The 57,671-nt window shown below is 57.3% G+C and carries 52 protein-coding genes and 1 pseudogene (1 of these 53 running past the window's edge); 29 read left to right on the top strand and 24 right to left on the bottom strand.

Translation table 11 applies throughout. From position 1 onward, the window contains the following. A protein-coding gene (locus G565_RS0110010; protein WP_037338605.1) for a flagellar brake protein crosses the window boundary here: on the top strand, positions 1-1,484 show its 3' portion. The gene continues 76 nt to the left of window position 1, outside the view; 1,484 of the gene's 1,560 nt are visible here — the last part of the coding sequence; its start codon lies beyond the left edge, outside the window; the stop codon is at positions 1,482-1,484. Between the two features lie 23 nt (positions 1,485-1,507). On the opposite strand, the gene metF is transcribed toward G565_RS0110010, so the two are convergent. The 4 genes from metF to G565_RS23710 all read right to left on the bottom strand — a co-directional run bounded on the left by metF (position 1,508) and on the right by G565_RS23710 (position 6,372). Further along, positions 1,508-2,338, bottom strand: a complete 831-nt coding sequence (metF, locus tag G565_RS0110005; protein ID WP_028670801.1) for a methylenetetrahydrofolate reductase [NAD(P)H] — start codon at positions 2,336-2,338, stop codon at positions 1,508-1,510. 384 nt (positions 2,339-2,722) lie between these two features. After that, the gene (ahcY, locus tag G565_RS0110000) at positions 2,723-4,123 is read right to left on the bottom strand and encodes an adenosylhomocysteinase (protein WP_028670800.1); all 1,401 of its coding nucleotides are present in this window, start codon (positions 4,121-4,123) and stop codon (positions 2,723-2,725) included. A gap of 77 nt (positions 4,124-4,200) precedes the next feature. Then, complete coding sequence (gene metK / locus G565_RS0109995; protein WP_028670799.1) at positions 4,201-5,355, bottom strand: methionine adenosyltransferase; 1,155 nt, start codon at positions 5,353-5,355, stop codon at positions 4,201-4,203. A gap of 12 nt (positions 5,356-5,367) precedes the next feature. Beyond that, a complete protein-coding gene (locus tag G565_RS23710; protein ID WP_051207732.1) occupies positions 5,368-6,372 on the bottom strand; it encodes a metalloregulator ArsR/SmtB family transcription factor in 1,005 nt (334 codons plus the stop codon). A gap of 285 nt (positions 6,373-6,657) precedes the next feature. On the opposite strand from G565_RS23710, the gene tkt reads away from it, so the two are divergent. The 8 genes from tkt (at position 6,658) to G565_RS0109950 (ending at position 17,369) form a co-directional block, all read left to right on the top strand. Further along, positions 6,658-8,649 carry a transketolase gene (tkt, locus tag G565_RS0109985; RefSeq protein ID WP_028670798.1) on the top strand — a complete coding sequence of 664 codons (1,992 nt, stop codon included), beginning with the start codon at positions 6,658-6,660 and terminating at the stop codon, positions 8,647-8,649. A gap of 220 nt (positions 8,650-8,869) precedes the next feature. Beyond that, complete coding sequence (locus G565_RS0109980) at positions 8,870-9,877, top strand: BMP family lipoprotein (protein WP_028670797.1); 1,008 nt, start codon at positions 8,870-8,872, stop codon at positions 9,875-9,877. A gap of 228 nt (positions 9,878-10,105) precedes the next feature. After that, positions 10,106-11,107, top strand: a complete 1,002-nt coding sequence (locus G565_RS0109975) for a BMP family lipoprotein (protein WP_028670796.1) — start codon at positions 10,106-10,108, stop codon at positions 11,105-11,107. Positions 11,108-11,366: 259 nt separating this feature from the next. After that, positions 11,367-12,944, top strand: a complete 1,578-nt coding sequence (locus G565_RS0109970) for an ABC transporter ATP-binding protein (RefSeq protein WP_028670795.1) — start codon at positions 11,367-11,369, stop codon at positions 12,942-12,944. Further along, positions 12,941-14,071: an ABC transporter permease gene (locus tag G565_RS0109965; RefSeq protein WP_028670794.1), complete on the top strand. Its 1,131-nt coding sequence runs from the start codon at positions 12,941-12,943 to the stop codon at positions 14,069-14,071. The genes G565_RS0109970 and G565_RS0109965 overlap by 4 nt, the downstream gene beginning before the upstream one ends. A 2-nt stretch (positions 14,072-14,073) precedes the next feature. Then, positions 14,074-15,060: an ABC transporter permease gene (locus G565_RS0109960; RefSeq protein ID WP_028670793.1), complete on the top strand. Its 987-nt coding sequence runs from the start codon at positions 14,074-14,076 to the stop codon at positions 15,058-15,060. A 171-nt stretch (positions 15,061-15,231) separates the two neighbouring features. Further along, positions 15,232-16,161, top strand: coding sequence for an isopenicillin N synthase family dioxygenase (locus G565_RS0109955; protein ID WP_028670792.1), 930 nt, complete (start codon positions 15,232-15,234; stop codon positions 16,159-16,161). A 311-nt stretch (positions 16,162-16,472) separates the two neighbouring features. After that, positions 16,473-17,369: an aspartoacylase gene (locus G565_RS0109950; RefSeq protein ID WP_028670791.1), complete on the top strand. Its 897-nt coding sequence runs from the start codon at positions 16,473-16,475 to the stop codon at positions 17,367-17,369. 191 nt (positions 17,370-17,560) lie between these two features. On the opposite strand, the gene G565_RS0109945 is transcribed toward G565_RS0109950, so the two are convergent. Together G565_RS0109945 and G565_RS0109940 are read right to left on the bottom strand one after the other, a co-directional pair. Beyond that, positions 17,561-18,154, bottom strand: a complete 594-nt coding sequence (locus tag G565_RS0109945; protein ID WP_028670790.1) for a hypothetical protein — start codon at positions 18,152-18,154, stop codon at positions 17,561-17,563. 71 nt (positions 18,155-18,225) lie between these two features. Then, complete coding sequence (locus G565_RS0109940) at positions 18,226-18,474, bottom strand: accessory factor UbiK family protein (protein ID WP_028670789.1); 249 nt, start codon at positions 18,472-18,474, stop codon at positions 18,226-18,228. Positions 18,475-18,768: 294 nt separating this feature from the next. On the opposite strand from G565_RS0109940, the gene glnK (G565_RS0109935) reads away from it, so the two are divergent. The 3 genes from glnK (G565_RS0109935) to glnK (G565_RS0109925) all read left to right on the top strand — a co-directional run bounded on the left by glnK (G565_RS0109935) (position 18,769) and on the right by glnK (G565_RS0109925) (position 20,885). After that, positions 18,769-19,107: a P-II family nitrogen regulator gene (glnK, locus tag G565_RS0109935; protein ID WP_028670788.1), complete on the top strand. Its 339-nt coding sequence runs from the start codon at positions 18,769-18,771 to the stop codon at positions 19,105-19,107. A gap of 30 nt (positions 19,108-19,137) precedes the next feature. Beyond that, on the top strand, positions 19,138-20,355 hold the full coding sequence (locus tag G565_RS0109930; RefSeq protein ID WP_028670787.1) for an ammonium transporter: 1,218 nt from the start codon (positions 19,138-19,140) through the stop codon (positions 20,353-20,355). A 191-nt stretch (positions 20,356-20,546) separates the two neighbouring features. Next, the gene (gene glnK, locus G565_RS0109925) at positions 20,547-20,885 is read left to right on the top strand and encodes a P-II family nitrogen regulator (protein WP_028670786.1); all 339 of its coding nucleotides are present in this window, start codon (positions 20,547-20,549) and stop codon (positions 20,883-20,885) included. 43 nt (positions 20,886-20,928) lie between these two features. Here the strand turns inward: glnK (G565_RS0109925) and pspF are convergent, their stop codons facing one another. After that, complete coding sequence (pspF, locus tag G565_RS0109920; RefSeq protein ID WP_028670785.1) at positions 20,929-21,930, bottom strand: phage shock protein operon transcriptional activator; 1,002 nt, start codon at positions 21,928-21,930, stop codon at positions 20,929-20,931. A 217-nt stretch (positions 21,931-22,147) separates the two neighbouring features. Between pspF and G565_RS26760 the strand changes: the two genes are divergently transcribed. From G565_RS26760 to G565_RS23705, 6 genes are all read left to right on the top strand, one after another. Beyond that, complete coding sequence (locus G565_RS26760; protein WP_157600046.1) at positions 22,148-22,315, top strand: hypothetical protein; 168 nt, start codon at positions 22,148-22,150, stop codon at positions 22,313-22,315. Positions 22,316-22,374: 59 nt separating this feature from the next. Next, positions 22,375-23,055 carry a phage shock protein PspA gene (pspA, locus tag G565_RS0109910; RefSeq protein ID WP_028670784.1) on the top strand — a complete coding sequence of 227 codons (681 nt, stop codon included), beginning with the start codon at positions 22,375-22,377 and terminating at the stop codon, positions 23,053-23,055. A 42-nt stretch (positions 23,056-23,097) separates the two neighbouring features. Next, positions 23,098-23,331 (top strand): envelope stress response membrane protein PspB, encoded by a 234-nt coding sequence (pspB, locus tag G565_RS0109905; protein WP_028670783.1) that lies wholly within the window; start codon positions 23,098-23,100, stop codon positions 23,329-23,331. 18 nt (positions 23,332-23,349) lie between these two features. Beyond that, positions 23,350-23,787 (top strand): envelope stress response membrane protein PspC, encoded by a 438-nt coding sequence (gene pspC, locus G565_RS0109900; RefSeq protein WP_028670782.1) that lies wholly within the window; start codon positions 23,350-23,352, stop codon positions 23,785-23,787. 89 nt (positions 23,788-23,876) lie between these two features. Beyond that, on the top strand, positions 23,877-24,437 hold the full coding sequence (locus G565_RS0109895) for a hypothetical protein (RefSeq protein ID WP_028670781.1): 561 nt from the start codon (positions 23,877-23,879) through the stop codon (positions 24,435-24,437). Between the two features lie 90 nt (positions 24,438-24,527). Next, positions 24,528-25,544, top strand: coding sequence for a Gfo/Idh/MocA family protein (locus tag G565_RS23705; protein WP_169579636.1), 1,017 nt, complete (start codon positions 24,528-24,530; stop codon positions 25,542-25,544). On the opposite strand, the gene G565_RS0109885 is transcribed toward G565_RS23705, so the two are convergent. Together G565_RS0109885 and G565_RS0109880 are read right to left on the bottom strand one after the other, a co-directional pair. Further along, positions 25,517-26,401 (bottom strand): substrate-binding periplasmic protein, encoded by an 885-nt coding sequence (locus G565_RS0109885; protein WP_084649319.1) that lies wholly within the window; start codon positions 26,399-26,401, stop codon positions 25,517-25,519. The genes G565_RS23705 and G565_RS0109885 overlap by 28 nt on opposite strands. An 88-nt stretch (positions 26,402-26,489) precedes the next feature. Further along, positions 26,490-28,178 carry a glycoside hydrolase family 13 protein gene (locus G565_RS0109880; RefSeq protein WP_028670779.1) on the bottom strand — a complete coding sequence of 563 codons (1,689 nt, stop codon included), beginning with the start codon at positions 28,176-28,178 and terminating at the stop codon, positions 26,490-26,492. Between the two features lie 203 nt (positions 28,179-28,381). Between G565_RS0109880 and G565_RS0109875 the strand changes: the two genes are divergently transcribed. Continuing rightward, on the top strand, positions 28,382-28,855 hold the full coding sequence (locus G565_RS0109875) for a lipocalin family protein (protein WP_028670778.1): 474 nt from the start codon (positions 28,382-28,384) through the stop codon (positions 28,853-28,855). 416 nt (positions 28,856-29,271) lie between these two features. On the opposite strand, the gene G565_RS0109870 is transcribed toward G565_RS0109875, so the two are convergent. From G565_RS0109870 to G565_RS0109835, 8 genes are all read right to left on the bottom strand, one after another. After that, positions 29,272-30,282 (bottom strand): AAA family ATPase, encoded by a 1,011-nt coding sequence (locus G565_RS0109870; RefSeq protein ID WP_028670777.1) that lies wholly within the window; start codon positions 30,280-30,282, stop codon positions 29,272-29,274. Continuing rightward, positions 30,255-30,839 carry a nicotinamide riboside transporter PnuC gene (pnuC, locus tag G565_RS0109865; RefSeq protein WP_037338594.1) on the bottom strand — a complete coding sequence of 195 codons (585 nt, stop codon included), beginning with the start codon at positions 30,837-30,839 and terminating at the stop codon, positions 30,255-30,257. Before pnuC ends, G565_RS0109870 begins: the two co-directional genes overlap by 28 nt. After that, on the bottom strand, positions 30,836-32,194 hold the full coding sequence (locus G565_RS0109860) for a phenylacetate--CoA ligase family protein (RefSeq protein ID WP_051207728.1): 1,359 nt from the start codon (positions 32,192-32,194) through the stop codon (positions 30,836-30,838). Before G565_RS0109860 ends, pnuC begins: the two co-directional genes overlap by 4 nt. Further along, positions 32,191-32,907: a hypothetical protein gene (locus G565_RS26005; RefSeq protein WP_051207726.1), complete on the bottom strand. Its 717-nt coding sequence runs from the start codon at positions 32,905-32,907 to the stop codon at positions 32,191-32,193. The genes G565_RS0109860 and G565_RS26005 overlap by 4 nt, the downstream gene beginning before the upstream one ends. A gap of 3 nt (positions 32,908-32,910) precedes the next feature. Further along, positions 32,911-34,671, bottom strand: a complete 1,761-nt coding sequence (locus tag G565_RS0109850; RefSeq protein ID WP_037338590.1) for a hypothetical protein — start codon at positions 34,669-34,671, stop codon at positions 32,911-32,913. Then, positions 34,668-35,600: a hypothetical protein gene (locus G565_RS0109845; RefSeq protein WP_028670773.1), complete on the bottom strand. Its 933-nt coding sequence runs from the start codon at positions 35,598-35,600 to the stop codon at positions 34,668-34,670. The genes G565_RS0109850 and G565_RS0109845 overlap by 4 nt, the downstream gene beginning before the upstream one ends. A 70-nt stretch (positions 35,601-35,670) precedes the next feature. Further along, positions 35,671-37,260, bottom strand: coding sequence for an AAA family ATPase (locus tag G565_RS0109840; RefSeq protein WP_028670772.1), 1,590 nt, complete (start codon positions 37,258-37,260; stop codon positions 35,671-35,673). A 79-nt stretch (positions 37,261-37,339) separates the two neighbouring features. Continuing rightward, positions 37,340-37,588, bottom strand: a complete 249-nt coding sequence (locus G565_RS0109835) for a tetratricopeptide repeat protein (RefSeq protein WP_028670771.1) — start codon at positions 37,586-37,588, stop codon at positions 37,340-37,342. 109 nt (positions 37,589-37,697) lie between these two features. On the opposite strand from G565_RS0109835, the gene recQ reads away from it, so the two are divergent. Next, on the top strand, positions 37,698-39,506 hold the full coding sequence (gene recQ / locus G565_RS0109830) for a DNA helicase RecQ (RefSeq protein ID WP_028670770.1): 1,809 nt from the start codon (positions 37,698-37,700) through the stop codon (positions 39,504-39,506). Between the two features lie 206 nt (positions 39,507-39,712). Here recQ and G565_RS0109825 read toward each other — a convergent pair whose 3' ends face one another. Further along, the gene (locus G565_RS0109825; protein WP_051207724.1) at positions 39,713-40,924 is read right to left on the bottom strand and encodes an MFS transporter; all 1,212 of its coding nucleotides are present in this window, start codon (positions 40,922-40,924) and stop codon (positions 39,713-39,715) included. 263 nt (positions 40,925-41,187) lie between these two features. Here G565_RS0109825 and trxC point away from each other — a divergent pair, with 263 nt between their 5' ends. After that, the gene (trxC, locus tag G565_RS0109820; protein WP_028670768.1) at positions 41,188-41,628 is read left to right on the top strand and encodes a thioredoxin TrxC; all 441 of its coding nucleotides are present in this window, start codon (positions 41,188-41,190) and stop codon (positions 41,626-41,628) included. A gap of 6 nt (positions 41,629-41,634) precedes the next feature. Here the strand turns inward: trxC and G565_RS23695 are convergent, their stop codons facing one another. Continuing rightward, positions 41,635-42,252, bottom strand: coding sequence for a rhomboid family intramembrane serine protease (locus G565_RS23695; RefSeq protein ID WP_051207722.1), 618 nt, complete (start codon positions 42,250-42,252; stop codon positions 41,635-41,637). Between the two features lie 217 nt (positions 42,253-42,469). On the opposite strand from G565_RS23695, the gene G565_RS0109810 reads away from it, so the two are divergent. Continuing rightward, entirely contained in the window at positions 42,470-43,870 is a 1,401-nt protein-coding gene (locus tag G565_RS0109810) for a tetratricopeptide repeat protein (protein ID WP_028670767.1), read from the top strand. A gap of 29 nt (positions 43,871-43,899) precedes the next feature. Here G565_RS0109810 and G565_RS0109805 read toward each other — a convergent pair whose 3' ends face one another. Then, a complete protein-coding gene (locus G565_RS0109805) occupies positions 43,900-44,718 on the bottom strand; it encodes an ATP-grasp domain-containing protein (RefSeq protein WP_028670766.1) in 819 nt (272 codons plus the stop codon). 257 nt (positions 44,719-44,975) lie between these two features. Between G565_RS0109805 and G565_RS0109800 the strand changes: the two genes are divergently transcribed. Then, positions 44,976-45,500, top strand: a complete 525-nt coding sequence (locus G565_RS0109800; protein WP_028670765.1) for a hypothetical protein — start codon at positions 44,976-44,978, stop codon at positions 45,498-45,500. Positions 45,501-45,760: 260 nt separating this feature from the next. On the opposite strand, the gene G565_RS0109795 is transcribed toward G565_RS0109800, so the two are convergent. The 3 genes from G565_RS0109795 to G565_RS0109785 form a co-directional block, all read right to left on the bottom strand. Continuing rightward, the gene (locus tag G565_RS0109795; protein ID WP_028670764.1) at positions 45,761-46,501 is read right to left on the bottom strand and encodes a J domain-containing protein; all 741 of its coding nucleotides are present in this window, start codon (positions 46,499-46,501) and stop codon (positions 45,761-45,763) included. Positions 46,502-46,503: 2 nt separating this feature from the next. Then, positions 46,504-47,202 carry a hypothetical protein gene (locus G565_RS0109790; RefSeq protein ID WP_028670763.1) on the bottom strand — a complete coding sequence of 233 codons (699 nt, stop codon included), beginning with the start codon at positions 47,200-47,202 and terminating at the stop codon, positions 46,504-46,506. Positions 47,203-47,293: 91 nt separating this feature from the next. Then, positions 47,294-47,734 carry a universal stress protein gene (locus G565_RS0109785; RefSeq protein WP_028670762.1) on the bottom strand — a complete coding sequence of 147 codons (441 nt, stop codon included), beginning with the start codon at positions 47,732-47,734 and terminating at the stop codon, positions 47,294-47,296. A 318-nt stretch (positions 47,735-48,052) separates the two neighbouring features. Between G565_RS0109785 and G565_RS0109780 the strand changes: the two genes are divergently transcribed. From G565_RS0109780 to G565_RS23690, 5 genes are all read left to right on the top strand, one after another. Further along, positions 48,053-49,072: a pirin family protein gene (locus G565_RS0109780; protein ID WP_028670761.1), complete on the top strand. Its 1,020-nt coding sequence runs from the start codon at positions 48,053-48,055 to the stop codon at positions 49,070-49,072. A gap of 30 nt (positions 49,073-49,102) precedes the next feature. Continuing rightward, positions 49,103-50,092, top strand: coding sequence for a TAXI family TRAP transporter solute-binding subunit (locus tag G565_RS0109775; protein ID WP_051207720.1), 990 nt, complete (start codon positions 49,103-49,105; stop codon positions 50,090-50,092). A 252-nt stretch (positions 50,093-50,344) separates the two neighbouring features. Next, positions 50,345-51,268 (top strand): ABC transporter ATP-binding protein, encoded by a 924-nt coding sequence (locus G565_RS0109770; RefSeq protein WP_028670759.1) that lies wholly within the window; start codon positions 50,345-50,347, stop codon positions 51,266-51,268. A 14-nt stretch (positions 51,269-51,282) separates the two neighbouring features. After that, the gene (locus G565_RS0109765; RefSeq protein ID WP_028670758.1) at positions 51,283-52,044 is read left to right on the top strand and encodes an ABC transporter permease; all 762 of its coding nucleotides are present in this window, start codon (positions 51,283-51,285) and stop codon (positions 52,042-52,044) included. Positions 52,045-52,235: 191 nt separating this feature from the next. Beyond that, positions 52,236-53,576, top strand: coding sequence for a cytochrome P450 (locus G565_RS23690; protein ID WP_051207718.1), 1,341 nt, complete (start codon positions 52,236-52,238; stop codon positions 53,574-53,576). A gap of 24 nt (positions 53,577-53,600) precedes the next feature. On the opposite strand, the gene G565_RS0109755 is transcribed toward G565_RS23690, so the two are convergent. Then, on the bottom strand, positions 53,601-56,693 hold the full coding sequence (locus G565_RS0109755) for a beta-galactosidase (RefSeq protein WP_028670757.1): 3,093 nt from the start codon (positions 56,691-56,693) through the stop codon (positions 53,601-53,603). Positions 56,694-57,183: 490 nt separating this feature from the next. On the opposite strand from G565_RS0109755, the pseudogene G565_RS27710 reads away from it, so the two are divergent. Further along, positions 57,184-57,671 (top strand): annotated as a pseudogene (locus G565_RS27710) (hypothetical protein); the annotation flags it as partial.

Below are 57,671 nucleotides of genomic sequence, written 5' to 3'. Positions count from 1 at the left end.
AGATGGCCCCGGTTACCCTGGTGTTCCCCGAACGGCATCGTAGTCTGACCACTTACCTCGTGGAGATAAAACCGCGCGAGCGATTGCTGGTGCTCGACGAGCCCATGCCCAAAGTCATGGCCCGATACCTGGCGGCGGGCGAGTCGTTTACGCTGGAGACGTATTTCGATGGTGTGCGCATTCGTGCTCGCCAGCTATCTGCCCGGTCGATCGGAACAAACGCCGACCCTCGCTATGAATGCCCATTGCCCATAGAACTGTACTACTTGCAACGCCGCAAGAGTTTCCGGGCGTCGGCACGACGCAGCCTGATCGTCGATGCACGCGTTGTGAGTGAAAGCGGTGAGGCACGGTATGGGGTCTTACGCGATATGTCGGTGGAAGGGTGCCGGCTGGAGTTTGAAGGGGATCTGACTGAATTTTACACTCAGCAAGATGAAACTCTGGCGATCGAGCTGACGTTTCCGAACGAGACTCAACTGAGTTTTCAGGCCAACATGCTGCGTTCAGACTATGACGATTCGACGGGGGTCACAGGCATTGGCTGCCAATACACGGCCTTGCTGGCGCAACTCGAGGTGCAGTTTTCAGCGATAGTCACAGATTTGCAGCGAGACCATATCAACTTCGTCAAAAACGGCGGCAACCGGGATGAGATACCTGCTCGTTTTCTATTGCCCAATGGCGAGGTGCCCACGCGGTTCAAACCTCACCGCAATAAAGCAGCGGGCGTGCCCAAGGCTTCGGCCAAAACACCGGAACTGTCTGCACCAGTCGACAGTTCCGCCGCCTGGCGAAATACACTGGCCGCAGTGCGCAAACAGCAGGCGAATAACAAAGCCGAGGTCAGTACTGAGCTGGTTGAATCGTTACGAACCCTGAGCCAGGCCTGGAACCAGGACCGTTTCGGTTTGCTGTTACTCAGCCGGATTCGGAGCAAGGATAATTCCGACATTGAGCAACGCCTGGCCACCAGTCTGGTGCAGGCCGACCACCAGGTACGATCGCCGTCGGCGAAAAATGCCTATGCCGATGCGGGTATCACTCCGTGGATGACGCACGCTCTGCTGCGCCGGTTAGGCGCCAAAGAGCAGCCTATGGCAAAGCTGATCTCGGCGGTAGACCGCCTCGCCTACAAGGTGGTGGATGATCAGGTCTTCTATCGGCCAACAGCTGCTCTGGGGGCATTGCACAAGCAAGAGGCGTTTGATGCCCGCCTGATCCAGCAGCTGATCGCAACTCAGGGGCTCTATCCGCTGGGGTCCTGTGTTCGTCTGAGTAATGGCTGTGCGGGTTTGGTGCTTCGACACAATGATAAAAACCATCCCACCCGGGTGCGTCAGTTGTACAAGCTCAGTGAGCAATCGCCGCTGCCACCGAGGGACATCGACCTGGTGGGAGAGGCTATTGAGGTAGAGGGCCCGGCAGATCCGGTTAAGCTGGGACTGCCGGTCGAGCTGTTACGACCGGCGGTTCGTGCCTGAAAGCGATGTGCTTATCAATGTGCTTATAGTTGGTCGATAATTGCCAGCGACGGTTCTGAACGATTCATGGTGTAGAAATGCAGGGCCGGAGCACCGGCACTGATCAGTTCCCGGCACAACCCGCTGACCACTTCCAGACCAATCGCCTGAATGCGAGCACTGTCGTCGCCGCAGGCTTCCAGTTGCTTGCGCAACCAGCGCGGAATGTCGGCACCGCAAGAATCGGAAAAACGGATCAGATTCGACACCTGAGTAATCGGCATGATGCCGGGTACGATGTCGATCTCGCAACCGCGCTTGCGCACTTCGCTGACGAAGTGAACGTAGGCATCCACGCTGTAAAAATACTGTGTAATAGCCGTATTGGCACCGGCCTTGGCTTTGTTGACGAAGTTGTCGACATCGCGATCGTAGTTAGGTGCCTGGGGGTGCATTTCGGGGTAAGCCGCGACCTCCAGTTTGAAGGTGTCGTTGTAGTGCTCGCGAATAAAGCGCACCAGGTCAGATGCGTACCGGAAGTCGCCACCGGTGCCACCCATGCCAGACGGCAAGTCGCCACGCAAAGCGACAATGCGGCTGATGCCTGCGTCTTTGTAGCGATCCAGCAATGCGGTGAGAGTGGCTTCTGTGGCGCCAATGCACGACAGGTGCGGCGCGGTCGGCACACCACGGCTGTTGAGTTCAATCACCGTGCTGATGGTGCGTTCTTGTGTGGAACCCCCGGCACCATAGGTGACCGAGAAAAATTCGGGATCGGCCGCTTTCAGTTCGCTGTGAACGTTCAGCAGTTTTTCATAGCCAGCGTCTGTCTTCGGTGGAAAAAACTCGAAGCTGACAGGAACGGAATTAGGCATGAGTTATCTTCTCTGGTCATTCCTGCTATGGAATCATGAGTCCGTGACAGCCACCGGGTGTACCTATCCGGGGTCGGCGTAAACCCGTCCATGGGGCCTAGACCGCAGCATCCCTGCTGCGGACTTCCCCGAATAGGTACACCCGGCAGCTGCCACTCTGTTCGGTGCTAGCATTAAATTCTAGCGTGGGTTTTTAGGTTTTTAGGTTTTTGGGTTCCGCCTGGGAGGCTAGCGACGGATGCCGGGTGTGTCCCTGTGGGGTAGTCCGCAACATGGATGTTGCGGCCTAGGCCCCATGGATGGGTTCACGCCGACCCCACAGGGACATACCCGGTGGCCGTTGCGGACTAATGCCTCTCAGACGACCCAAACGCCGAATTCAGCTCAGTATTTGTAGTCGTTTGGTTTGAACGGGCCTTCAACCGGTACCCGGATGTATTTGGCCTGGGTTTCGGTCAGGGTGGTGATGACACCGCCAAAACCGCGCACCATTTCCGCCGCGACTTCTTCGTCGAGTTTCTTCGGCAGAATTTTCACGTACAGTTTTTCGGCTTTCTGATCGGCCGGCAGGTCGGCGAACTTCTGCTCATAGAGATACATTTGTGCCAGTACCTGGTTGGCAAAGGAACCGTCCATGATACGGCTGGGGTGACCGGTGGCGTTGCCCAGGTTAACCAGGCGGCCTTCGGACAGCAGAATCAGATAGTCGTCGGCATCGTCAGAGCGGAAAATCTGGTGAACCTGGGGTTTGATTTCATCCCAGCGCCAGTTCTTGCGCATATAGGCGGTGTCGATCTCGTTGTCGAAGTGACCGATGTTGCTGACCACGGCGCCGTTCTTCAATGCTTTAAGCATGTTGGCGTCGCAGACATTGGTGTTGCCAGTGGTGGTGACGATCAGATCGGTGGTGCCGAGAACATCGGTGTTGATGCTGGCTTCGGTGCCGTCGTTGATGCCGTTCTTGTACGGGGAGACGACTTCAAAGCCATCCATGCAGGCTTGCATGGCGCAGATCGGGTCGATCTCGGTGATCTTGACGATCATGCCTTCCTGACGCAATGACGCAGCAGAGCCCTTGCCCACGTCGCCGTAGCCAATGACCAGTGCTTTTTTGCCGGCCAGCAAGTGGTCGGTGGCGCGTTTGATTGCATCGTTCAGCGAGTGGCGGCAGCCGTACTTATTGTCGTTTTTCGATTTGGTGACGGCGTCGTTGACGTTGATCGCGGGCACTTTCAGGGTGCCTTCTTCCAGCATTTCCAGCAGGCGGTGAACGCCTGTTGTGGTTTCTTCGGAAATACCGTGAATGTCGTTCAACAACTGTGGGTATTTGCCATGAACCATTTCAGTCAGGTCGCCACCGTCGTCGAGAATGATGTTGGCGTTCCAGACGTCGCTGCTTTCTTTTTCAGCCAGAATGGTTTGCTCGATGCACCACAGGAACTCTTCTTCGGTTTCGCCCTTCCAGGCAAACACCGGAATACCGGCGGCGGCGATGGCCGCGGCGGCGTGATCCTGAGTTGAGAAGATGTTGCACGACGACCAGCGAACCTCGGCACCCAGTTCAATCAGGGTTTCGATCAGTACAGCGGTCTGAATCGTCATGTGAATGCAGCCCATGATGCGCGCACCCTTGAGCGGCTGGTCGGCCTTGTATTTGTTGCGCAGGGCCATCAGTGCCGGCATTTCGTGCTCGGCGATGTTGATTTCCTTGCGGCCATAGGCGGCCAGTGAGATATCAGCGACTTTGTAGTCGGTGAAGGTATCCAGATTCACGGCGGTGGTCATAGTAGTCTCCTGAAAGAATGTTTTGAGTTGCGAGCGTCGAGTTTTTAGCTCACAGCTCGCAGCTAACAGCTCATAGCTTAAATCTTCGCGCCTGCTTTCAGCGCGTCTGCCTTGTCAGTTGCTTCCCAACTGAAACCCTCGCGGCCAAAGTGGCCATAGGCAGCAGTGGGGCGATAGATCGGGCGCAGCAGGTCGAGCATCTCGATGATGCCGCGCGGGCGCAGGTCGAAATGCTCGCGCACCAGATCGCTGATCAGGGTTTCGTCCACCTTGTTGGTGCCGAAGGTGTTGATTGCGATGGACGTCGGCTCGGATACGCCGATGGCGTAGGAGATTTGAATCTCGCATTTGTCGGCCAGGCCGGCCGCGACAATGTTCTTCGCCACATAGCGACCGGCATAGGCCGCCGAGCGGTCTACTTTGGATGGGTCTTTGCCGGAGAATGCACCGCCGCCGTGGCGGGCCATGCCGCCGTAGGTGTCGACAATGATCTTGCGACCGGTGAGGCCACAGTCGCCAACGGGGCCACCGATCACGAAGTTACCGGTTGGGTTGATGTGGTAACGGGTGTCACTGTGCAGCCATTCGGCCGGCAATACCGGCTTGATGATGTGCTCCATTACCGCTTCGCGCAGATCGCCTAGGCTGATGTCTGGATCGTGCTGGGTCGACAGTACAACGGCGTCAACAGCAACCGGACGCCCGTTTTCATAGCGCAGGGTGACCTGGGATTTGGCGTCTGGACGCAACCACGGCAGTACGCCGTTTTTACGCAGCTTGGCCTGGTGTTCGACCAGGCGGTGGCTGTAATAAATAGGCGCGGGCATGTAGGAATCGGTTTCGTTGGTTGCGTAGCCGAACATCAGGCCCTGGTCACCAGCGCCGAGGTCTTTGTTGTCGGCTTCATCAACGCCCTGAGCAATGTCGGCCGACTGTTTGCCGATACCGTTCAGTACCGCGCAAGACGCGCCGTCGAAGCCGACATCGGAACTGTCGTAGCCGATGTCGAGAATGACGCCACGAACGATGTCTTCCAGATCGACGTAGGTGTCGGTGCGGACTTCACCGGCGATGATCGCCATGCCAGTCTTGACCATGGTCTCCACGGCAACCCGGGCATTCTTGTCTTCGGTCAGAATGGCATCCAGGACGGCATCGGATATCTGGTCGGCCATTTTATCCGGATGGCCTTCAGAGACCGATTCGGAGGTGAAGAGGCTGTACTCGCTCATGGGCTGTGTTCCTCAGTTCAGCGACGTGAGTGGGTGTCCAGCGGTGGCATTTGCCTCGCTGGTATCAGTAAAAAGCGGTGTTTGCGGCGGTTTTCGGTAGACCTGAGTCTGCACCTGAAAACCGTTGCGCAGGGCCAAAAAGCGGCCTTGTTCGTGATCCAGCCCGGCCGATTCGGCCCACTGATGCAATTCATCCGGCTCAAACCCGAGCCACTGGTCGCCACACTGGTCGTGCGCCCATTCCTGATCGTGGTGGCACAGATCGGTAATCACCAGCAAGGCACCCGGCGCCATCAGTTGAGCGCAATTGATGACTTCCTGGCCGGGAGCCGGGACATGGTGCAAGACCATGTTATAGACCACGACGTCGAACTGTTCATCGTCGGCCCTCAGGCTTTCGGTATTGCCTTCGCGCAATTCAACATGGCGTAAATGCCGGGCCGGAATCCGGGCTTGTTCCAGCATGGCCGTCGAAATATCGATGCCGACCACCTGGCTGAAGCGATCGTTCAGTGCGGTCAGAAACTCACCTTTGCCAGGCCCGACTTCCAGTGCTCGCTGATGGGTTTGCTGGCGGCAACTGTCGAGCAGTTGCAGCGTTTCCGGCCCATATTGGTGAAACAGGGCGATGCGCTCCTGATGCAGCTCAAACTCGTCGGCGTGGTTGGCAAAGAACGCCTGGGCGGCATTCAGTCGCGCTGCCCGTATGTCGGCCAATTTACGTTGCAAATCTTCAGGCAGTTCATATTGGTCGAGTTCCCGGAACAGCTGCTGCTGAATCGACAGCTGGTCGCTCAGTGATCGACGATAATAGATGCTGTTGCCTTCCCGCCGACTCTCTACCCAGCCAGCTTTGCTCAGAATCTTCAGGTGGTGGCTCATGCCGGACTGGCGAACGTCGAGCAGGTCGCTCAGTTCGAGCACACCAAAGGCCCCATGGCCCAGTGCCTGCAGCACGGTCAAACGGGTCGGGTCGCCAATGGCTTTAAAGAAAGACGGTACTAGGTCCAGATTCATGGCGGCAAGACTAGCAGTGGCCTGCTGCTTTCTCAATAACTATATCAATATATTTTGATATAGATTGTGTTGGAAGCGGTGTCAAAGGCTATTCAGTGCGAATGTCGGCGCAAAAATGGCACTGGATGCTTGAATTTGTAATAATTCGAGACATAAATTATATGTCAGGCGACAGACGCTTTGCCCCCATCGGTTATTTTTGGGACAATTCCGCCCCCTCCCGGTGCCTGACCTTGCCAGCCGGGTGTCAGCCGCTCGCGAAAACCAACAGTCGAGGACTTTTCGATGCCGTCACGTAGTGAACTTGCCAATGCCATCCGTGCCCTGAGTATGGATGCTGTGCAAAAAGCCAAATCCGGACATCCGGGCATGCCGATGGGTATGGCCGATATCGCCCAGGTGCTGTGGTGTGATCACCTCAAGCACAACCCGACCAACCCGAAGTGGGTTGATCGTGATCGCTTTATCTTGTCCAACGGCCATGGCTCCATGCTGCAATATTCACTGCTGCACCTTGCCGGTTACGACCTGGGTATCGAGGATCTGAAACAGTTCCGTCAACTGCATTCGCGCACGCCCGGCCACCCCGAATACGGCTATACCCCCGGTGTTGAAACCACCACGGGCCCATTGGGTCAGGGCCTGGCCAATGCGGTTGGCTTTGCCATGGCTGAAAAAACGATGGCGGCGCAGTTCAACCGTAAAGGTCACACCATTGTTGATCACAACACCTATGTTTTCCTCGGCGACGGCTGTCTGATGGAGGGGGTGTCGCACGAGGTGTCCTCACTGGCGGGTACGCTCGGTTTGGGCAAACTGATCGCGTTTTATGACGACAACGGCATTTCAATCGACGGCGAAGTAGCTGGTTGGTTTACCGATAATACCGTTAAGCGCTTTGAAGCCTACGGCTGGCAGGTCATTCCCCGCGTCAACGGGCACGACCCGGAAGAAATTCAGCAGGCGATTGAAACCGCCCGGGAAAACACCGATCAGCCCACACTGATTTGCTGCAAGACCATCATTGGTTTTGGTTCCCCGAACAAAGAAGGCAAGGAATCCAGCCACGGCGCTCCGCTGGGTGACGACGAAATTACCCTGGCTCGCAAAAAACTGGGCTGGAAACACGGTGCCTTTGACATTCCGCAGGACATTTACGATGCCTGGGACGCCCGTGGCAAAGGTCGCAAGGCCGAGTCTGAGTGGGACGACCGTTTCGCGGAATACAAAGCTGCCTACCCGGACCTGGCCGCTGAGTTTGAGCGTCGCATGAGCGGCACCTTGCCTGCCGACTTCGACAAGATCGCCAATGACTACATTGCGAGTGTTAACGAAAAGGCGGAGACTATCGCCAGCCGCAAGGCATCGCAGAATGCCATTGAGGCGTTGGCGCCAAGCCTGCCGGAACTGCTCGGCGGGTCTGCGGATTTGGCCGGTTCCAACCTAACATTGTGGAGCGGTGCACGCGGCATTAGCCAGGCAGAGCCAGATGGCAATTACTGCTTCTACGGTGTTCGGGAATTCGGCATGACCGCCATTATGAATGGTTTGGTTCTGCACGGCGGCTTCCGCCCGTACGGCGCCACCTTCCTGATCTTTATGGAATACGCCCGTAACGCAGTGCGCATGTCGGCGCTGATGAAGCAGCCGCTGATTCACGTCTATACCCACGATTCGATTGGCCTGGGCGAAGATGGCCCGACCCACCAGCCGGTTGAGCAATTGTCCTCGCTGCGCCTGACGCCCAATCTCGATACCTGGCGTCCGGCCGATGCGGTCGAAAGTGCGGTGGCCTGGAAGTCGGCCATTCAAAGCAGCGACCGGCCGAGTGCGCTGGTGTTCTCGCGTCAGGGTCTGGCGCACCAAAAACGGTCAGCCCAACAACTGGCTGACATCGAACGGGGCGGATATGTGCTGAAAGACAGCAGCGGCACGCCAGCGGCGGTTCTGATTGCAACTGGTTCGGAGGTTGGCCTGGCCGTTGAAGCCGCTGAAGCACTGGAAGCCAAGGGCGTAGCGACACGCGTGGTATCCATGCCTTGCACCGAGCGCTTCGACGCTCAGGATGCTGACTACCGGAATGACGTCCTGCCTCAGGGTATCAAGCGGTTTGCAGTAGAAGCCGGCATCGCTGACTACTGGTTCAAGTACGTCGGTCTCGACGGTGCCGTTCTGGGTATGACCAGCTTTGGTGAATCGGCCCCTGCCGGTGACCTTTACAACCATTTTGGTATTACTTCTGACTCTTTGGTCAACTTGGTACAATCCTCGCTTTAATATTCCCGCCCAACGGAGTGGGCCAGTCGATCGGCTGGTCCACTCTGCGTGTTATCGTCTGAATCTGTGCGCATGGACCGCTGCCGGGGTTGTACGGTGATGCGCGCCAATTCAGCACATTGGACCTTACCCGGCAGCCGCGTTCGACAAGGCTCGATCAGGCGAGCAAGAGTCCCTATACTGATTGAAAACTAACCGCTAGGTCAAAAACGAGGGTTGCATGAAATTGGTTCGTATTTTCAGTGTTTTACTGGCTGTGAGCATTGGTTGGGTGCACGCCGAAGCGTTGCCAGCTGTGGCCTATTCCGATGGAGTGAAATTCGATAACTCCTTCAACGAAGCGGTTTTCCGCGAGGGAGTGACCCGATTCCAGTCAACCTTCGACATCGATGTGATGGAAGTTAATCCGTCGACATCAGATGCCTTCGAGTCCGCTTTGCGGGAACTGGCTAGCCAGGGCCGCAGCCCCATCGTTGCCGTTGGCTTCTCCTACGCACCCGCCTTGTCGGCCGTGGCCCCGGAGTTTCCCGATATTCAGTTCACCATTATTGATGCCGTCGTTGACGAACCGAATGTACAGTCACTGATCTTCAAGGAGTGGGAGGGCTCGTTTCTCGTGGGCGCTCTGTCGGCGATGAGAACCGGAGGGGCACCTCTGGGTTTTGTGGGAGGGATGGATCTGCCGTTCATTCGCGGATTCGCCTGTGGCTATGCCCAGGGAGCGCATTATGTAGACGATGACGCCCGGGTCATGGTGCGTATGATCGGCAACACCCCGGATGCCTGGTCCAACCCCGATCGCGGCAACGCACTGGCGCAGGAGTTGGTTGAGCGGGGCGCCGAAGTGCTCTATGCCGCCGCCGGCGGTAGCGGTATCGGCGTATACCAGGCCGCCAAAAGCAGCGGTAGCTACGCCATTGCCGTGGACTCTAATCAGAACTATCTGCACCTGGGCACCATGTTGACCTCCATGGTCAAACGGGTGGGTGTGGCCGCTTACACCAGTTGGGAGCAGGCTGTTAATGGCCAGTGGCAGCCTGGCGTCCAACAGCTGGGTCTGGCTGAGAACGGAGTAGACTGGTCGTTGGATATTTTCAATCGCCAACTGGTCACTCTGGATATGGAAAGAGACATGGCTCAGCTGCGGGAACGCATCATTGACGGTCGTATACGGGTGCACGACTATACAACGAACAGTCAGTGCCCGGTTCCGTTGCTGGAGGGTTAGCAGCCTGTGCCGGAGCTCTTCGCGATATATGAATCCAGGATGAATCAGCTGTGATTCTGACGATGTAATGACGAAGTGGCTGTGTATAATGCAACAGTTTGTTGCAAACGAGCTTTGCGGGGTTGACCAAACGGTCAGCTTTGCCTAGAGTGCTTCCAATGGCCCCTCAAGGGGTTCGTTGGGCGTATGCAAAACAACCATAACATTAACGCTGAAAGGGGATTCACCATGAAACCAATGCTGAAAGCGGCTGCTGCAGCTGTGCTGTCCTTTTCTGCTGCCATCGCCGCAGCGGAAGATTTTCAACCTGCGGTCGTTTATGACACAGCAGGCAAGTTCGACAAGTCTTTTAACGAAGCGGTATATCGCAACGGCGCTGAGATGTTCACCATGGACAAAGGCATTGCCGTCCGTGAATTTGAACCGCAGAACGAAGAGCAGCGTGAACAGGGTCTGCGTCGTCTGGCCGACCGCGGCTTCAGCCCGATCGTTGCCGTAGGCTTCAACTATTCATCGTCTGTTGAGAAAGTGGCTTCCGAGTTCCCTGACATTCAGTTCGCGATCATCGACTCAGTCGTGGATCTGCCGAACGTCCAGTCCATCGTCTTCGCAGAGCACCAGGGTTCTTTCCTGGTTGGTGCCCTGGCTGCTATGGCGTCTGAGACCGATGCTGTTGGCTTCGTCGGTGGTATGGATATTCCGCTGATTCGCAAGTTCGCCTGTGGTTATCAGCAGGGCGCCAAATACGTAAACAGCGATATCGAATACTTCGAGAACATGACAGGTTCAACTCCGGCGGCGTTCAATGACCCGGCGCGCGGTTCTGAACTGGCCAAGTCACAAATCTCCCAGGGTGCAGACGTGATCTTCGCTGCCGCTGGCGGTACCGGTATCGGTGTCTATCAGGCGGCGGCTGACGAAGGCGTTTACGCCATCGGCGTCGACTCTAACCAGAACTACCTGCAGCCTGGCACCATGCTGACCTCTATGGTCAAGCGTGTGGGTGTTGCAGCCTACGCCTCCTGGGAAGAAGCCCAGGCCGGTGAGTGGGAAGGTGGCATTAAGGTTCTGGATCTGGGTGCCGACGGTGTTGACTGGGCTCTGGACGAGTTCAACGAAGACCTGATCACTGAAGAAATGCAGACCCGTATGGACCAGATTCGCGCGGACATTGTGAACGGCACCATCACCGTTCATGACTACACTGCGACCAGCAGCTGCGATATCTGATCGTCTTGTGATCCTGTAAAAAAGGCCCCTGCCTGACGGCAAGTGTCTTTTTGCTGGGGTTGTGATTTGTCTTGATCACAACTCTTTCGGCCGGTTGCCGGGCTTGTCCCGGTGCCGGCCGATGTATTTAATAACGCCAGCCCCAAGGGGAGGGCGATATCCGGTTCGGACGATTTCCGGACCGAGTGAGACCCGGCGCGTGTTCGGCTACTCTCATAGCATACAGCGTTTCCATTAACCTCTACTGACCGGGTGACCCATGACTGCCCAGACCCAATCTGCTGCAGAATACGCCCTTGAGCTGCGCGGCATCGACAAGCACTTCGGTGCGGTACACGCCAACAAGAATATCGATCTTAAGGTCGAGAAAGGCACCATTCACGGCATCGTCGGCGAAAACGGTGCAGGCAAGTCCACCCTGATGAGCATCATCTACGGCTTTTACGAAGCCGATCAGGGAGACATTGCCATTGATGGCAGGGTGCTGAAAATAAAGGATTCCAAGACCGCGATTGCGTCGGGTATTGGCATGGTCCACCAGCATTTCATGCTGATTCAGAATTTCACGGCTCTCGAGAACGTCGTACTGGGCGCAGAAAGCGGCGAACTGATCGATGAGAGCCTGGATAAAGCACGTGCTGAATTGAACCGTTTGTCCGAAGAGTTCGGTTTGTCGGTACCACTGGACCAGCCTGTGGAAGAATTATCGGTTGGGTTCCAGCAACGCATCGAGATTCTCAAGGCGCTGTACCGCGGGGCTCGAATCCTGATTTTGGATGAGCCAACGGGCGTGCTCACGCCCCAGGAAACAGAGCATCTGTTCAAGGTGCTGGATTCATTGAAAGCCCAGGGCACGACCGTCATCCTGATTACGCATAAGCTGCGTGAAATTCTGGCGGCCACTGACAATGTCTCGGTTATGCGTCGTGGTGAGATGGTGGCCCATGTAAAAACGGCTGAAACCAATCAGGAAGATCTGGCCGAACTGATGGTTGGGCGCAAAGTATTGTTGCAGGTAGATAAAGGCGATTCAGCCCCCGGCGATGTCAAACTCTCGGTACATAATCTGAGCATGACCGACAGTGCCGGTGTCAAACGCCTCGATAACGTTTCATTGAATGTGCGTGCCGGTGAAATCGTCGGCATTGCCGGGGTGTCTGGCAATGGCCAGTCCGAACTGCTGGAAACCCTGGCGGGCATTACCCCGGTCGACAGCGGTAGCATCGACCTGAATGGTCACACCCTGGATGCCCGGCACCCGATGAACCCGTCTCAAGTGCGCAAAGCGGGCATCGGACACATCCCCGAAGACCGTCATCGCATGGGCCTGATCAATACCTTTTCAGCTTACGAAGCCTTTGTGCTCGGTTATCACCGCAACCATGAATACAACGGCGCCCTGACGATGAAGCAAGCGGCGATTATCGCCGACTGTAAAGAAAAAATGGAACGCTGGGATGTTCGCCCACAGGATCCCTACCTGAAAACGGCCAACTTCTCCGGCGGTAATCAGCAGAAACTGGTCATTGCCCGTGAGATTGAACAGAACCCGGATGTCCTGCTGATCGGGCAACCGACTCGCGGCGTCGATATCGGTGCCATCGAATCCATTCACAAGCGCATTCTCGAGATGCGTGATGCGGGCAAGGCAATTTTGCTGGTCTCGGTTGAACTGGATGAAATTCGCTCCCTGTCGGACCGCATTCTGGTGATGTTCGACGGTACTATCGTGGGTGAAGTCCCGGCTGACAAAGCCGACGAACGCACCCTGGGCCTGATGATGGCTAATATTGTTCCTGATGAAATTAAGGCATTGCAGGCGGAGGAACCAGCATGAGTCAACACCGTATACCCGCCTGGATCACGGTCGGGGTTATCCCCCTGGCCAACGTGGCTATGGCCGCGCTGGCCGCCGCTCTGGTGTTCTGGTATCTGAATATCAACCCACTTGAAGCGTTACAGGCCATGGTTTATGGCGCCTTTGGCAGCTCCTATGGCTGGGGCTATACCCTGTATTACATGACCAGTTACATCTTTACCGGGCTGGCTGTGGCCGTGGTATTTCAGGCTGGGATGTTCAACATTGGCGGTGAAGGCCAGGCCTACATCGGTGCATTGGGTGTCGGCCTGGTGTGCCTGGGTTTGGGTGGTCATGTGCCGCTCTTTGTGCTGTTACCGATCAGTATTATTGCCGCCTTTGTGTTCGGTGGTCTGTGGGCGCTGATTCCCGCCTGGCTGCAAGCCAAGCGCGGTTCGCACATCGTTATTACCACCATTATGTTTAACTTCATCGCCGCTTCGATGATGAACTACATCCTGATCAACTTTCTAAAACCGTCCGGTACCATGTCGGTGGAAAGTGCGGTCTTCGATCCTTCCTCGTGGATTCCGAAGATGCATGAGGCACTGGCGTTGATCGGTATTTCAATTGACCGGTCACCGCTTAACCTGTCGATGTTCTGGGCTTTGTTTGTCGCCTTTGCCGTGTGGTTTTTTCTGTGGCGTACGCGCTGGGGTTACGAAGTGCGAGCCATGGGCAGCAATGCGTCAGGTGCTCAGTACGGGGGCATCAGCATTCCGAAAACGGTCATAATGATCATGATCATAGGTGGCGGCCTGGCCGGGTTTATGGCGCTGAACGTGGTTCAGGGTGAAGCCCACCAGATCAAGCTCAATCTGGTCAATCAGATGGGCTTTACCGGTATTGCCGTGGCGCTGATGGGGCGCAACCATCCATTCGGCATCGTTATCGCCAGCTTGCTGTTTGGTTTCCTGACCCAGGGTGGCAGTGAGTTGCAGTTCGAATATTCGGTAGATGCGCGCATCGTCGTGGTGCTGCAAGGGTTGGTGATCCTGTTCTCAGGTGCCTTGCAAAACATGATGAAGCATCCGATTGAACGGCTCTATTTGCGGTTGTCCAGCAATCGCAAAAAGACCTCTGAAGAACTCGCGGCGGAGGCCTGATCATGGACGCATTTAACAGTATAATTCTGATTCTCGATGCCACCCTTCGTAATGCCACGCCGCTGATTTTCGCAGCCCTGGCTGGTATGTTTTCCGAACGCGCAGGCATTGTGAACATCGCGCTGGAAGGCAAGATCCTGATCAGTGCCTTTGCCGGCGCCTCGGCCGCTTACTACACCGGCTCTCCCTGGATGGGCTTGCTCGCGGGTATGATGGCGTCGGTTATGTTTGCCCAGTTGCATGCCTTTGCGACGGTTACTCACAACGGTGACCATGTGGTGTCTGGCCTGGCCATTAACATCCTGGCAGCCGGGCTGACCGCTGCTGTGGGCAACTACTGGTTCAGCCAAGGCGGGAATACGCCAAACCTGGTCAGTCGTGCCGATGAATTAAACGCCCGTTTCGAGCCCATTGTATTTCCGTTCGCGGAGGCCCTGGCCGATGTGCCCATCATCGGTGGTATCTATTCCGAGTTGCTGAGCGGCCATTACATTCTGGTGTATCTGGCGTTTTTAGCGGTTCCCCTGTGCTGGTTTGTGCTGTTTCGTACCCGCTTTGGACTGCGTTTGCGGGCGACGGGTGAAAACCCCCAGGCGGTGGATACCGCCGGGATTTCCGTAACAAAGGTTCGCTACCTGGCGTTGCTGGTGTGTGGCTTATTGGCCGGTTTTGCCGGTGTCTATCTGGCGGTGGCACTGACCGCCCAGTTCTCTCCAAACATGAGCGCCGGTAAAGGCTATATGGCCCTGGCCGCGCTGATTTTTGGCAAATGGCGACCCAAAACCACCATGCTTGCCTGTCTGCTGTTCGGTGCCTTGCAAGCCATTGCTGATCGCAGCCAGGGAGCCATCATTCTGGGCTTCGAAGTGCCGGTTCAACTGGTTGAAGCCTTGCCCTACATCCTGACTGTGGTGTTGCTGGGCGGCTTTATAGGGCGCGCGGTAGCGCCCAAGGCAATCGGCAAGCCCTACGTGAAAGAACGTGCCTGATCTGGCCGGGTAACCCCCGGTCGGTCTGGACGTGTGATTGAGACAAGAAGGTGGACCACCACCTCACCCGACCTGATTCGGGGTCTCACTGAGACCATCCCCCAAACTGGCTGGCGCCGGTACGGGGGATAACCGTGTTGTCAGGCTGTGCCTGAATGAGAGACTGCCACTATGAACACCATTCCTACGCTCGATTTACGCCGTTTCAAAACCGATCCCGAGGGCTTTGTTCAGGAGATGGGCGCTGCCTATCAGGCCTGGGGCTTTGCCGGCATTACCGGCCATGGTATCGACGCTTCGGTGGCGATCAATGCCCTGCGCGCCGCCGAAAAAGTGTTTGCGCAGCCCGACGCCACCAAGAAAGCCTATTTCAAGAACAACGGCGGCACCCGGGGTTACACTCCATTCGGGACCGAGATTGCCAAGAACGCCGAGCATGTCGATTTGAAAGAGTTCTGGCATGTAGGCCGGGAGATCGACGGCGAAGCACCGCACAAAGACCTGACTCCGAACGTCTGGCCGGAAGAAGTGCCCGAGTTCCAAGACGCCATGTTGCGGCTTTACTACGAACTGGATGCACTGTCGCAGGAGCTGCTGCAAGCCTTTGCCCTGTTTATCGGTGAAGACCGGCACTATTTCGACGAAAAGGTAAACTACGGCAACAGCATTCTTCGCCCGCTGCATTATCCTCCCATTACCGACCCCAACCTGCCGAACGTGCGCGCCGGTGCGCACGAAGACATTAACCTGATCACGCTGCTGGTCGGTTCCGAGCAGGAAGGGCTGGAAGTCAAGAACATGCGCGGCGAGTGGGTCGGCATCTCGATGATTGAAGGCACCATCATCTGTAACGTCGGCGACATGCTGCAGCGCCTGACCAACCACGTGCTGCCTTCAACCACGCACCGTGTCGTCAACCCCAAAGGCGAGGCTGGCAAGGTATCGCGGTTCTCCATTCCGTTCTTTGTCCACCCGAACCCGGGTACCTCGCTGGATGCACTGCCGCAGTGCGTCACCGAAGACAACCCAAAGCGCTACCCGCCCATCACCAGTGATGAGTACCTGATGGAACGGTTACGCGAGATCGGGCTGGTTAAGTAAAGATAGAGTGACTCAGGTTTCGGAGTTCGTTGCCGAGACTAGCAGCGGGTGCCGGGTGTGCCCCTGTGGGGAAGTCCGCAGCATGGATGCTGCGGCCTAGGCTCCATGGACGGATTTACGCCGACCCCACAGGGGCACACCCGGTATCCGGTGCGGACCAATGCCATCTAGCCGACCGAACTGCGAAACTTGAGTGGCCTCAGGCCCTCTCTCGCCCCGCCATGCAATGGCCTGCGTTAGAGGGGGATTGGCTTTTTCTCCAAGTCCCTCATACTGGGGAAGAGAATTTAGCCAAGCCACGCAGGTGCCCCATGTCGACATCCCCGATCAAACACGTTGCCATCACCGGCGGTACCCACGGTAACGAGCTTACCGGGGTGCATTTGCTCAAGCACTGGCGCAACAACCCCGAAGAAGTCTGCCGGGATGGGCTGGTGACCGAGTTGCATCTTGCCAACCCCAAGGCCAATGGTTGCAATCGGCGCTACCTCGATCAGGATCTGAACCGGCAGTTCAGCTGGGCAGACCTCTCTGACCACAGCCTCTGTGGCTATGAGCAGAACCGGGCCAAATCACTGAACACCTTGCTGGGCCCGAAAGACGCCCCCAGGGTCGACTTCATCATCGATCTTCACACCACCACCGCCAATATGGGAACGACCCTGGTGATCAAATCAGACGATGCGCTGGTGGTGGGCATGGCGTTTTACATCAAACAGCATATGCCGGAGGTCACGCTGTTTTATGAGCCGGAAGATCGCCTGAGCGATAACTTTCTGATCTCACTGGCGAAACACCATGGTTTGCTGGTAGAAGTGGGGCCGGTGCCTCAGGGCATGCTGCGCTGGGATGTGTTTGACAAAACGCGCCAGGCGACCCGCCTTGGGTTGGATTACCTGGCGGCTGTGCGCGCGGGCAATCAGCCGGAATTACCCGCGTCTTTGCCCGGGTTCCAGTTCGTCGAAAAGCTGAAGCTGCCAGAGAACGAACGCGGTGAACTGACGGCGATGATTCACCCCGATCGGCAAGACACCGATTACCAGCCCATTCAACCGGGCGACCCGCTGTTCATTACGCTGGAAGGTGAAACCCTGAATTATGAAGGCACCGAAACCTTGTACGGGGCCTTCATCAATGAAGCGGCTTATTATGATCAGCACATCGGGCTTAGCCTGATGCGTAAGATTGATATTCAAATGCCGGATTGATTGTGACTTTTTAGCTTTTGGTTTGGAGTTCGTCGCTGTAGCAAGCGCCGGATGCCGGAGATGCTCCTGTGGGGTAGTCCGCAGCACGGATGCTGCGGTCTAGGCTCCATGGATGGATCTACGCCGACCCCACAGGAGCATTTCCGGTAGTCGGAGCGGGCCATTGGCACACAGTTAGCCCAACAGAGGTATTAGATCTGCCCGAACTGGAAGCTGATGAACACGCTGGGGCCGGAAATGTCGCCAGCATCCAGGTTGTCGATCAGCGGTTCGCTGGTCAGCCGGTAGGCACCACCGATGCCGATTTCCAGAAAGTCGGTCACATTGACCTCGCCTGAGAGACTGAATTCGCTGACCAGGAAGTTGGCATCTTCATCGTTGCTGCCTCCGCTATCGACGATGGACACATTCCCCGCCCCCAGCAATACCTTGCTTTCCCAGTGCACCACCCGGTCGGGCTGGTGGGTATAGCCCATCAGCAAGCCCGCATAACCCATTTCCAGCTTGCGCCCGGTGTCGTCCCATTCCAGCTCATTGACCAGGCCATAACCCGCCCCGCCAATGATCAGTGAGTGGGCCCCGGACGTGAACGTAGCGCCACCCTCGCCACCGATCATCACGGCATTATCGCCGTTGACAGTCCCCAGCTTGACCACTGGCCCGCCAAAGCCCCCGGAGCGTGCATCCTCCATATCGATCAGCGCGGTTTTCGCGTGGGCAGAGAAGCTGAACAGCAGCAAAGCAGTGCCGAACAGAGTCGAGGCGATCAACGGGGAAGTGTGCATGGCGTGTCTCCACTATGAGCCAGTATGAAGCGAGTGTGATTCGAATATCCGGTGTTTACCAGTGGCGGAAGTCACGGCTTGAGACGGCTTTCCAGGTCGGCCAGCTGTTGCTCCAGATTCGCCAGTTGTTCACGCGTTCGTTGCAGGACGGCCTGTTGTGCATCGAACTCTTCACGGCTGACAACATCGAGTTTGCTCAACTGCGATTGCATCAGGCTGCGCAGGTTTTGGCGCACCTCACTGCGGGCTTGCTGGCCCTGGCTGAACAGTTCACTGGCCTGCCGGCTGATCTGGTCAAGTAAGTCTTCTGGCAATTTCATGACTGTGCTCCATCAGGGTGCTTTAGTGCCGCACACTTATTGTGCAGCGCTCCAATACGGTGCGTCACAATACGGTTTGTGACGCAGTTCAATGGCTAACTGCTTGATATTAAAGGATTAGTCGAGTTGGCACGAGCTTCGCTATATACCCTCCACGGATGAAACCAATCGCAGCCAACCGTTGCATTGGACATTGTAACTCGGGTGACCGGCTGTCGCACTGATCGCGATAGTCAAGCCCTCGGGCCGGTGCTGATTCTCAGCGCAACGGTGGAACCAACAGGAGTGAACGACATGAAACTCGTATCAGCCATTATCAAGCCCTTCAAGTTGGACGACGTCCGCGAAGCGCTGTCAGAAATTGGCGTTCAAGGCATTACCGTGACCGAAGTCAAAGGCTTTGGTCGTCAGAAAGGCCATACCGAACTCTATCGCGGTGCAGAGTACGTGGTCGATTTTCTGCCCAAGGTGAAGGTTGAGGTCGGCATTTCAGACGAACTGCTCGATCGCGCGATCGAATCCATTACCAAGGCCGCCAACACCGGCAAAATCGGTGACGGCAAGATCTTTGTGACCCCGCTGGAACAGGCGATTCGCATTCGTACCGGCGAAACAGGCAACGACGCGATCTGAGCCGGGTAGACTAACGGGAGAGACTGAAAAATGAACGAATTGACGCAAGTACAATACGCACTCGATACCTTTTACTTTCTGATTTGTGGTGCTCTGGTCATGTGGATGGCCGCTGGCTTTTCCATGCTCGAAGCCGGCCTGGTTCGTGCCAAGAACACCACTGAGATTCTGACTAAAAACGTCGCGCTCTATGCGATTTCCTGCACCATGTACCTGATCTGCGGTTACGCCATCATGTATGACGGTGGTTTTTTCCTGTCAGGCATTACTGAGATTGGCGACGGTTACTATTCACCGTCTTCTGACTTCTTCTTCCAGGTGGTGTTTGTTGCCACGGCCATGTCGATCATCTCCGGTGCGGTTGCCGAGCGGATGAAGCTGTGGGCGTTCCTGGTGTTTGCCGTCGTGATGACTGGCGTCATCTACCCGCTGGAAGGCTCCTGGACCTGGGGCGGTGCTGCCGTCTTTGGTATGTACACCCTGGGCGACCTGGGCTTCAGCGACTTTGCGGGTTCTGGCATCGTTCACATGGCAGGTGCATCGGCTGCACTCGCTGGCGTACTGCTGCTGGGTGCTCGTAAAGGCAAGTATGGCAAAAACGGCGAAATCAACGCGATCCCGGGCTCCAACCTGCCGCTGGCTACCCTGGGTACCTTCATCCTGTGGATGGGCTGGTTCGGGTTCAACGGTGGTTCGGTCTTGAAAGTGGCTGATGCCGAGAGCGCCAACGCCGTTGCTCTGGTGTTCCTGAACACCAACGCTGCTGCTGCTGGTGGTTCAATTGCCGCCCTGATCCTGGCACGCCTCTGGTTCAAGAAAGCGGATCTGACCATGGCCCTGAACGGTGCACTGGCTGGCCTGGTGGCTATTACGGCTGAGCCGTCTACGCCTACGCCTCTGCTTGCGACACTCTTCGGCGCATTGGGTGGTCTGTTGGTTGTGTTCAGCATCGTCACTCTGGATAAAATGAAGATTGATGACCCCGTCGGTGCGATCTCTGTACACGGCGTAGTCGGTCTGTTGGGTCTGCTGCTGGTGCCGATCACCAATCCTGATGCGGCAACCTTCTCTGGCCAGCTCATTGGTGCGCTGACCATCTTTGTCTGGGTCTTTGGTGCTTCGCTGGTTGTCTGGGGCATTCTCAAGGCGGTCATGGGCATTCGTGTGACCGAGGAAGAAGAATACGAAGGCGTCGACATTGCCGAGTGCGGCATGGACGCTTACCCTGAGTTCACAGGTTCAAAGTGATATCAGGCAAGCTGGACTGGTAACAGTCTGATCTTCAAAAAGGGCCTTCGGGCCCTTTTTTTGTGGGCGCTGAATATTGCCCGGCTGATGGGGCTGTCGAGGCAATCTGAGTGAACGAATTGTTAACGGCCAGACCGGTAGGGTATGCTCTGGGGGTGTCTCGGCTATTTCGTTACTCTGAGGAGTTCAGCATGAAGCTTGTTACCGCCATTATTAAACCGTTCAAACTCGACGATGTGCGAGAATCCCTCTCTGAAGTGGGTGTTCAGGGCATCACTGTCACCGAGGTTAAAGGCTTTGGTCGTCAGAAAGGCCATACCGAGCTGTACCGTGGCGCCGAGTATGTGGTCGATTTCCTGCCCAAAATCAAACTGGAAGTCGCTATCGACGATGCCAAGGTAGAATCGGTTATCGAAGCGATTTCCAAAGCCGCCAACACCGGCAAGATCGGCGACGGCAAAATCTTTGTGTCGTCACTGGAGCAAGTGATCCGCATTCGGACCGGTGAGACCGGCGAAGACGCGGTTTAGTCTGCGTCCCTTTCCAGACCGGTTATTCAGCCGGTCTGCTCATTCAGCTGTTCGCTTTCTTCTGCTCAATCAACCCATGCTTTCTCAACTGGCTGCGAAACTGATGGTAGCTAAGCCCCAGCGCTTCAGCAGCTTGCCCTTGATGTCGGCCATTGGCATCCAGTGCCCCTTCCAGTAACGCCACTTCGTACCGGCTCACCTGTTCACTGAAACTCTGATTTGGGTTGGCTGAAAAGCCAGTGCTTGTCGTTTCGTCTGCCGGTTGCCAGGGCGAGTGGAAGGGGTCGAGCACCAGATCATCAATGGGTTCCTGTTCATTCCCCCAGCGGTAAACGCTGCGCTCGATGGCGTTTTTCAGTTCACGGACGTTGCCGTAAAACGGGTGAGCAACAAGTTTTGTTCGTGCCCGGTCGGTAAACCCCGGAAACACTTCCCAGCCAAGCTCACTGCTCATTTGAATGCCGAATTGCTCGGCAAGCAGGGTGATGTCGTCATGGCGGTGGCGCAGCGGCGGTAGGGTGAGTACATCGAAGGCGAGGCGGTCGAGCAGGTCGGCGCGGAAGCGGCCTTCTGCGGCAAGGCCTGGCAGGTGCTCATTGGTGGCGGCGATGATGCGCACATCGACCGTAATGGTTTGCTGGCCGCCAAGGCGTTCAAATTCCCCGTATTCGATCAGCCGCAGCAGCTTCTCTTGCAGCGCTTGCGACATGTTGCCGACTTCATCGAGGAACAGACTGCCTTCGTGTGCCCGTTCAAAGCGGCCTTTGTGCAGGCGGGTGGCGCCTGTGAACGCGCCTGGTTCGTAACCGAACAGGTCGGCGTCGAGCAGGGATTCGCTGATGGCGCCGCAATTGATTTTGAGAAACGGTTGTTGCCAGCGCTGTGACAGAAAATGCAGCCGCTCGGCGATGAGTTCCTTGCCGGTACCCCGTTCGCCGATGACCAGAACCGGTCGGTTCAGCGGGGCCACCTGGGAGACCTGGTCGAGCAGGTCGGACAGCGCTGGGCTTTCACCAAGTATGCGTTGCGGGCTGCGCTCAGTCATGAATGAACTCATTAAGTGGTTTAAATAGCTAAATAATTTAGCTTATATAGCTATTTTAGGCCAGTGGCTTTTGGGGTGAAAACCAAAAAGTTCTTTAAAAACAAAGGGTTAAATAGTTGGCACGGTTACTGTAATAGGCAAAGGGTAATGCAAACAATCACTGACACTGTGCTGTAGCCAGGGATTTTCAGGAAATGAACCGCAGAGGGACAAGGTTATGTTTTTTTCGAACCCGCGCGCCCCGCTGTACATGGGGATGATTACCCTGAGCAGCGCGCTGGCCGTTTTAACCCACTTGGGTATCGGCGTACTGACGTTCGTCTGGATGACGATGCTGTACGAGAGCATTACCCAGTGGGTCGGACGGTCTTCAACCGACCGGTAAACCGGGCGAATGAATGGCCGGCACACTGTGAAAGTCTTTAGATAACAGGAGTACATCGCATGGGAATATTTTCGAGACTGACTGACATCGTCAATTCCAACCTGACTGCTTTGCTGGATCGCGCTGAGGATCCGCAAAAAATGATCAGGCTGATCATTCAGGAAATGGAAGAAACACTGGTGGAAGTACGCAGCAGTTCCGCGCGTATTATTGCCGACAAGAAAGACGCGCAACGTCGCCTCGACCGGCTGCACGGCGAAGTCGCTGAATGGGAAGCCAAGGCGACCCTGGCGCTGGAGAAGGACCGTGAGGATCTGGCCCGCGCGGCACTGGCCGAAAAGCAGGTGCTGGAGGAAGAAGAGGCGATCATTGAGCAGGAATTCAAGGCGCTGGATGAGCACCTTAAACAACTGTCCGGCGAAATTGGTCAGCTTCAACAAAAACTGACCGACGCCAAAGCGAAACAGAAAACCATGGTTATGCGGCATCAAACGGTGTCGAGCCGTCGCCGGGCTAAAGAACAGCTGTCGCGCGAATCACTGCAGGATGCGTTCGAGAAGTTTGAGCGCTATGAGCGCAAAATGGATTCAATGGAGAGCGAGATCGAGGCGATGGATCTGGGCAAGGATGGCCGCAGCGACCTGGCCGGTGAAATCGACGGACTGGTCCGGGACGACAGCGTCAACCTGGAGCTGGAACGCCTGAAAGCTAAAATGAAAAACCGCACGGAACAAAACTGAGCCCCGGGCTGACCTGAGTGGTCGGCCTGCAAGGAGTAAGGCATGCATTTTTTCGAATTTTTGTTTGTCCCAACCATTTTGTTTCTGGTGGTGGTGATGCCGATCTGGCTGGTGCTGGACTATCGCCACAAGGGGCGCACCCGACAGGGTTTGTCGGAAGATGATCAGGTTAAATTGGATGACCTGCTGCGCACACTCGATAAGGTCGTCGACCGGGTCGATGCCCTGGAAGGCATTTTGGACGAACGCAGCCCCCGCTGGAAGCGGGACCGCTAATACGTCGGAGAGACTCACATGACTAAGAAAGAATTCTGGCAGCGTCGTCGCGAAGGCTTCGGCATGAACCTGTACCGGAACAAGAAAGATGGCTGGCTGGGTGGTGTCTGCGCGGGTTTGGCTGATCACTTCAATATTGAACCCTGGATCGCCCGGCTGATTGTGGTGGCGGGGCTGATGTTCTTCGGATTCCTGACCATGCTGGCCTACATTGGCGCCTGTGTTGCTATGGCGCCGCGTCCAAAGGGTCCGGTTCAGCAGGAGTTTCAATACGACGAAAACAGTCATCAGGACCGGCCGCGTAATCTGTTTCGCTACGGCGAGAGCCCGAGCGAGCGGCTCAGTACGGCTAGGGAACGACTGAACCGGACGCTGAGCCGGGTTGAACGAATGGAGCAATACGTCACTTCAAAGCGCTACGAACTTGACCGGGAATTCTCGAAAATTCAGGATTGAAGGACAGGTCTGTCTGACTGGCTCGTGCCCGTGCATTGCGGTACAGTGCGGCCAGTCCATTCAAGCCTGTCTATCAAAGAGAACCCGCTGTGACGCACCGCCCCGATGAGCCACCAGCCGACCAAACTCCGGTCTCTGGCTGGCGCGACGCCATACGCCGGCCCACCTTTTGGGTCGTGCTTGTCTTACTGATTGGCTTTGTGTATTTGCAATGGCCAAGCCGCCTTAAACCCATCGATCAGCCCGATTACGTGTCCACCACGGTCAACGATGCCATAACGATTGAATGGGAAGCCAGCCCCAGCGCCCAATCAGACCCAGGCACTGATACCGAGGCCTGGTTCCTGCGACGTCGCGGCATGGATTTTCTGGTGCAAACGGGCGATTTGACGCAGCCCTTGCCCGAGCTGGCGGAGCGCATGCTGGCAACCGACCGCGAACAGGTCGCGGGCGATGTGTATGAACCCTTGCAGAGCAGTGGGTTGACCGCACGGTATGCCCTGTATGACGCCGAGAACCGGATTCAGCGCCACCGGCTCTATGCGACAGACGCGGGCTGGGTAAAAATATCGGTGTTGTACAAAGGCCAGAATGAAGAGCGTGAGGCCCGGGCACAGCGGTTCATCAACCGGGTGACGCGACTGCAGTGAATGCCTGATCGGAGCCGCTGGTCTGACAGCGGCCTGCTCGCCCAAACCTACAACAATAATGGTCCGGAGCGACCCCAAGGAGTGTCCCGCATGAGCCCTAGCCCTGAGCAATCAACCACCCATTATCGCTGGGCCGTCATTGGCACCGGTGGCATGGCCGATCAGTTTGTGGCCGACGCCCGGTACGGCCAGGGGGGCGAATTTGTTGCGGTTTGTTCGCGCTCCCAGGCCAGTGCACAAACGTTTGCCGACCGGCACGGCATTGCCCTGGCCGTTGCGGATATTGATGCGCTGCTCGAGCGTGATGACATTGATGTGGTGTACATTGCCAGCCCTCATACCCACCATCTCAAGCAAGCGGTTGCGGCCATGGAAGCGGGCAAGGCGGTACTGGTTGAGAAGCCCGCTACGCTCAATGCGGCACAAACCCGGCATCTGTATGAGACGGCTGAACGGTGTCAGGTGCTGTGCGTTGAAGCTCTATGGACTCGGTTCAGCCCTGTGTATCAGTCGATTCTGGCTGACCTTGAATCTGGCCGCATTGGCGAGGTACGACAGTGCCAGGCCAACTTTGGCTTTGCCGCACCAGCCGACCCGGCGCATCGGTTGAACGCACCTGAACTGGCCGGTGGCGCGTTACTCGATATCGGTATCTACCCGCTGTTGCTACCGCTCGATTTATTCGGATCGCCCGAATCAATCGAGGGTGACGTGACGCTGGGTGACAGCGGTGTTGATCGCTCAGCTGATTTGGTGCTGCGCTTTGCCGACGGTGCCCGGGCGTCCCTGTCATACAGTCTGGATTTCCCGTTGCCGACCGAGGCTGCTATCAGTGGCGACAATGGCTGGGTGAATGTTAAAGCGCCCTGGTTTGCGACCAATGCGGCTCGCTGGCAGGTTGGCGATGCGCCCGTACTGCAGCAGCAATATCCCCTGATCGGAAAGGGCTATCATTACGAATTCAGCGCGGTTAACCGCAGTCTGGACGCGGGTTTGCTGCAATGTGAGGAGCACAGCTGGGCCGACTCTCTGGCGCTGGCGGAGGTCATGGACCGCATTCGCAAACGCTGGGGGCCAGACTATGGTTCGGCGCTGGAAGGCATCTGACGCGGGTAGATGATCGTCAGGTAGTCGTCGATTAGCCGGGAATATTGATTGTTTTGCTGCATGTCTGCCAGAGCTGCGTTTATCGTGGCGATTAAACGTTCAGCGTTGCTCTGGTTACGAGGTGCAATAAAGTGCATCGACAGTGTTTCGACCGGAAAGGGCAGGGCTCGGATGGCCGAATTTGCAACGCCGGCATTGCGCAGCAGTTCACGCGCTACGTAGCGGTTGATCTTCACAAAGTCAGCCTCGCCGGTCTGAAGCATGGCAAAGCAACTGCGCATATCGGGTGGTGTTACACGTGTGACAGAGCCCTCCAGCACCAGTTTGTCCAATGCCAACCCGTGAGCAAACCCTTCAGGCAAGCACAGTGTCAGGCCAGCCAGGTCTTCCGGGCTACTGGCGTTGATCGAACTCGACTGATCCACATAGGCAAAGGAACTGACGGTAAACAAAGGATCGGAAAACAGGAAGTCGGCGAGTCGCTGCTGAGATTCAATGTAGGGAAAGGTACCGGCATAGTCGCCATTCAGGGCGGCCTGGTAGCCAGCCGACCAGTCGATCACATCAATCTCGACCGATTGTCCGCTTTGCTCGAACAGGTAAGTGACCAGGTGGGTCGCCAGGCCGCCTTCGGGCAGGTTCTGATCGGAGAAGGGGGCATAGTGGTCGCCAGTCACCAGGCGCACGGGGGGCGCTGTCTCTGCCAGCACTGTGACCGCAGGCAGAAACAGCGCCACACCGAGTAGTAGCCCGGGTAAAACGAGGCGTGCCACCCGGTGTTGAGCAATGTGCGCAGGGTATTTGCTTGTTAAGAGCCTGGCTGGGTTTGGGTGGCAAGCTGGTCGGGTGTCTGACATGGCGCTCACTGCAGTCCGTCATCGGATCAGATCTCAGTATAGCGCCACTGGTCAGGGTGCACGATAGTCTTGTTGGCCGACTTTCGGGTTAGTCGGGCCTGATCCGGTACACCCTGGCTTCATAGGGTGCCAATATCGAGAGCGAGCGAGGGCGGCCTCCTGTTTGATTGCCCAGCATCAGCTGTGCATCGGCAAAGTCGGCCAGTGTGTGTTCCAGGTCTGCCGGCGAATCGCTCAGGTTGCACAGCACGATAAACCTTTCCTCTGCGGTACGACAGTAGGCGAAAACCTGCGGGTGTTCTTCCAGCAGCAGGTCGTATTGGCCATAGATTAGCGTGGGGTGGTCCCGGCGCAGGCGAATCAGGCGCTGGTAATAGGACAGTACCGACTCGGGATCGGATTGCTGGCTGGCGACGTTGATGTGCCGGGTATTAGGGTTGACGGCAAGCCAGGGAGTGCCGGTGGTGAAGCCGCCATGCCGGGTGGCGTCCCATTGCATCGGGGTGCGTGAATTGTCGCGGGCGTTGTCGCGGATGCTGTTCAGAATGTCCTCTTCCCCCCAGCCCTGCTCTCGACGTTGCCGGGCCAGGTTGTGAATGGCAACATCGTCGAACTGCTCCAGTTCGGTAAAGGGGTAGTTGGTCATGCCCAGTTCCTGGCCCTGATATATAAAGGGCGTTCCCTGCATCAAAAAGTAGAGCGTGGCGATGGCGGTGGCACTTTCTCGCCAGTATTGTGCATCGTCACCCCAGGTCGAGACGATGCGCGGAATGTCGTGGTTCTCGACGAACAGGGCGTTCCAGCCCTGGCCTTCGAGCCCTTTTTGCCAGCGGGTGAGAACCTGTTTCAGGTGTGCCAGATCAAGCCCATGGGCGCCGTCGGTTTGCCAGAGTTTGAGTTGTTCGAACTGAAACAGCATGTTGAAATTGCGCGCGTCGGGAGCTACCCAGGCAGGCGCCTGATCGACCGAGACGCCGTTGGCTTCACCTACGGTCATGATGTCGTAGTGGGCAAAGGTGTTGGCGCACAGGTCGCTGATGTAATCCATGACGCCGTCGATGTTCATGTGCCCTGCGGCGGAGGGCACCGTTGCCAGTCCGTTCGGGTTGGGCATGTCTGGCAGGCCGGGCTGTTTACGGATGTGGGAGATGGCATCAATGCGAAAGCCGTCGACCCCTTTGTCGAGCCACCAGCGCACCATGTCATAGAGTGCCGCACGCATGTCGGTGTTTTCCCAATTCAGGTCGGGCTGTTTGCGCGAAAACACGTGCATGAAATAGGCATCGGTCGTGGCATCGTATTCCCATACCGATTCGTTGAATATGCTTTCCCAGTTATTGGGCGGCTGACCGTTTTTGCCTTCGCGCCAGATGTACCAGTCGCGTTTGGGGTTGGTTTTTGATGAACGTGATTCGACAAACCAGGGGTGTTCGTCACTGCTGTGGTTCAGCACCAGGTCGAGCAGGATGCGTAACCCTCTTTTATGGGCCTCCTCCAACAGGCGGTCAAAGTCGGTCAGGGTGCCGAAGTCGGCCATGATGCCCTGATAGTCGCTGATGTCGTAGCCGTTGTCGTCATTGGGTGATGTGAATATCGGGCACAGCCAGAGCACCGTCACTCCCAGCTCCTGCAAATAGTCGAGCTTGCTGATGATGCCATTCAGGTCGCCAATGCCATCGCCATTGCTGTCCATGAAGCTGCGCGGGTAAATCTGGTACACCACGGCTTCTTTCCACCAGGTGCGTTCGGATGTCTGTGTCGGGAAAGCTGTATTCAAGGGGTGTTCCTGTGACATTTGAGCGCAGAGTAATGAAGCCGACCCGGAAAATGAAGCCTTCAACGCTCAACCTTGCGCAGAATCAACCCCACACAGTGTCACATAACCCAGTGGATCGGCGTGTGACTATTGTGAGACGGGTCCTGAACAATCTACGCTCGAATGGTTATACTCAGGCTCCATTTATCCGTTAAGGAAGACTCATGAAACCGATTGCAACGTTCACCGCAGGCCTGCTGGTCGCGTCCCTGGCTCCTCTGGCACTTGCCGAGCCTGACCCTGAATTGCTGGTGGGTACGTGGAACTGCGATTACTCGGAAACCACCGATGGCGTCGCCCTCGATATGCAGTTGAAGGTCAATTACCGCGCCAACCGCAGCGCTGAGTATGATATGACCATGAACATGGAGGTCCCGTCGATGGACCCGATGAACCTGGGCGTTCAAGGCTCTGGTAATTGGTCTTTGCAAGGCGACCAGTTGACCACGACTACCACCGCTGTCAGCGCCGTCAACCTGGGCGAGCCTAACCCCATGGTGGACATGATGATTCCGCAAATGGAAGCCGGCATGATGCAGGAATCCGAGTCTGTCAGCACCATTGTCGAGCTGACCCGGAATCGTCTGGTCGAGCGCACCAATGAAGCCGATGCGACGACGGTGACCTGCACTCGTTAGTGGTCTATGCCTATTCAGTGCCGGAGAGTCCGTGCCGACCACCGGATAGGCCTAACCGGGGCCGGCATAAACCCGTCCATGGGGCCTAGGCTTCGGCATCCATGCCTCAGACTTCCCCGGTTAGGCCTACCCGGCAGCCGGCACTCGGTATGGTGGTTTTTTAGGCTTGATTAAATGCTTTGTCCTGTGGGCTGGACTCATAGTAACCACTAGGCATCGCCCGGTCACTGATCGCCTTACGATGAATGCCTGTGGGTAGTCCACCCAGGTTTATCTGGGTGCCGGGCGTCAGTCGGGAGGAGATGAAGGCGTCAGCTACGTCGGCGTCGCCTTGGCGCAGCAGGATGCTGGCCTCATCGGTCAGATGCGCTGTGCGGCTCAGGTTCGGTCATGCTGACGCCGGGCCACTGCCATTGTCACGAGATCAGTCGTTGTTGTCGCCGGGTTAGAGGGCCAGTCAGTGCCTGATGATTCAGTCCGCGATGCGTCAGTTCTGTGTAATAGATGGCTTGCTGTTGCTGACGAAAAGCTTCCGGGCTGCGGGTGCCATCCTGCACCATGGGGAAGTCGGCGGTGCACAGCCAAAGCTGGTGGTAAGGGCGCTCGGCCAGGGCCACCAGCTCGGCAGGAGGCGGGGTTTCGAACATGAGTTGGTGATAGATCAGCGTCGTCAGTGGCGTTGTGTCGCAGACAATGCCGTTGAGTCCGTCGTTCAGAGCCTGTTCTATGGCCCGATTCTCCCGCGCCACCTGAGTGCGGGCAATGGTGAGCAAGTCAGCGGAGGTCAGGGTGCCGCCGCGCTCGTGCCAGAACTCGCGTCCAAACTCAGCCACCCAGGGCCAGCCTTTTTGCTCAGCCAGCCACTGGCTCAGCACGGTTTTTCCGGTTGATTCGGCACCGATCAGCGCGATGCGCTGGCACGTCTGGGCGGCGTAGACGGAGGGGGCGACCCAGTCCGGGTCGGGGTCGGCGCGAAGTTTGGATCCGCTGACCGGAAAGCGGGCCCGGTGACGGTCTACCACGACGGATGCGACCGGTCGGCGCCAATGGGCTGAAAGCGCATCAGCGAAACCCTGACCATAATCTTCGCTGCTGAATACCGCATCGACCGGCGTTTGTAGGCAACGGTCGATCAGGTCGGCGCAAAACTGGCGCTGGCGGTCATCGCTGGCGTCGTTGGGCGGCATCGTCAGACCCAGACGTACGGCATCGGCTGCGTCGAGTATCCGGTGTTCGGCAGTCGGTGTCGCTTGCGATAGCCATTGGCGGCGCAAGTCAGCGGTGCAGCCGGCAAACTCGGGTCGTGAATAGCTGAGCACGATGAGCCGGTCGCACGCTGCCCCGGCACTCGCGAGCAGGTAACGATGACCGGCATGCAAGGGTGAAAATTTGCCGACGACTAAACCGGTTCGGAAATGCTGAGACATTCGTCCCTCAATTCACGGTGCCAGCGCCAGAGGCCATAGCAGGCATTGAGCCAGAAACCCACGTACACAATGGCGGTCAGGTTCAGGCCGCGGGATGCATAGAGTGGGACGGCGATGGTGTTGACGACAAGCCAGAACCACCAGGTTTCTATGCGACGCTTCATCAACAGCAATTGCGCCAGCACGCTGAACGCCAGAATGGCCGAGTCGGCAAAGGGGGCGTAGGCGTCGGTATTGAGGTGCAGAATGTAGCCATACCCCACTAGGGTGGCCAGGGCTGCAAGGCTGAATAGCTCGAGCTGCAGCCAGGGTGTGCGCTGAATCTCTGCGGCACTGCCGCCCCGCTGCCACTGTTGCCAGCCAATCACACTGGTGCCGATGTAAAACACCATCAGGGTTGCGTCGGCATAGAGTTGAACCTGGTAAAACAGCACACCAAACAGCACGCACCCGACGATACCGAGCGTCCAGGTGTGGCGGTTGTTGCGGGCGGCGAGAAAGACACTGCTCAAAAAAAAGGCATTGGCGCTGTATTCCAGCAAGGTCAGGCTGGTCATCCGTCGTGGGCTCCGGGGTAGTGGCTGGTGTATTGAATGAGTTTGTCGGTGTCGGTTTGCAAAGGGCCGACCCGGATCGGGCAGTCGGTGCCAAAGGCGGTGCCCAATGTGCTTGCGAGCGCAGCGTGATCGGGGTCACCCACCACCGTCAGCGTCAGTCCGCCTTGCTGATCCTGATGCAGTTGATACTGGGCGAGGCCGAATGGTTGCAGCAGGTGGGTTATGTCGACGTTGTTCAGCCAACCTCTGACTGTCTTGTAACGTACCGGCGGCCGGCCATCCAACTGACGCAGGTAGCGCCGCCCCTGGTCGTCTTCCACCAGGCAGGCATAGTCACCGGTGCGGTAGCGTAGCAGCGGCAGGCAGGGGTTGAAACCGCCGGTCAGGGTGATTTCGCCGCGACCGTTCGGCGCAGAAACCGGGTGGCCCTGACGATCCAGTATTTCCACTGTCATGGCTGACTGAACCAGCCGCAGCCCCTGGCCGCTGCCATCATCGGCCGCGATTGGCCCGGCTTCGTTCATCGAGTAGAGGTTGATCACCGGGCATTGAAAACGCGCGGCCAACCGGTCTTTAAGGCCCCCCAGCAGTGTCATCGACGTCGACAGAATCGCGGCCGGGCGGTGATTGAAATCGAGGCTCAACAGAGTGCTCAGGCTACGCGGGTCGCCAGTGATCAACTGTGGCTTACAGGCATCGATGTAGCGGCCTCGAGCCTCCGGTGTGGGCCAGTCGGCTGGGTTGAGGTTGGTTTTCAGCAGCACTTTATCATCCCAATAGGGCAAGACCGAGGCGTAGGTAAAGCACCGTTGTTGGTCGCCGACCAGCATCACGCCGGTGGTTCCGGGCAGTGACTGCAGATCAATACCGTGCCAGCTGAGAATGCGCTCGTGAAAGCAGTGATAGCGCGCGGCGACCAGGGGCAGGGAGGGCACGGTCAGCGGGTGCCCCGTGGTACCGCTGGTTTCATAGGCAATCAGCTCTGCCGGGTCGATGTCGTCGGGTACGAAGGCAGCGATATCCTGGCTGAGGTCATTTCGGTCACTGCAGGGCAGGTTTACAAAGCCAGCATGCCAGGGGTAGGCCCGGTAATGGGGTACCTGCTGGCGGCACCGGGCCAGAAAGGCCGTTAACCAGGGTAGATCGGGCTGCTGCAGGGCGGCTTTGTCGGCCTGCAATTGCCGGATGGCTTGCGCGGAAAGCCGGTGGCCGCTGCGCCCGCTGAATTGCGGCGCATCCGGATGCTCCAGGCACTGACGCAAGCGGCTCGCCGCTCTTGGAGTCAGCCCGGGCAGGCGTTCGTGGTCTGCCCAGGGCGCGGTTTGCAAGGGCTCTGTGATCGGGCTCGTTGTCATTCGCGTGTGTACTTGTCGGCGGCTTCACGGGCTCGCTTTTCTGCCAGTGCCTGGCGGATGGCTTCGGCGCGTTCTTCTGCCGCGCGTGAGGCGGCGACTACCCGGGCGCGTTCGGTCGAACTGACCATCAGCAGGCGATCCTGCGCTTGTCGATCGGTTTCACCCTGGGGTTTCTGGCCCAGGCCATTGAGCGTCAGCCGAATCAGTTCCTCGCGCTGGTCTTCATCCTGCCGGTTGGGGTGGGTGTGGGCCATGAGGGTATCGGCTGAAAGCAGTAAATTGACCAGGTCAGTGGCAAATACCCTGGTGTCGGTAAAGGCATCGTCGGCCAAAAGCCAGACCATCAGCATCAGGACATGGGGCGCGCCGGTGGGCTCTGTCACCGTGTAGGCCAGGTCGTGCTGTTCGAGTGCTGACTGAAACGGTTGTTCCAGGGCGGCCAACTGAGTGGCATCGAGAGCCTCGTACTGTTGGTAGAGTCGGGCGAATTCGGATTCACTCAGCTCTACCACCGAGCTAGCCGGTTCGGGCTGACAAAGAGGCAGGTTGGTCAGTGGCGCCAGGGCTTCGGCTGTGACGCTGGGGTCCAGTCGACGTATCAGGTCATGCAGCAGCGCGAGCAGGTCGGCTCCCCGGGGGCTGGACGTTTCCGGGTAAGCCAGCAGTCTCTGGTGCAGGTGATGCATGGCGGGGCCTAATGGTAAGTCGGACATGCGTTATTGCCCTCCGGTTGAGGCAGCGCCAGCGCCATAATACTGGCTGGAAAACTCGCGGGCGAACTGGAGCATGGGCGCCAGCCCGTCGACCCGGTGAACCTGCCAGCCCTGTTGTTGGCCTTGCTGAATGCGCTCCACCGCCGATTTCATCCAGGCAGAGCGCTGCAGTTGAGGGCTGTCGAGATCGTATGGCAGGTCCAGTACCCAGTGGCCGGCACCCTGGCAATGGTTCAGCGTCAGCGCACTGATCTGCTCACCGGGCGTGCCGGCTTCGTCGTCTTCAAACAGGGAGCTGATGCCGTCGTCGGAGAGCACCACGACCTGTGTCGGTGTTTTGCGGGGCTGGGCGTAGGTGGTGCGCAGCTGTTTCAGCGGAAAACTGGTCATGCCGCCAAAGAAACCCGTCAGCACCCGTAATGCCTCAGTCTCGTTGCGAATAAAGCCTTCGGTAGCCAGGCACTGGTGCGCGCCACTCCATAAGGTAACTTGCACGGCCGCCCCGGCCCTGAGGGCAGACACACAGAGCAGGGCACCGGCCAGCGCCGGATAGGAGATTTGCTGCTGGGGGTTGGGCATGGAGGCGGAGCTGTCGACGTACAGATCCAGGTCGCAGGGCTGATCGTGCCGGGTGTCCGGACTGTCTTGCCCATACACGGCTTTTTGGGTGGTAAAACCGGGAATCGGCGGATTCCCAGCCAGCAGGGTGGCGAACCAGTCAATGTCGGCTGGGTCGTCTCCGGCCTGCCAGGTCTCAAGGCCTTCGCGCAGGGTTTCTCCGGGGGTGGGCATAGGTCGAGCCGGAAATGGCAGCAAATAAGGGCAGACGGCGTCGCGATAATAACGCACGGCCGACTCATGGCGGGTCAGGTCGACGCCAGCGGCTTTGAGTATGTCGAAGGCATCCTGTGGTTCCAGTGCCTGTCCGCCGGTTCTGGCGGGCTGGGTGTTGCCCGCTGCCGGGGTTTCTGGGTCAGTGCTATCTGGCAGATCGGTCAGTTCGGTATCACGGCTTGGGTGCACGTTGTCGATCGAGGGCAGATCGATCACGCCGGTTCCCTGATACCCCTGGCCGGCATCGGCGGTATCTTCCAGGGGGGCAAAGGTGGCCTGCACGGATTCAGCTTCGTCGATCAGGTAACTGAGCAACAGGCTGGCGAAGCGACTGGCGCCGGTGAGCCAGTCTTTGCTGTAGACCTTGATGATGCGACTGCCAAGCCAGGCGTCCCCGTCCATTTCTGGGCTGATGTCGGCGGGTGTCAGCGTTCCCGGTGCCAGTTGCCATAGGCGTTCGTAGATCCGCATGTACAGAGCCCAGATCGGGCTGCCGGAGCCTGTACTCAGTCTCTGGTAAAGTTGGTCCATCCGGCAGCGGGTCTGGCGCTGCAGCCGGTGGTTGATCAATAAATCGGTATACAGATTGGCGACCAGCGGCGCCTGCGGTTCCATGCTCGGCAGCGCTCGACGGATGACGCCCAACAACTGCAAATGCCGGGTCATGTTTGCCGGTGCATATACATGGTGACCAATTTCGTGCGCGAGAATTTCCAGGGCGTAGTCAGCTAGACCGCGCTCTTCCACCATGGGTAGGTTCACCATAACCCGTTGCGAGGTCAGCCGAATGGCGGCGATGTTGTCGGTCAGCCCGGCCGAGCGAGTTTCCTCAACATCAAACAACCAGAGTGGCTCCTGCAATTGCAGGTGATCACTCCATAGCTGCAACGCCGGGTACCAGTTTTGTTGCCACGCGTGCAGCTCGTTCATGATCGATCTCCGATCTTTGGAATCACCAGCAATCGGTAGCTCGCGTGAAAACTGACAACCCAGTCATGGCGGCGTTCCAGGCATTGGCGGGGCATTTCGGTTTCCTGCCAGAGCGGACTCAGTTCGGCTGGGAGCTGCTTGCAGTCGGGGACGGGCAGTAGCAACGGATGCCTGTAGGCCGTGGGTAGCAATACCTGGCCGAAAGCATCGGCGTGCAGGTGCCAGTATTCCTGCCCTGCCTGGACCAGAGTCATGCCCGGGGCGATCAGTAATCGGGGTCTGCCGGGAAAGTCGCCTCCCAGCCAGTGTGAAGCGCCCAGTTGAGCCGGGTCGCGGTGCCACTGCAGCGTCTTGCCCTGCCACCAGGGATGCTCGAACGCTGCGGCGTTGCCCATGCCCAGTGCTTCAAGCCAGTCGGGATGATGCTGCAAAACGGCGATGGCGGCTTGTCGGTATTGGGGCAAACCGGACATCCAACTGAAGATTACCAGGGCGTCGGGCGTTTTGTCAGGGGTCGGCCAGCAGCGTTCCCAGTAGTCGAGCAGCCGGGTTTGCTGACCGGCATCAGGCAAATGCGACAAGGTATTTAAAAACTGAGTCAGAAGTCTGGGTGCCGCATCAGGGTAGGGGGCCAGCCAGGTTGGCAGCACTTGCTGGAACATCCGGTCGGTGATCGGCTGATGCCCGGGGGTGAGCCAGCCATGGCGGGCCATGGTGAGGCCGCTTTGGTAGGCCGTCTCACACAAGGCGGTTTTACAGGCATCTGCCCAATGGCCCAGCGCTGCCAGCAAGGGGTCTAGGTCCTGCTGAACAAAGTGGCCAAAGGCGTTCGCAAAATGAGCCGGATCTCCCTGCCGCGCCAGGCGATACGCCTGATTCAGCGGGCCCGACTGTTGGGTGAGGTACTGTGCGAGCCAGTCAGATTGCATGGTCACTGTCCAACGGCAATGTCCCGTGTAAGCCCTGGCTCCAGATGAACCCGAAGTCACGCATTGATGATCAACTCTGGCTGTTCAGCCAGCGCTGATAATTGCTGTAGCGCTGATGCAGGTATTTGAGTGTCATGGCGTCGTCGTGCACCGTTCCGGACAGTTTGTTGCCGTTCGACAGCTCGCTCAGGGCTCTTTCAATCTGTTCCAGGCGCTTGCGGCAGTCTTTGTCGGTAACGCCTTCCAGGCCTTCATCGAGCTGGGCTTTGAGCTCGGCAACGTCGTCTTTGCGGTGCCGGCCCTGGCGTTCAAATTCAGCGCAGCTGAGGTTGAACAGGTGGCGCAACCAACCGATCTTATCGCTCAGAAACGCGGCATTTTCGGGTTGCTGAAAGAAAGGCGCATCCGCATCGGCGAACAGTCGTGAATGCAGGACAAACGGCAGTATTTGCGTCAGATCGTTGAGCTCAACTTCGGTGTTGCCGCGGAAAAAGGCCATGGCTTTGGCATAGACAATCAGCGACATCAGGCTGCGTACCGACAAGCCGTTGCGCGTCTGGCAGCCCAGGTCGGCCAGACGGTCACGGCCATCTTCGAGCATGGCCAGCTGGTGTCTCGGTACGCCAGCCAGGCGGGAGGTGTCTTTGCTTTTGTATTCGAACTGTTGCCCGGAATATTCGCTGAATTCGAATTGACTGGCGAAAAATTCCAGACGCTGACGCAGTTCTGGAGGCAAGGTTACGGCGCGGATAGACCGCTCCATCTGATCCATGTCCTGCTCGGAAAACTGCAGGGCGTCCGGCAGGCAATCGGCCGGGTCGACGCCTTCTTCGATGCGCAGCAACAGTTCATCCAGAAACCGTGGGTTGAACGGCAGCGCTTGCACAACCACGTCAATGCGGTCTTTCAGTGCTTCGATCACCGGGTAGGTGCCGCCGCCCTGGTCGTCGTTGGCGGTCAGGTACCAGGCCGCTGGCGGGCACTCGTAAATCTGGTTGAACATTTCAGCGTAGTTGTCACCCATCACGGTCAGCAGTGCGCTTTGGGTGCGGGTCGGGATGCGATTGTACTCATCGACGATCTTAACGCGCATGTTCAGCCAGCGGCGCCAGCTGATGCGAATGTCTGATTCCTGTTCGGCCTGCATCAGATCCATAGGCATGGGGTTGCCCAGCAAATCAGCCACCGTCATTTGCGGATGGCCGTGCTGCATGGCCCGACGAACGTCTTTCGGGCTATAGCCGCCCAGCAGCCCCATCAGCAGGGCGGACGCTGTTTTGCCGCGGCCCGGGCCGCCGACGAACAGGCACTTTCTGCGCGCGGCAAAGGTCAGTAGCGGGAGCAGAATAAAGCTGGAATAGCTCTGGTCTGTTGGCAAATAGAGCGGCGTCTGGCTGTCGCCGAAGTGTATTGGCTGGGGCGCCGTCAAGTTGTATTCAACGTCGTAGTGCGGGCTGATCACCGCATGGTTGACGATCCAGAAGTACGCCTGGCGCAGTTTTTCATCCAGCGTTGCTTCGACGGCGTCCTCTGCACCTTCGCTCTCGCCAAAAGGTCCGTTGACGAGGGAGGCTACATCAAAGGCGGCGTCCGGTGTTTTGCGCGCGGCAGGGCGGGTTGGCGACGCTGACAGTCGAGAAAATGGATTGAGTCCTTTCATAACGTCCCGGAAGTTGATGGCTTGGAATGGCCGCAGTATGCCAGAAACCAGTTAATTGGCGAAGGCAGAGGTGAGCAGGTCAATCTTCTTCAAGCAGGGCAAGCCGGGCTTTCAGGGCCTGGTTTTCCGGGTCTGATTCAAGCGCTCGTTGCAGTAGCCTGATCGCATCCTGGTGTCGGCCAAAGCCTTCGAGCGCGTCGACCTGGTCCAGCAGCCAGCGATCAGTCCGGCGAGCCCGGTCCTTCGACGTTGGGCGCTTACTGATGGATCGCAGGTAAACGATCAACACCAGGGTCAGCATAATGGCGCCTACGCCAGCAAAACCCATAAGCTACTCTCCTGTTTTCAGTGAACGGAGTATAGCTCTGTGATCGATTCGGCACGAATGCTCGCTTTTCGACCCTGTTGGCGCCTCCGGCTTTAGGTATACTGAGGTCATGACTCAAACCCCTCTCTCCGTTCTCAACCACGTCTTTGGCTTCGATGCCTTCCGTGGCCCGCAGCAAGCCGTAATCGAAGCCCTGGTCTCGGGGCAGGATGCACTGGTGCTGATGCCCACCGGGGGCGGCAAATCCCTGTGTTATCAGATTCCGGCTCTGGTACGACCCGGCACCGGCGTGGTGATTTCACCGCTGATCGCGCTGATGCAGGATCAGGTCAGCGCTTTGCGGGAGCTGGGCGTACGCGCCGGGTTTCTTAATTCGACGCTCTCGTTCGATGCCGTTCAACAAACGGAAACGGCCTTGCTGGCCGGTGAAATCGATTTGCTGTACATCGCGCCCGAGCGTCTGTTGCAACCGCGAACTCTTGAGCTCCTTAAAGTCGCCAATCTCAGCCTGTTTGCGATTGACGAAGCTCACTGTGTATCGCAATGGGGTCACGATTTCCGGGCCGATTATTTGAAACTGGATGTGTTGCAGCGAGAGTTTCCCGCGATACCGCGCATAGCGCTGACCGCTACGGCCGACCAGCGCACCCGGCAAGACATTCAACAGCGGCTGGGCTTGCTGGATGCACCGTCCTTTATCAGCGGTTTCGACCGGCCCAATATTTTCTACCGGATTCAGCCCAAGCAAACACCGCGTAAGCAGTTGCTGGCGTTCCTGAAGCAAACGCCCGAAAAGCAGGCGGGCATTGTGTACTGTCTGTCGCGCAAAAAAGTGGAGCAAACCGCTGATTGGCTGCGCACGCAGGGCTATAACGCCTTGCCCTATCACGCGGGCTTGTCGGCCGATATTCGCCAGGATCACCAGTCCCGTTTCTTGCGTGAAGACGGCATTATCATGGTGGCGACCATCGCGTTCGGTATGGGCATCGATAAACCGGATGTGCGCTTTGTGGTGCATCTGGACCTGCCCAAAAGCATTGAAGCCTACTATCAGGAAACCGGCCGGGCCGGCCGGGATGGGGAACCGTCAACGGCCTTGTTGCTCTATGGCTTTGAGGATGTGGTCAAACTGCGCCAGATGATGGCCCAGTCGACCGGCAGCGATGAGCACCAACGCTATGAACAGCAGCGCCTGAACGCCATGCTGGGCCTGTGTGAAGTGACCACCTGTCGCCGTCAGGTGTTGCTGCGCTATTTTGATGAACATCTGGAGCAGCCTTGCGGCCATTGCGATACCTGCATTGAGCCGGTTGAAACCTGGGATGCCACTGACGCGGCACGCAAGGCTTTGTCTTGCGTGTACCGCACCGGTCAGCGCTTCGGCGCCAACCACATTATTGATGTATTGCGCGGCAGCGAAAACGAAAAGCTGCGCCGTTTTGGCCATGACCAATTGTCGACCTATGGCATTGGCAAGGATCTCAGCGCCAATGACTGGCGCTCGGTGTTGCGCCAATTGGTGGCGCTGGGTTACCTCAATGTGGACCCGGAAGGTTTTGGTGGATTGCAGCTGACGGATGCCTGTCGGCCGGTTTTAAAAGGTGAGCAGCACCTCGCTCTGCGTCGCGATGCAACGCCCATTAAGGCCAGTGGTGAACGCAAGGCGAAAGTCAGTGACGACATTGCCAGTGAAGACCAGCCACTCTGGGAAGCCCTGCGCGAAGTGCGTCGTCAGCTTGCCCTGGAGCACAATCTGGCCCCCTTCATGGTGTTTCACGACAAAACCCTGAAAGACATGCTGGCATTGCGACCGCAAAGCCTGGATGACATGCGCTCAGTCTCCGGAGTCGGTGACAGTAAGCTGGAGCGTTACGGGGCGGCTTTTTTGGCTGTGTTTACTGAGCAGCAGACAGCCTGAGGATGTTGAGGTTGGGTTTGCTACTCGTAAGGTATGCTTTTGTGCCTGGCGTTCGTGCTGGCCACCGGGTATGTCTGGTTGGGGTCGGCGTAGATCCGTCCATGGAGCCTAGGCCGCAGCATCCCTGCTGCGGACTACCCCAACCAGACATACCCGATAGCCAGCACTGGGCATGTGGCAACTCAATAAACAAGCTTGGCCAATCGTTAAACCCGAAACGACTGCCTGGCCAGTACCAGAGCCACCAGCACATAGGCGGCCATTGACCACAAGAGGACTGAGGCACTGATGCCAGCATCGATCATCACGCCCAGCAGAGCCGGGGAAGCAGCCGTGCTGATCACGCCGAGCGCGGTGATCAGCGAGCGAATGGCGCCAAGGTGGGTGGTGCCGTAAATCTCGGCCCAGAGGGCGTTCATGATGGTGCCGGTCATGCCGATGCCGATGCCGAGCATGGTCATCATGATGAACACGACCCAGTTACCTTCAAAGGTACCGGCGAGTAGTAAACCAACAAAGAGTGGGACGCCCAGAAAAATCAACAATCGGGCGGCTGAGTAGCGGTCGACCAGGGTGCCGGTCACCAGCGAAGACAGCCAGTGAACGCCGCCGTAAACGATAAAACTGGTGGCGAATAGCCCAGTACTCCAGCCTTTCTCACCCAGGATAAATGCTTGCTGAATGAAGATGCCGGTTACGATAAAACCCGGTGCCAGCAACAAAGGCAGTGCCAGCCAGAAGCGTTTGTCTTTCAGAACGGTGCGACGCGAGCCATCGGGAACATCGTCCGGGCGCAGTCGCTTTTCCACGCCGAGTCTTTCCACTTCACTGGGTCCTGCTTTGCTCAGTAGCCAGTGCGCCGTTGGCAGATACAAGCCGGCGATCAGGCAGGCTACAACCAACCAGCTGTTTTGCCAGCCCACCAAAGCGATGATCAGCACCAGCAAGCTGGGCAGAATCATTTCGCCCAGCGGCACGCCATTGCCGGCAATGCTGATCGACTTACCCCGGTTGATGGAGAAGTAACGACCCATGACCGTCATGGCGGTATGCGGCATCAGGCCCTGGCCGAAAAAGCGGAGCATAAAGAGGGCGATGACCAGGCTGAATAGCGAATTCATCTGCCACATTAATAAGCTGGCAGTGCATAAACCCAGTGCAATCAGGGTGACAAACAGCCGAAGCGATAGCTTGTCGACCAGACCGCCAATGGACATGATGGTCAGTCCGCTGACCAGGGTTGCGACCGAGTAGGCCGACCCATAGGCAGACGCCGACAAACCGAGCTTTTCCTGAATCGGCGCGCCAAACCAGCTGATAAAAAACGACTGACCAAAGTTACCGAAAAAAACCGTCAGCAACCCGAACAGCAGCATCGGCCAGTAAGACCGAAGCACGTCAACATAACCACGTATCACGAGAAAATTCCTGAACAAAGAGTGCCACAGCGGGCGTTTAATAAGCGGGTAACCGCTGGACGGTGAAGAACACCGTCGGGAGAGTTATGAACGGTAGCACAGCTTGCGTTGTCTTGACAAAAGGCAGGGCTTGGGGCCATTACTTCAGACCGACCCTGCATTCGGATTGATCCTGATCAGTATCTGCGACTATTCTGCTGGCATAGTGTGCGAATGGTGATCAATGAAAGTGGCCGGTATTCAAGGCCCTTCGGAGCGATGAAATGAGCGACCTTGTTCATGTTGTGTGTCCTGCCTGTGATGCGGTCAATCGCATTGCGAACAGCCGCCTGGCCGATGGCCCCAAATGCGGCAAGTGTCATCGGCAGCTGTTTACCGGCGAGCCATTGGCGTTGACGGCCGCCAACTTTCAGAAACACATCGAGCGCAGTGATATTCCGGTCGTTGTGGATTTCTGGGCACCCTGGTGCGGCCCCTGCAAAATGATGGCGCCCCAATATCAACAGGCAGCCAAGTCACTTGAGCCCCGGGTACGCCTGGCCAAGCTGGACACTGAGGCCCATCAATCTCTGGGTGCCCGGTATAACATTCGCAGTATCCCGACGCTGGCGGTGTTCAGCGGCGGACGCGAGATTGCCCGCCAGGCCGGTGCGATGGGTATGAATGACATCGTGCGCTGGGTACAAAGCCACATTCAACGCTAAGAGATGTCAGGCGCGGGCCGCGCGGACGACTCGCCGGCGCACAAAGGGCAGCCAGACATAGCCCAGAATAAACCCGCTGACCAGCCCGCCCAGGTGGGCGGCGTTGTCGATGGGGCCAAAAAAGCCGATGGCGATGTTCAGTGCGACAAAGCCCAGGGTGTTTTTCAAAAAGGTGTTGCGAAATTCCGGTTTGAACAGCTTGGTGGTGAGCAGGGCCAGAAAGAAACCGTACATGCCAAAGATGGCTCCTGAGGCACCGACGGATACAACGCCGTAATTAAACATCAGACTGGTCAGGCTGGCCAGAATACCGGTTATCAGGTAGACGATCGCGAAGGATACCCGGCCAAGCAGGGGTTCGAGAAAAATACCGATGTTGGCCAAAACCAGGGCGTTGAAGATCAGGTGCAGCAAGCCTCCGTGCAGAAAGACACTGGTGAGTAATCGCCACCACTGGCCATCGACGGTCAGTGGCCCGAAATTACCCCCGAGCACCACCAATTCACGGGCGGGGAACCACATGATGCTTTGGGTGTAGAGGGCAACCAGTACAAAAAGGGCGGTGTTAATGTAGATAATGGCTGGGGTGAGCCAATACCCCCTGGTCGGGGTCAGTAGGTTCATTGAGCGCTCTCTGTTGTCGTGTTTGGGTGGCAATGGGGGCCGTTTGCCGGTGCTGCAAGGTTGTTTGCGTTGCGCTTACCCACAAAATCTGTGGATAAGGCTGTGTGCAAACTGGTAGCCAAACCGGTTCAGGTGATGCTTGTGCTTGTCGCGAAAAGACGTTAAAAAACAAACAGTTATTAGATTTCTCTTTCCTCGACCGCCAGAGCCACTGCCTATGCTTGATCGATCTGCCGAAATCCTGACCCTGATACAACAGGGGCGTTTAAGCCCGGCGTTGGCCCGGTTGAAACTGTGGCTCAGTAAAGACCCGAACAGTGCTCCAGCGTGGCATTTACTCGGTATTGTTCAACTGCATCGCTCTGACTATAACGCGGCTGAAGCTGCGCTGCATCAGGCGCTGCAGATAAGCCCGACAGATGCCTACGCTCGCAATAACAGGGCGCTGGTGCTGTTGCGCCTGGGTCGGGCTGAGGAAAGCCGGCGTGAAGCGCAAGCCGCAATAGACCGGCAGCCCGGCGAACCCGGGTTTCTGGCCAATCTTGGGTACGCCTGTGAAGCGCTGAGGGACTACCATGATATGGCGGATGCGTTTGAGCAGGCCCTGGCGCTGGGAGCAGACCCTCAGGAGTGCGGGCTGGCCATCGCTAAAGCGCGTCGACAGCTGACTCAATGGAACAAAGCACGCGAGGCGCTTGCTGCCTTGTCATTAACCGACCCGGAAGTAGTAACAGAAACGCTGGTGTTGGCCCATGCCAGTGGTGACCGGGCCGCTGTGGCCCGCGCTGAACCGCTCTGCCAGGATGACTGGGATGGCATTGCCGCTGCCCTGGTAAAAGCCGGCCAGATTGAGCCAGCGGTGGACTATTACCAGCGGCACCTGGACGACCATCCGGATGACGCCAGTGCCCGCTACCTGCTGGAAGCGCTGACCGGGCAGGTGGCCAGGGAAGCGAATGCGGCCTACGTATCATCGGTGTTTGACAACGCGGCTGAGCAGTTTGACCAGCATTTGCTGGGCCCATTGGATTATCAGGTGCCGGCCTGGCTGACTCGTCAACTGCCAGCGTGGGCACCGGTAAATCAGGTGTGGGACATTGGCTGTGGTACCGGCCTGGCCGCCGGACCAGTCAAGCAGGCCTACCCTGCAGCAGACTTAATTGGTTTTGATCTCAGCGCAGCGATGCTGGATCAGGCCAAACAGAAGGGGCATTACCGGGCGCTGCACCAGCTTGATGTTCGTGATCCGCAGGTGTTCGACGCGTTACCGGCCGATCAGCAGGCACCCGATCTGGTGTTGTTGATGGACGTTCTGATTTATGTGCCGGATGCCAGCCGATGGCTCGCCAATGCCATGACTCGCGTACCGGAAGGGTGCCGCTGGGTCATTACGCTGGAACAGGGCCATCACGAACGGATTCACAAGCAAGGCCGGATTCAGCATGACGGCGATGCGCTCATGGCTGCATTGCCACCACACCATTGTCTGCACGACGAATTGGCACCCTTGCGGGTGGAAGCAGGGAAGACGGTTGTGGGTCGCTGGCTGGTGCTGGTGTCATCCCCGGTAGCTGGCGCGGAGCACAGCCACCTGACAGACTCGAATTCAAACGCCTGAGTAACGGCGAATAGCTGGGAGTCAGCCGATTAAACCGCCATCGGCAAGGTGCGCGGCGGTGTGGTCGGGCCATCCGGATTTCTGGGGGTGTTCGCATCGCGCAGGTAGCCGAGAATGGCATCCTGCAGCTCGGAACCCTTGTTCAGGCCCTGGTTACCAAACAATCGATTGAATTCCAGCAAATAGGGGTGATTACCGACCATGGCGATGTCGAAGCCGGCGTGGTTGACGCCCAGGTCACGGGCTACAGTCAGGGCCAGTTCGATAGCCGATGCAGGCACTTCACCGTATTCAACCCAGCCACCACGAGCGACGTTATTATAGAAACCCTGGTCGGCCTGGTGCCGCCAGTAAGCGGTCAGTACCCGTTCGCCAATGACAACAATGCGCAGGTCTTTCTCAATGGGCAGGTATTCCTGAACATAGAGCACACTGGCCTGGTCGCAGTACCGGCGCCAGTCGGCCCGGTCTTTGATCAGCCAAACGCCTTCGCCCATGCTGGCCTTGGGGTTCTTGGCGACAAATGGCAGCGTCATCAAATCCCACAGCTGTTCCTGCTGCAGCGGACCGTTTGGCTCGATCAGCGTATAGGGGGTGTGTGCCGGGGCTACGGTTTCAAAGGCGCGTGTCATTTCCACCTTGTCGTGTCCGATGCGGTAACTCGCTTCACTTGGGAATACCCGGGCGCTCAGGCCATAGAGCAGAGCGTTCAACTGCCAGTATTGCGGGAACAGCACCCAGTCGGCGCTACGAATGGCGTCTTTGTGTTGAAAGAAATGCTCGGGTTTGATGACCTGGATACCGGGGAAACCAAGGGTACGAAAGACATCGAAGGAAATCAGGTTCATGGTGGCGTGCCGTGTGAAGTGGCGGAATATTAACCGGAATTGCCACATTGGCAAGCGTTTTGGTGTTGCTATATCAAAATATATTGATATAGTTTCGGTCAAATGACCCGCTGATTTAATGTGTAACTTGCGAGCGGTATACAAATGCAGCTAAAGCGCCTCCGCTCCGAGCCTTTCTGCACCTGTATCCCCCTCTCCCGATCAGCCTGGTCTTTTTGTTTGCGACTTTGCCATTGCCATTGCTATCGAGGTGCTACATGACGACGCTGTTTTCCCACTTTCTGGCCCAGGTTCTGGGCTGTGCCAGCCTGGATAACGTCCACAACGTGGTGCGCCACCGGCTCATGTTTTCACCCGATCATGGTTTTTCCCGCGCAGAGGTGGATGACTTCATTCTCAATGGCAGTTCAGACGTCACTGCTGTTGCTCGCTGGGCCGATCTACTGAAGCTCGATGTGACGCTTCTGACTGATGCAGCCCGGGTTGCTGCCCGGGCAAAACCGGTGCAACAAAGAGCCCTGCCGCATCTGGAAGTGAACTGGATTGGCCGGGCTGCGATCACGCATCCGGAGCAACGCATTGAGGTGCAGGCCAGGGTAGCAGCTGAAGGTATCGAAGACCGCCCCTACTTAACCCGCAAAACCGGTTATACCCTGGCCGATCTGAATCGGGAAGGCGGGTTTGAGCAGGTGCTTAGCTTTGCTAGCAGCCACTGGCACGATGTTGAGCAACTGAGTGGGCAGTCTGCCTCGGTGGTGTCGCTCAGCTTTGAGTCGATCTAGTGCTCCTTGGTAACCAATCTTCGCGTGTGAACCACGAGTGTCATGAGTCAGAAATTCGTGGTGATCTACCGATGCAGCGTTGAAGGACCGTCGGGTGCGCCTACTGGAGGTCGTCTGACCGCAGGGATGCGGGCAGCGAGCCTCCAGGGATGGATTTACGGCGTGCCTCCAGTAGGCGTGCCCGACGGTCCGGTTGGCACGGTAGTAAAATTTGGTACCCAAGCAAATTACCCATCGAATTTCTGACTCATGACACGTACTCAATCCTCCAGTAAGTGGCTGCGTGCCGCATTAATTCTGGCCGCGAGCCAATCGCTGCCGCCGCGGTCGGGGTGGGCTTTTTGCATCAGGCGGCGGTGAGCTTGAATAATGGCGTCGCGATCGGCACCCGGCTCCAGGCCAAGGATGTCGTAGGCATCGGCATCGGTCATCGCGCCTGAGTTCTGTGGTGAGTCCTTATGCTGGTTATCCTGCTGCGTGTCGTGGTCGTCTTTGCGCCAGCGGTCGCCAAAGCGCTTGTCCAGGTAAGTCTCCAGCAGCCGCGCCGAGTCGCTGTCCCGCTGGCGGCAATAGTCGAGTAAATCCAGAAACTCCTGTTCCTCAAGGTCGGCCAGGGTTTTGCCCTCATAGGGTCCGGCCAGAACGGTGCCGTGCATAACACCGCTGTCATGTTCCAGTTCCATATCGAGCAGGGCTGACTGAACGCGTGACGTATGTCCGGTGGCGCCACTGGCTTTGCCAGACCGGCCGCGGGACAGCAAGGAGGGTAAAAAGCGGATCAGCAGCGGCAGCAGTCGACGCGCCCAGGGCAAAAGGGCTGCCAGCAGAACACCGAGTAAATATAAGCGGTGAGTGGCGGCCAGAAACAACAGGCCTCCCACTAACAGGGTGATCAGACCTACGATCAGCGGTCGTTTGCGTTGTGCCGGAGACATGCGTTTAAGCGCTAACCCGAAGGTCAGTGCGACGGCAAACAGAAATAGGAGGGAGATTGGCGTCACGGTCAGCGCTTCAACTGTTGGGTCAGGCGTTTGATGTCGGCAGAGCCGGAGCGGGCCAGATCGTCAAGAGCTCGCTGTCCGCCGCTGGCATAGACGGCGACGGCACCGAGCAGGTCTTTCAGTTGCGCGGCTGCACGGTGATCAAACGGCATCCAGGCACCGCCCGACAGTTTCGCCATCTGCTGAAACGCGTTGCGTGCCTGAGCGTCATTGCCTTCCTGAAAAATAAACAGCGGGGTATTGAGCATGCCCAGCTCGCCAGCATGCTGGCACAGAGCGTCAACGCCTTCTTCACAGCAATCGACGATCAGGATGACGGCCTTGATGGCTTTGACTCGGGTTTCTTTCAGGGCGTGCTGCAGCACCCGGCTGATCTGAGTTTGCCCGCCAAGACATTGTACGCTGTTCATGGCATTGAGCAGGCGTTCGGGCCGGGTTACCCAATCGGTCGCTTTGAACTCTCTGAAACCGCGGTAATAACACAGTTGGATGGCGATGCCACCGAAGGATTCGGTGGCCAGAAACAACTCGCTGTGCAAATGGCAGGCGGCATCCCAGGTGGGTTGGCGACTGGCGGTGGCATCCAGCGCAAACAGAATGCGCCCGCTTTGCTGGCTGGCAACCGGCAGTTTGGCGGCCTGATCAATGAACTGATCAATCGCCTGAGCGTTGGAGCGTGTGGTCAGTTTCCGGTCGGACAAGGGGCAACCCCGCCTTAACAATGTCCCTTAAGGATACAAAGCCCGGGCGGGATTGACCATGCAAGCGACCGTAAAATCCACCGGCTGATGGTTAGCGCACGGTGACGCAGGTGCAATCAGCCAGATGGGTGACCTTGTGGGAGACGCTGCCGAGCAACAGACTCTTCCAATCACCCAGACCCCGAGTACCCATCACAATCATGTCGACCTTGCGGTCTTCGGCGACGGCGACAATCTTGCGGGCAGGGTCGCCAATTTCGACGAGCGTCTCGACCGACTTGCAGCCTTGCTCTCTGGCAAGCTCTGCCCCGGCTTTAACGATAGAGTCACCAATGGTGCGCAACTCATCCGGAGTTGTGTGCATGTAGATGGACGCGCCTCCCATGACCATGACTTCGTCACCCACGGGGGGTTCCGGAACGTGCACTAGCAGCAACGTAGCGTCGTGGTGTTTGGCCCAGTCGGCCGCGAACTCAATGGCTTTTTTCGCGGGGTCTGAACCGTCAACGGGAACCAGTATCAGTTTGCTCATAATGATCTCTCCTGTTGGGTGGGCGTCATCCGGTGGTGGCTGGCGCCCGTAGAGTCGGGTTGATAAAACGACTTTGGCACTGTTGGGCCAGGCTGGTCTTGATCTGCATCAAGTCTGACGACGACCTCACCTTGGTAGACAGTCGAACTGTTGTCAAAGTTTGGCCGCCGATGTAGCCGGTCAGTGCGACGAGGTGGTGAAATAGTGACTTAGTGCCCCCATAAAGAACGGGGTATGCACGGGTGAGCCGATTACCGGTATACACCCGGGGTGTTGGGCAGGTAGCTCCAGGGCCCAGCCAATCAAGTGAGGTGTCTGATGAGCAATGCCGTGAAAGAAGTACTGTCGCTGGGGTTTCCCTGGCAGACAGCCGATCCGTTTCTGTTTTGTGTCCATCACAACGATGCGTTCCCCAGAGGCAACGCTGAAATGGGCCCGAAAGCATCACTGGCCGGTCGTCAGATCGGACAGGATTTTGACTGGAGCCAGGATTGGCGAATGTACCACGGTGACCGGATTTCCGGCTTTCCGGCGCATCCGCATCGGGGATTTGAGACCATTACCGTCGTCACCAAAGGCATGGTCGACCACGCTGATTCGCTCGGTGCGGCCGGGCGTTATGGCGGCGGGGATACTCAGTGGATGACCGCGGGCAATGGCGTCCAGCACTCTGAGATGTTTCCGCTGCTGAGCGAAGCGGAAGACAACCCGATGGAGTTGTTTCAGATCTGGATCAACTTGCCAGCCAAAGACAAAGCCGTGTCTCCGCATTTCTCGATGCTGTGGCGTGAGGATACGCCGATCGTCACCACCCGGGATTCAGCCGGTCGCAGTACGTCGGTGACCGTGGTTGCCGGTGAACTCGAAGGTCACAAGGCACCGCCACCGCCACCGGATTCCTGGGCTTCCGATCCGGCCAATGATGTCGCGGTGTGGATCATCGATATTGATGCCGATGCGCAGTGGACCTTGCCTGCCACGAGCGCTGGCGTTAACCGAACGCTCTATTGTTTCGAAGGCGGTGACATTCGCGTCGATGATACCGATCTGTTGCCGCGCCAGGGCGCGCGTCTGGTCGCTGATCAGGCCGTTACCCTGCAAGCTGGTGCACAGAAAGTTCGCCTGCTGTTGTTGCAGGGCAAGCCCATTGATGAGCCCGTGGTTCAATACGGCCCCTTCGTCATGAACAGTGAAGCTGAGATTCGCCAGACCTTTGCCGATTTTCGTAAAGATGAATTCGGTGGCTGGCCCTGGCCCCGGCACGATCAGGTGCATGACCGGGAGCGCGGACGTTTTGCCAGGCATGCAGACGGGCGCGAAGAGCACAAAACAGAATAATGAGCGGAATACACTACACTGAAGGCTTTGATGCAACGCCGGGGTAGCAGGGTGAATTGGAATCGGTTAAAGACTGTCGGTTTGATGGCGGCCATAGGCTTCATGAGTGCACTCGGTAGCGCCCAGGCGGAATCGAGTCTGGTGATTGGTACCGGCTCGGTCGCGGGGGTTTATTACCCGAGCGGCGGTGCTATTTGCCGCTTCTATGAATTGGATGAGACTCCCGGGGGCGGGTGCGATGTTGTGCCGACAGGAGGCTCGATCGACAATCTGGCCGGATTGCGCGATGGCCGTTTTAGTCTTGTTGTTGTGCAATCTGACTGGCAGTACTACGCCTATACCGGGCAGCCTGAGTATGAGGAGGCTACGGCCTTTGACTCGATGCGCTCATTGTTTTCACTGCACAGTGAACCGTTCACCATCCTGGCGCGCGCGGATTCCGGTATTGTTAATTTCGATGACTTGAAAGGCCATCGGGTGAATCTCGGCCAGCCTGGCTCTGGCCAACGGGGGACACTGGACGTGTTAATGGCCAGTTTTGGCTGGACCTACGACGATTTTCAACGGACATCAGAGTTGGCCCCATTGCGCCAGGGTGAGGCACTCTGTGATTATCGCCTCGATGCCATTACCTATGCGGCGGGGCACCCGAATCCGGCCATACTGGAAGCCAGTCAACGGTGTGACACCGTGCTGGTGCCTGTCACCGGAGACGCCATCGACCGCTTGCTGGATCAAAAGCCTTATTATCGCATGGTCAACATTCCGGGTGGGTTGTATCCGGGCAACCCGGACCCGGTACAAACCCTGGGAATGGCGGCGACGGTAGTCACCACGACTCAAATGCCGGAAGAGATCGCGTACCGGATTGTTAAAGCCGTGTTTGAGAATTTCGATACCCTGACCCGGTTGCACCCGGCGTTTGCCAGTCTGGATCCGGCCACCATGGTGAACGACGGTTTGTCGGCACCCTTGCACCCGGGTGCGAGGCGTTATTATGAAGAGGTTGGCTTGCTGTAAGGTAGTGGCCAGCGTTCACTTACATCCCGTTTCGACGTTTGGTTGTGTTGTCGAAAACCCTGCCAAACACCGGCTGTAGCTATACAGGTGGTGCGACACTTCGCTCGACGTAAACCCATCCATGGGGCCTGGATCGCAGCCGAGTCGTCAGACCGATCCATACTGCGGACTGCCCCGGATAGGCTCGCCTGGCATCAGGCACTCATTTGGTGACGAACGTCGACACTAACGTATTAACCACAAGGAGCACGCATGCCCCCGATTATTTCCGTGCAAGGTCTGAACAAGACCTACGCATCAGGATTTGAAGCCCTTAAAAACCTGGATCTTGACATCAATACCGGCGAGATATTCGCGCTGCTTGGTCCCAATGGTGCGGGTAAAACCACCCTGATCAGCATTATTTGCGGTATCGCCAACCCAACCCGGGGAACCGTTACGGCTGATGGTCATGACATCCTGACCGACTTTCGACAAGCTCGCGCCAAGATTGGTCTGGTACCACAGGAGTTGGCCACCGATGCCTTTGAAACGGTTTGGGCAACGGTTAATTTCTCCAGAGGCTTGTTCGGTAAAGCGCCGAATCCTGCGCATCTGGAGAAAATACTGCGCCAGCTGTCACTCTGGGATAAGCGCAACTCGAAAATAAAGGCCTTGTCGGGCGGGATGAAACGCCGGGTGATGATTGCCAAAGCGCTGTCCCATGAGCCTAAGATTCTGTTCCTGGATGAACCGACCGCGGGTGTGGATGTGGAACTGCGCCGGGATATGTGGGAGATGGTGCGCGGTTTGCGCGAACAGGGTGTGACCATCATCCTGACTACCCATTACATTGAAGAAGCGGAAGAAATGGCTGACCGCATTGGGGTGATTAGCAACGGTGAGATCATCCTGGTTGAGGAAAAGACAGCACTGATGCGCAAGCTGGGTAAGAAACAACTGACGTTGTCATTGCGTGAACCGCTGGCGAACGTGCCGGACTCGCTGGCAGCGATGCCATTGACACTGAGTGAGGACGGTCGCGAACTGAACTACAACTTCGACACCGAGCAAGAGCACAGCGGCATATCCGAATTGCTCAAAGAGCTCGATAGCCAGGGTGTTGAATTTCGGGACCTGCGTACCCGGGAAAGTTCGCTGGAAGACATTTTCGTCGGTCTCGTTCACGGTCAATAAAGGATACTGCATAGATGAATCTCTATTCTGTTCGCGCCATTTATATGTTTGAAATGGCGCGCACCTGGCGCACTTTGTTGCAAAGCGTTGCCACACCCGTTATTTCAACCTCGCTTTACTTTGTGGTTTTCGGTTCGGCGATCGGTTCGCGCATGGTGGATATCGACGGTGTCAGTTACGGCGCCTATATTATTCCCGGGCTGATCATGCTGACTCTGTTGATGCAGAGTATTTCCAATGCCTCCTTCGGCATTTATATGCCCAAGTTCTCTGGCACCATCTATGAAGTCTTGTCGGCCCCCATCTCCTATGTCGAGATTGTGTTGGGCTATGTCGGGGCTGCCGCCACCAAGTCTGTCATTCTGGGTCTGATTATCCTGATCACGGCGACTTTCTTCGTGGACTACCGCATTGATCACCCGATCTGGATGTTCAGTTTTCTGGTGCTGACCTCGATCACCTTCAGTTTTCTCGGGTTTGTGATTGGCATCTGGGCCGACGGTTTCGAGAAATTGCAGATCGTGCCGATGATGATCGTGACGCCGCTGGTATTTCTGGGTGGTACCTTTTATTCAATCGACATGCTGCCGTCATTTTGGCAGGGGGTCACGCTGTTAAACCCGGTGGTGTATCTGGTCAGCGGTTTTCGCTGGAGTTTTTATGGCGTGTCGGACGTACACATCGCCGTCAGTACGGGCATGACGTTCGGTTTTCTGGTGCTTTTTATTGCCCTGGTGTGGTGGATATTTAAAACGGGCTACAAGCTCAAAAGTTAGCCGGGTGTGTGTTTGCGCAGCGATTGACGATAACCAGTTCACACTCCTGTTGCGAAGGCCTTTACCCCGGGCCCCGGACGACTCACTCTGGCAGAGTCGTCGCCGCATCCGGTGACTGGTTTGAATGCCTTTGCTGGAGATCAAGCATGAAGGCGCCGTTTTCAATACCCCACACTGCAACGGAGGCTTCCTTGGCTGTTGAACCCATCGAATTCAACAGGGATGCGTCTCTGGCGGAGATTCCCGGCGATAAGGGCTGGCCTCTGGTAGGCCATACCCTCGAAGTATTGCAAGACATCCAGACTTTTTTTGATCGCAAGACGCAGCGTTATGGTCCGGTGTTTTCCACGCAGTTTTTGGGCGAAACCTGGATTCGACTGACCGGTCCGGAAGGCTGTCAGTTTTTGCTGCAGGATACCGGCAATCATTTTTCCACCGCTGAAGGGTGGGCCAGCTTTGTCGGGGAGTTGTTTCCGCGAGGGTTAATGCTTAAAGACGGTGACGAACATCGCTATCATCGTCGTATCATGCAGGCTGCCTTCAAGAAAGAGGCCATGGTGGCCTACCAGGCGTTAATGTCCTGTGCCCTGCCCGAGATCGTGAAACGCTGGCCAACCGATACACCCGTCGATCTTGCACAGCTAGCGCGCCAAACCGTGCTGGATATGGCTTCAAGAGTGTTCATCGGCGAGACCGACCATCAGCAGCTCGCGCAACTGCAGCAGGCCTTTCGCAATAACGTTGAAGCGACCATGGCCCTGGTGAGAAAACCCTGGCCCGGTACCAAGTACAACCGCGGACTTCAGGGTCGGGCCTATCTGGAACGCTACTTTTTGAATAAAGTGAGCGAGGTTCGCAGTCGCGGTGGCGACACCTTGTTTGCGCAGTTGTGCCGGGCCAAAGATGAGCAAGGCAACGATTTTACCGATCAGAACATCGCCGATCATATGATCTTCCTGATGATGGCCGCGCAGGATACGACCAGCAGCGCCCTGACCAGCCTGTTCTATGCATTGACCGAGTATCCGCACTGGCAAGAGCGTTTGCGAGCTGAACACGCTGAGTACAAACCCATGACCTACACAGACTTGGGGCAACTGACTGATACCAGCCATGCGTTTATGGAAGTGCTGCGCCTGTTTACCCCGGGCGCGGTCATTCCCCGGCGCGCCCTGCACGACGTGGCTTATCAGGGCTACCGCATTCCGGCGGGTACCATCGTGTCGGTGTCGCCGGTGCACAATCATTATCTGCCAGAGTACTGGCGCGAGCCGGAGCGCTTCGATCCGGAACGTTTTTCCGCCAGCCGGCAGGAAGACAAGCAACACCCCTTTCTGTTTGCCCCGTTCAGCGGCGGCGCCCATAAATGCATTGGCATGCATTTTTCAGACATGGAAATCAAATGCATTCTGCATGAAGTGCTGGCCCGGGTTCGCCTGGAGCGGGATACGTCAAAAACCGTGCGCTGGCAAAAAGCCCCGGTCTGGCACCCCAAAGGCAAGCTCATGGGGCGCCTGGTGGCATTAAATTAATCGATGCTAATGCCTGCGTCTGCTTCAATCACCCGCCTTCAACGTGACCTCGTACCGGTAGCAGCGTGCAGTCAGTTGGTGCTGTGTTAACTGATATTCGGGGTGCACACTCGGGCTCCAGGAGTCGTCGCCACCCACGCCCATGTGTTCGGCATCGAGGTACAGGTAAACACCGTCTTCTTCGACCAGTTCGTACTGGTGCCGGGCCGCAGCAAGCGCCTTCTGTGAATACCGGCTCAGGCTGAAGTGGAAGTCACCGCTGACGGTCAACTTACCTGCGGTCAGTGACCGGGTGTCACACCGCATGCCATTGTCGCTTGGGTAAATATAAGGCGTATGGGCGGCAGACAGCGGCAATCTATAGCGGCCCATGTCGGCGGCCAGTTTGCGGTCCGGGTAGTTCTCATGCGGGCCGCGCCCCCACCAACTGAAGGCGTCGGGTGCTTCTTTCAAGGCCCACTCCAGGCCGACTCTGGCTAGCGGAGGCAGACCGGCAGCGGCATTGACCTCAACGTTAAGCGTCAGGGTACCGTCCTGATAACACTGGTACCGCCAGTAGCTCCTCAGTCGGGTTTCTCCGTCGACCTGGTGTTGATGCGCAACCCTGATGTCGACGCAATCTTTTAGCGGGGTTACCGCCGTCAGCACACTGTCGACGGTGAGTCTGTCCAGACCGGCTGCGGACCAGCGCGCTGCCCAGGCGTTGGGGTCGACCCGGTCGGCCTCACTGATGCCAATGTCGTTGTCGAGTGGGGCACGCCAGAACGTGTCACGCGGGGCGGCCTGCAACAGTGGCTGGCCCTGGTGCTGCCAATCGACCAACTGACCGGTCGTGCGATCAAACTGCCATTGACCCCGGGCATGGGTCACGATGATGTGCTCACCGGTTTCAGTGTGGGTCGGTGCCGGCATGGATTGCGCCGGGGTGTCTGGCAACGTTGCGCTGACCGGCAAGGTCAGTTGCTGACGCGCGCTTTCATGTCCGGGCTCAGACCAGGGGGTCGCTTCGGGCTGGGTAATCCAGATGTCCAGGTGATAGTCACAGCCGGGTTTGGGGGTCGGCAAGGAGGTGTCGATTCGGTACTGCCCGGTACTGAGTGGCGCGAGTTGCAATGGCATCTGGCCCTGGCTGATGACGTTGCCGTTTTCCAGCACAGCCCAGTTCAACTGCTCGTTGTCGGTGTGCCGGAACAGGAACTCACTGCGAATGCGCACCGTCAACGGATCAGTGCCGGCCAGCGATGCGTGCAGAAACTGCTGGGCGCGCTTCGCTTCATAGAGCGTCGGGTGCACACTGCGGTCGGGGAAGATCAGACCGTTAATGCAGAACTGGCGGTCGTTGGGCTGATCGCCAAAGTCACCCCCGTAGGCCCAGTAGGTGTGACCGTCCGGGCTGGTATGGGTCAAGCCCTGATCAACCCAGTCCCAGATAAAGCCACCTTGCAAGCGCGGGTATTGGCGAAAGGCGCGCCAGTATTCATCGAAACTGCCCAGGCTGTTGCCCATGGCATGGGCGTATTCACAGAGTATCAACGGCCGGGTTTCACCCGGCAGGCCGATCCATTTCTGAATCGCCCATTTGGGCACCGACTCCGGCAGCGGCATGTCGGTTGTTACCCGCGCATACATCGGGCAAATGATGTCGGTGGCGGCCGAGTCTGCACCCCCGCCTTCATATTGAACCGGTCGGCTGGGGTCGCTCTGTTTAACCCACTGGTAAGCGGCATGGTGATTGGCACCCAGACCCGACTCATTGCCCAGTGACCAGATGATTACCGACGCGTGGTTGCGGTCGCGTTGCACCAGGCGGGTAACTCGTTCCATATAAGCCGATAGCCAGCGGCTGTCGTCTGACAGTTGGCTCGAAGGGTTCATGCCATGGGTCTCAATATTGGCCTCGTCAACCACGTAAAGTCCATATTGATCACACAACTCATAGAAGGCCGGATGATTGGGGTAGTGCGCCGTGCGTACCGCGTTGAAGTTGAATTGCTTCATCAGCCGGATGTCGGTTTCCATGTCAGCCCGGTTGACGGCGTGGCCCCTGTCCGGGTGGTGCTCATGCCGGTTGGCGCCTCGAATCAGTACTGGCTGACCATTGATTTTTAACAGGCCATCGCGGATGTCCACACTGCGAAAGCCAACCCAGTAGGCCTCATGGTCCAGTGCCTGACCTTGCGCATCGGTCAGGGTGACCACAAGACGATACCGGTAGGGTGATTCGGCCGACCACAATTGAGGAGCCGATACGGGCATTTGGGCATAGGCACGGCATCGAAAGCCACCGCGCTCGTCGACTTCACGCTGACCGGGTGACAGATCCGTTGTTTCGGCGACTAACCGGTCTGCGTCGTAGAGGTGAGCGCTGATGCGCGTTTCCGGGTCCGACACCTCGGCACAGAGGTTCAGCGTGGCGTCGCGGTAGCAGGCATCCAGTTCGGTGTCGAAATGCACATTGCTGATGTGACGTTGCGGCTTGGTGAGTAGGGTAACGTCGCGAAAGAGGCCACTTAACCACCACATGTCCTGGTCTTCCAGGTAACTGCCATCTGACCAGCGCAGCACCATGACCGCCAGCCGATTCTCGCCTGCCTGCACAAAACCGGACAGGTCGAATTCAGCGGGTAACCGGCTGTCCTGGCTGTAGCCGACCCAGCGGCCATTGCACCAGAGGTGGAAGGCCGAGTTGACGCCATCGAAGATCACCCGGGTTTGGCCTTTTATGGCGTCGGCCGACAGCGCAAAGGTGCGCGCATAACCCCCGGTTGGGTTCTCTGCTGGCACAAAAGGCGGGTTCACGGCAAAAGGGTACTGAACATTGGTGTAGATGGGGCGGTCGTAGCCCTGGCATTGCCAGTTTCCCGGTACGCTTACGGTATGGCCGGTAGGCACCGGCGCCGCCGATTCAAAGAAGTGGGCGTCGGCCTGTTCCGGTCGGTCGTACAGTACAAAATCCCAATCGCCATTCAGCGACTGTTTCGCCGTTGTCAGTTCGCTTCTGGCGTCTTCATGGCTCGCATAGGCGCTTAAGGGGCTGTGTCCCGGCAGTCGGTTCTGACCGGTTACCAGCGGGTTTTCCCAGTCTCGGCGCGACAACAGGTCGGTGAAAGTACTCATTGAGCCCACTCCTTCAGGATTGTGACGCCGGTGTTCCGGGTGATCATTGCGGAATTCACGCACAAACCACCGACTTTGAGAACGTTTTCAAGGATTGTCATTGAAAGCCCGAACCAGGTCAATTGCCGTTGGGGACCCGAGTGCCGTGTAAAGATGATGTGAATTGGTGACGACCATCACATTCTGCCAGCACGACTGGATGTGATCGAACGGCGTCTGAACGATGGCTGGAGGTCAAAACCGTCAAATCTTTGAAAGTCGGTTCTTCATCCTGTGACAGAGTCGAGATGAACACTGTGACAGAGATTTTCACAGAGGCCTTTTTCAGAAAATATCTCACCGGATTGACGGTTTTTTAACGGTAAACCGTCAATCCTTGCCTCAAATGTAATAAAAAATTCGGTCGGAACTCGCTCACATTTATTCGTAACGGGCCTCGTTACCATGCGTTCACTTTCACCCATGACCGCAACAGGTAACTGAAAAGCTTATGACGAAGTTCACTCTTTCATGTTCGGTCGTCGCCTCGATGGCGCTGGCAGGATGCCAACTAGAAGAAGGAACTTCTAAATTTATCGGCGATGACGCAAACACAGAATCCCGTTCTTATGATCTTATGTATGCCGTCCGTGCTGACCGCGCTTCCGGTGCCAGTTTGCAAAACGCGGCACTCAACAGTGATGGCAGTTATTATGTTTATCTGACGTCGAATGAAGCGGCGTTGGGCGTCGTTCAATTTTACGTCAACGATGTCATGATGAACGCCGACTCAAGCTATCCCTACGATCTGAACGGCGGCAATAATGTTGCGGCCAATGTTCAGAATATGGCCTGGTTTGAAGCGGGCGATAACATTATAACCGCGCGTGTTAGTGGCGAAATTGTGGCTACCTCTCGCTTTGTCGTAGAGCGTGACGAGCCGACCCCTGAGCCAGAGCCGACCCCTGAGCCAGAGCCGACCCCTGAGCCAGAGCCGAC

Origin of the sequence: Saccharospirillum impatiens DSM 12546 (assembly GCF_000423605.1) — a bacterium.
Lineage (GTDB): Bacteria > Pseudomonadota > Gammaproteobacteria > Pseudomonadales > Natronospirillaceae > Saccharospirillum > Saccharospirillum impatiens.
The sequence above is the reverse complement of the archived record's forward strand: the minus strand, read 5'-3'. Positions and strand labels throughout refer to the sequence as shown.

Coding starts and splice junctions, on each gene's coding strand:
- G565_RS0109930 (WP_028670787.1), top strand. CDS start 19,138: ATGAACGAATTGACGCAAGTACAATACGCACTCGATACCTTTTACTTT.
- G565_RS0109810 (WP_028670767.1), top strand. CDS start 42,470: ATGCTTGATCGATCTGCCGAAATCCTGACCCTGATACAACAGGGGCGT.
- pspF (WP_028670785.1), bottom strand. CDS start 21,930: ATGACTGAGCGCAGCCCGCAACGCATACTTGGTGAAAGCCCAGCGCTG.
- G565_RS23710 (WP_051207732.1), bottom strand. CDS start 6,372: ATGAATCTGGACCTAGTACCGTCTTTCTTTAAAGCCATTGGCGACCCG.
- G565_RS0109755 (WP_028670757.1), bottom strand. CDS start 56,693: ATGAGTACTTTCACCGACCTGTTGTCGCGCCGAGACTGGGAAAACCCG.
- G565_RS0109940 (WP_028670789.1), bottom strand. CDS start 18,474: ATGAAATTGCCAGAAGACTTACTTGACCAGATCAGCCGGCAGGCCAGT.
- G565_RS0109965 (WP_028670794.1), top strand. CDS start 12,941: ATGAGTCAACACCGTATACCCGCCTGGATCACGGTCGGGGTTATCCCC.
- glnK (WP_028670788.1), top strand. CDS start 18,769: ATGAAACTCGTATCAGCCATTATCAAGCCCTTCAAGTTGGACGACGTC.
- recQ (WP_028670770.1), top strand. CDS start 37,698: ATGACTCAAACCCCTCTCTCCGTTCTCAACCACGTCTTTGGCTTCGAT.
- tkt (WP_028670798.1), top strand. CDS start 6,658: ATGCCGTCACGTAGTGAACTTGCCAATGCCATCCGTGCCCTGAGTATG.
- G565_RS0109955 (WP_028670792.1), top strand. CDS start 15,232: ATGAACACCATTCCTACGCTCGATTTACGCCGTTTCAAAACCGATCCC.
- G565_RS0109770 (WP_028670759.1), top strand. CDS start 50,345: ATGCCCCCGATTATTTCCGTGCAAGGTCTGAACAAGACCTACGCATCA.
- G565_RS0109840 (WP_028670772.1), bottom strand. CDS start 37,260: ATGAAAGGACTCAATCCATTTTCTCGACTGTCAGCGTCGCCAACCCGC.
- G565_RS0109950 (WP_028670791.1), top strand. CDS start 16,473: ATGTCGACATCCCCGATCAAACACGTTGCCATCACCGGCGGTACCCAC.
- G565_RS0109945 (WP_028670790.1), bottom strand. CDS start 18,154: ATGCACACTTCCCCGTTGATCGCCTCGACTCTGTTCGGCACTGCTTTG.
- G565_RS26760 (WP_157600046.1), top strand. CDS start 22,148: ATGTTTTTTTCGAACCCGCGCGCCCCGCTGTACATGGGGATGATTACC.
- glnK (WP_028670786.1), top strand. CDS start 20,547: ATGAAGCTTGTTACCGCCATTATTAAACCGTTCAAACTCGACGATGTG.
- G565_RS0109775 (WP_051207720.1), top strand. CDS start 49,103: ATGCAACGCCGGGGTAGCAGGGTGAATTGGAATCGGTTAAAGACTGTC.
- pspB (WP_028670783.1), top strand. CDS start 23,098: ATGCATTTTTTCGAATTTTTGTTTGTCCCAACCATTTTGTTTCTGGTG.
- pspA (WP_028670784.1), top strand. CDS start 22,375: ATGGGAATATTTTCGAGACTGACTGACATCGTCAATTCCAACCTGACT.
- G565_RS0109975 (WP_028670796.1), top strand. CDS start 10,106: ATGAAACCAATGCTGAAAGCGGCTGCTGCAGCTGTGCTGTCCTTTTCT.
- G565_RS0109885 (WP_084649319.1), bottom strand. CDS start 26,401: ATGTCAGACACCCGACCAGCTTGCCACCCAAACCCAGCCAGGCTCTTA.
- G565_RS23695 (WP_051207722.1), bottom strand. CDS start 42,252: ATGAACCTACTGACCCCGACCAGGGGGTATTGGCTCACCCCAGCCATT.
- G565_RS0109860 (WP_051207728.1), bottom strand. CDS start 32,194: ATGACAACGAGCCCGATCACAGAGCCCTTGCAAACCGCGCCCTGGGCA.
- G565_RS0109970 (WP_028670795.1), top strand. CDS start 11,367: ATGACTGCCCAGACCCAATCTGCTGCAGAATACGCCCTTGAGCTGCGC.
- G565_RS26005 (WP_051207726.1), bottom strand. CDS start 32,907: ATGTCCGACTTACCATTAGGCCCCGCCATGCATCACCTGCACCAGAGA.
- G565_RS0109800 (WP_028670765.1), top strand. CDS start 44,976: ATGACGACGCTGTTTTCCCACTTTCTGGCCCAGGTTCTGGGCTGTGCC.
- G565_RS0109850 (WP_037338590.1), bottom strand. CDS start 34,671: ATGAACGAGCTGCACGCGTGGCAACAAAACTGGTACCCGGCGTTGCAG.
- G565_RS0109835 (WP_028670771.1), bottom strand. CDS start 37,588: ATGGGTTTTGCTGGCGTAGGCGCCATTATGCTGACCCTGGTGTTGATC.
- metK (WP_028670799.1), bottom strand. CDS start 5,355: ATGAGCGAGTACAGCCTCTTCACCTCCGAATCGGTCTCTGAAGGCCAT.
- G565_RS0109960 (WP_028670793.1), top strand. CDS start 14,074: ATGGACGCATTTAACAGTATAATTCTGATTCTCGATGCCACCCTTCGT.
- G565_RS23705 (WP_169579636.1), top strand. CDS start 24,528: ATGAGCCCTAGCCCTGAGCAATCAACCACCCATTATCGCTGGGCCGTC.
- G565_RS0109780 (WP_028670761.1), top strand. CDS start 48,053: ATGAGCAATGCCGTGAAAGAAGTACTGTCGCTGGGGTTTCCCTGGCAG.
- pnuC (WP_037338594.1), bottom strand. CDS start 30,839: ATGACCAGCCTGACCTTGCTGGAATACAGCGCCAATGCCTTTTTTTTG.
- trxC (WP_028670768.1), top strand. CDS start 41,188: ATGAGCGACCTTGTTCATGTTGTGTGTCCTGCCTGTGATGCGGTCAAT.
- G565_RS0109805 (WP_028670766.1), bottom strand. CDS start 44,718: ATGAACCTGATTTCCTTCGATGTCTTTCGTACCCTTGGTTTCCCCGGT.
- pspC (WP_028670782.1), top strand. CDS start 23,350: ATGACTAAGAAAGAATTCTGGCAGCGTCGTCGCGAAGGCTTCGGCATG.
- G565_RS0109980 (WP_028670797.1), top strand. CDS start 8,870: ATGAAATTGGTTCGTATTTTCAGTGTTTTACTGGCTGTGAGCATTGGT.
- G565_RS0109845 (WP_028670773.1), bottom strand. CDS start 35,600: ATGCAATCTGACTGGCTCGCACAGTACCTCACCCAACAGTCGGGCCCG.
- G565_RS0109765 (WP_028670758.1), top strand. CDS start 51,283: ATGAATCTCTATTCTGTTCGCGCCATTTATATGTTTGAAATGGCGCGC.
- G565_RS0109785 (WP_028670762.1), bottom strand. CDS start 47,734: ATGAGCAAACTGATACTGGTTCCCGTTGACGGTTCAGACCCCGCGAAA.
- metF (WP_028670801.1), bottom strand. CDS start 2,338: ATGCCTAATTCCGTTCCTGTCAGCTTCGAGTTTTTTCCACCGAAGACA.
- ahcY (WP_028670800.1), bottom strand. CDS start 4,123: ATGACCACCGCCGTGAATCTGGATACCTTCACCGACTACAAAGTCGCT.
- G565_RS0109875 (WP_028670778.1), top strand. CDS start 28,382: ATGAAACCGATTGCAACGTTCACCGCAGGCCTGCTGGTCGCGTCCCTG.
- G565_RS0109870 (WP_028670777.1), bottom strand. CDS start 30,282: ATGTCTCAGCATTTCCGAACCGGTTTAGTCGTCGGCAAATTTTCACCC.